This window comes from Variovorax paradoxus, assembly GCF_024734665.1.
Taxonomy (GTDB): Bacteria; Pseudomonadota; Gammaproteobacteria; order Burkholderiales; family Burkholderiaceae_C; genus Variovorax.
Map to the genome: position 1 here is coordinate 3,945,672 of NZ_CP102931.1, position 56,566 is coordinate 4,002,237.

At 65.3% G+C, this 56,566-nt stretch carries 49 protein-coding genes and 1 tRNA gene (2 of these 50 only partly in view); 15 read left to right on the plus strand and 35 right to left on the minus strand.

The features are described 5' to 3' along the window. The 6 genes from pilW to NWF24_RS18840 all read right to left on the minus strand — a co-directional run. Positions 1-104, minus strand: the 5' end (the start) of a protein-coding gene (gene pilW / locus NWF24_RS18815; protein WP_258349852.1) for a type IV pilus biogenesis/stability protein PilW. It extends 751 nt beyond the left edge of the window; the window shows 104 of its 855 coding nt (coding positions 1-104); the start codon lies at positions 102-104; its stop codon lies beyond the left edge, outside the window. 4 nt (positions 105-108) lie between these two features. After that, the gene (rlmN, locus tag NWF24_RS18820) at positions 109-1,257 is read right to left on the minus strand and encodes a 23S rRNA (adenine(2503)-C(2))-methyltransferase RlmN (RefSeq protein WP_093052217.1); all 1,149 of its coding nucleotides are present in this window, start codon (positions 1,255-1,257) and stop codon (positions 109-111) included. 21 nt (positions 1,258-1,278) lie between these two features. Next, positions 1,279-1,704, minus strand: a complete 426-nt coding sequence (gene ndk, locus NWF24_RS18825; protein ID WP_093052220.1) for a nucleoside-diphosphate kinase — start codon at positions 1,702-1,704, stop codon at positions 1,279-1,281. A gap of 153 nt (positions 1,705-1,857) precedes the next feature. Beyond that, positions 1,858-3,744: a pseudouridine synthase gene (locus NWF24_RS18830; protein WP_258349853.1), complete on the minus strand. Its 1,887-nt coding sequence runs from the start codon at positions 3,742-3,744 to the stop codon at positions 1,858-1,860. After that, positions 3,741-4,667, minus strand: coding sequence for an SMC-Scp complex subunit ScpB (gene scpB, locus NWF24_RS18835; protein WP_258349854.1), 927 nt, complete (start codon positions 4,665-4,667; stop codon positions 3,741-3,743). The genes NWF24_RS18830 and scpB overlap by 4 nt, the downstream gene beginning before the upstream one ends. Positions 4,668-4,796: 129 nt before the next feature. Then, positions 4,797-5,795: an RluA family pseudouridine synthase gene (locus NWF24_RS18840; RefSeq protein WP_375338390.1), complete on the minus strand. Its 999-nt coding sequence runs from the start codon at positions 5,793-5,795 to the stop codon at positions 4,797-4,799. 50 nt (positions 5,796-5,845) lie between these two features. Between NWF24_RS18840 and NWF24_RS18845 the strand changes: the two genes are divergently transcribed. Beyond that, positions 5,846-6,652, plus strand: a complete 807-nt coding sequence (locus NWF24_RS18845) for an outer membrane protein assembly factor BamD (protein WP_093052233.1) — start codon at positions 5,846-5,848, stop codon at positions 6,650-6,652. Between the two features lie 46 nt (positions 6,653-6,698). Here NWF24_RS18845 and NWF24_RS18850 read toward each other — a convergent pair whose 3' ends face one another. Then, entirely contained in the window at positions 6,699-8,783 is a 2,085-nt protein-coding gene (locus NWF24_RS18850) for an ATP-dependent DNA helicase (RefSeq protein ID WP_258349855.1), read from the minus strand. Further along, a complete protein-coding gene (locus NWF24_RS18855; protein ID WP_093052238.1) occupies positions 8,780-8,983 on the minus strand; it encodes a YdcH family protein in 204 nt (67 codons plus the stop codon). Before NWF24_RS18855 ends, NWF24_RS18850 begins: the two co-directional genes overlap by 4 nt. 107 nt (positions 8,984-9,090) lie before the next feature. Between NWF24_RS18855 and NWF24_RS18860 the strand changes: the two genes are divergently transcribed. Continuing rightward, positions 9,091-9,861 carry a PP2C family protein-serine/threonine phosphatase gene (locus NWF24_RS18860; protein WP_258349856.1) on the plus strand — a complete coding sequence of 257 codons (771 nt, stop codon included), beginning with the start codon at positions 9,091-9,093 and terminating at the stop codon, positions 9,859-9,861. A gap of 11 nt (positions 9,862-9,872) precedes the next feature. Here NWF24_RS18860 and NWF24_RS18865 read toward each other — a convergent pair whose 3' ends face one another. The 8 genes from NWF24_RS18865 to NWF24_RS18900 form a co-directional block, all read right to left on the minus strand. Further along, positions 9,873-10,535, minus strand: a complete 663-nt coding sequence (locus NWF24_RS18865; protein ID WP_258349857.1) for a hypothetical protein — start codon at positions 10,533-10,535, stop codon at positions 9,873-9,875. Further along, positions 10,532-11,632, minus strand: coding sequence for a cell division protein ZapE (zapE, locus tag NWF24_RS18870; RefSeq protein ID WP_097199423.1), 1,101 nt, complete (start codon positions 11,630-11,632; stop codon positions 10,532-10,534). Before zapE ends, NWF24_RS18865 begins: the two co-directional genes overlap by 4 nt. Before the next feature lie 16 nt (positions 11,633-11,648). Further along, positions 11,649-13,079, minus strand: a complete 1,431-nt coding sequence (gene lpdA / locus NWF24_RS18875; protein WP_258349858.1) for a dihydrolipoyl dehydrogenase — start codon at positions 13,077-13,079, stop codon at positions 11,649-11,651. Positions 13,080-13,093: 14 nt separating this feature from the next. Continuing rightward, on the minus strand, positions 13,094-14,362 hold the full coding sequence (gene odhB / locus NWF24_RS18880) for a 2-oxoglutarate dehydrogenase complex dihydrolipoyllysine-residue succinyltransferase (protein WP_258349859.1): 1,269 nt from the start codon (positions 14,360-14,362) through the stop codon (positions 13,094-13,096). Between the two features lie 54 nt (positions 14,363-14,416). Beyond that, on the minus strand, positions 14,417-17,293 hold the full coding sequence (locus tag NWF24_RS18885; protein WP_258349860.1) for a 2-oxoglutarate dehydrogenase E1 component: 2,877 nt from the start codon (positions 17,291-17,293) through the stop codon (positions 14,417-14,419). A gap of 178 nt (positions 17,294-17,471) precedes the next feature. After that, positions 17,472-19,409, minus strand: coding sequence for a propionate--CoA ligase (locus NWF24_RS18890; RefSeq protein ID WP_258355317.1), 1,938 nt, complete (start codon positions 19,407-19,409; stop codon positions 17,472-17,474). Between the two features lie 121 nt (positions 19,410-19,530). Then, a complete protein-coding gene (locus tag NWF24_RS18895; RefSeq protein WP_258349861.1) occupies positions 19,531-20,133 on the minus strand; it encodes an isochorismatase family protein in 603 nt (200 codons plus the stop codon). 12 nt (positions 20,134-20,145) lie between these two features. Further along, positions 20,146-20,817, minus strand: a complete 672-nt coding sequence (locus NWF24_RS18900) for a TetR/AcrR family transcriptional regulator (RefSeq protein WP_258349862.1) — start codon at positions 20,815-20,817, stop codon at positions 20,146-20,148. A gap of 105 nt (positions 20,818-20,922) precedes the next feature. Here NWF24_RS18900 and NWF24_RS18905 point away from each other — a divergent pair, with 105 nt between their 5' ends. Both NWF24_RS18905 and NWF24_RS18910 read left to right on the plus strand, forming a co-directional pair. Then, positions 20,923-22,545 (plus strand): 4-hydroxyphenylacetate 3-hydroxylase family protein, encoded by a 1,623-nt coding sequence (locus NWF24_RS18905; protein WP_258349863.1) that lies wholly within the window; start codon positions 20,923-20,925, stop codon positions 22,543-22,545. Between the two features lie 10 nt (positions 22,546-22,555). Further along, a complete protein-coding gene (locus NWF24_RS18910; RefSeq protein ID WP_258349864.1) occupies positions 22,556-23,353 on the plus strand; it encodes an alpha/beta fold hydrolase in 798 nt (265 codons plus the stop codon). A gap of 12 nt (positions 23,354-23,365) precedes the next feature. Here NWF24_RS18910 and NWF24_RS18915 read toward each other — a convergent pair whose 3' ends face one another. After that, entirely contained in the window at positions 23,366-24,496 is a 1,131-nt protein-coding gene (locus tag NWF24_RS18915; protein WP_258349865.1) for a PQQ-dependent sugar dehydrogenase, read from the minus strand. Between the two features lie 241 nt (positions 24,497-24,737). On the opposite strand from NWF24_RS18915, the gene NWF24_RS18920 reads away from it, so the two are divergent. Then, a complete protein-coding gene (locus NWF24_RS18920; RefSeq protein WP_093052277.1) occupies positions 24,738-25,313 on the plus strand; it encodes a C40 family peptidase in 576 nt (191 codons plus the stop codon). Positions 25,314-25,403: 90 nt separating this feature from the next. On the opposite strand, the gene lpdA (NWF24_RS18925) is transcribed toward NWF24_RS18920, so the two are convergent. From lpdA (NWF24_RS18925) to aceE, 4 genes are read right to left on the minus strand one after another with little or no spacing between them, the layout of a single operon-like run. After that, positions 25,404-27,218 carry a dihydrolipoyl dehydrogenase gene (gene lpdA / locus NWF24_RS18925; protein ID WP_258349866.1) on the minus strand — a complete coding sequence of 605 codons (1,815 nt, stop codon included), beginning with the start codon at positions 27,216-27,218 and terminating at the stop codon, positions 25,404-25,406. Further along, positions 27,215-27,808, minus strand: coding sequence for an MFS transporter (locus NWF24_RS18930; RefSeq protein WP_258349867.1), 594 nt, complete (start codon positions 27,806-27,808; stop codon positions 27,215-27,217). The genes lpdA (NWF24_RS18925) and NWF24_RS18930 overlap by 4 nt, the downstream gene beginning before the upstream one ends. Next, a complete protein-coding gene (gene aceF / locus NWF24_RS18935; RefSeq protein ID WP_258349868.1) occupies positions 27,805-29,454 on the minus strand; it encodes a dihydrolipoyllysine-residue acetyltransferase in 1,650 nt (549 codons plus the stop codon). The genes NWF24_RS18930 and aceF overlap by 4 nt, the downstream gene beginning before the upstream one ends. A 49-nt stretch (positions 29,455-29,503) precedes the next feature. After that, complete coding sequence (aceE, locus tag NWF24_RS18940; protein ID WP_258349869.1) at positions 29,504-32,218, minus strand: pyruvate dehydrogenase (acetyl-transferring), homodimeric type; 2,715 nt, start codon at positions 32,216-32,218, stop codon at positions 29,504-29,506. A gap of 228 nt (positions 32,219-32,446) precedes the next feature. Here aceE and NWF24_RS18945 point away from each other — a divergent pair, with 228 nt between their 5' ends. The 5 genes from NWF24_RS18945 (at position 32,447) to NWF24_RS18965 (ending at position 39,270) form a co-directional block, all read left to right on the plus strand. Further along, the gene (locus tag NWF24_RS18945) at positions 32,447-34,978 is read left to right on the plus strand and encodes a PAS domain-containing sensor histidine kinase (protein WP_093052292.1); all 2,532 of its coding nucleotides are present in this window, start codon (positions 32,447-32,449) and stop codon (positions 34,976-34,978) included. Next, positions 34,975-35,607 (plus strand): response regulator transcription factor, encoded by a 633-nt coding sequence (locus NWF24_RS18950; protein WP_012747279.1) that lies wholly within the window; start codon positions 34,975-34,977, stop codon positions 35,605-35,607. The genes NWF24_RS18945 and NWF24_RS18950 overlap by 4 nt, the downstream gene beginning before the upstream one ends. Before the next feature lie 76 nt (positions 35,608-35,683). Beyond that, the gene (folD, locus tag NWF24_RS18955) at positions 35,684-36,535 is read left to right on the plus strand and encodes a bifunctional methylenetetrahydrofolate dehydrogenase/methenyltetrahydrofolate cyclohydrolase FolD (protein ID WP_258349870.1); all 852 of its coding nucleotides are present in this window, start codon (positions 35,684-35,686) and stop codon (positions 36,533-36,535) included. 5 nt (positions 36,536-36,540) lie between these two features. Further along, complete coding sequence (locus NWF24_RS18960) at positions 36,541-38,598, plus strand: M3 family metallopeptidase (protein WP_258349871.1); 2,058 nt, start codon at positions 36,541-36,543, stop codon at positions 38,596-38,598. Positions 38,599-38,628: 30 nt separating this feature from the next. Beyond that, positions 38,629-39,270, plus strand: a complete 642-nt coding sequence (locus NWF24_RS18965) for a glutaredoxin family protein (protein ID WP_258349872.1) — start codon at positions 38,629-38,631, stop codon at positions 39,268-39,270. A gap of 28 nt (positions 39,271-39,298) precedes the next feature. Here NWF24_RS18965 and rpiA read toward each other — a convergent pair whose 3' ends face one another. Then, complete coding sequence (rpiA, locus tag NWF24_RS18970; RefSeq protein ID WP_258349873.1) at positions 39,299-40,012, minus strand: ribose-5-phosphate isomerase RpiA; 714 nt, start codon at positions 40,010-40,012, stop codon at positions 39,299-39,301. A gap of 40 nt (positions 40,013-40,052) precedes the next feature. Here rpiA and NWF24_RS18975 point away from each other — a divergent pair, with 40 nt between their 5' ends. Beyond that, on the plus strand, positions 40,053-41,132 hold the full coding sequence (locus tag NWF24_RS18975) for a quinone-dependent dihydroorotate dehydrogenase (protein WP_258349874.1): 1,080 nt from the start codon (positions 40,053-40,055) through the stop codon (positions 41,130-41,132). Positions 41,133-41,148: 16 nt separating this feature from the next. Here NWF24_RS18975 and NWF24_RS18980 read toward each other — a convergent pair whose 3' ends face one another. The 13 genes from NWF24_RS18980 to uvrB all read right to left on the minus strand — a co-directional run bounded on the left by NWF24_RS18980 (position 41,149) and on the right by uvrB (position 52,440). Further along, positions 41,149-41,868, minus strand: a complete 720-nt coding sequence (locus NWF24_RS18980; RefSeq protein ID WP_258349875.1) for a phage holin family protein — start codon at positions 41,866-41,868, stop codon at positions 41,149-41,151. 54 nt (positions 41,869-41,922) lie between these two features. Then, positions 41,923-42,219 (minus strand): glycine zipper domain-containing protein, encoded by a 297-nt coding sequence (locus NWF24_RS18985; protein ID WP_093052316.1) that lies wholly within the window; start codon positions 42,217-42,219, stop codon positions 41,923-41,925. Between the two features lie 154 nt (positions 42,220-42,373). Further along, a complete protein-coding gene (locus NWF24_RS18990) occupies positions 42,374-43,477 on the minus strand; it encodes an NAD(P)/FAD-dependent oxidoreductase (RefSeq protein WP_258349876.1) in 1,104 nt (367 codons plus the stop codon). 319 nt (positions 43,478-43,796) lie between these two features. Continuing rightward, a tRNA-Val gene (locus NWF24_RS18995) sits at positions 43,797-43,871 on the minus strand. Positions 43,872-43,946: 75 nt separating this feature from the next. Continuing rightward, positions 43,947-44,654, minus strand: a complete 708-nt coding sequence (gene dnaQ / locus NWF24_RS19000; RefSeq protein WP_258349877.1) for a DNA polymerase III subunit epsilon — start codon at positions 44,652-44,654, stop codon at positions 43,947-43,949. After that, positions 44,654-44,992 (minus strand): ISC system 2Fe-2S type ferredoxin, encoded by a 339-nt coding sequence (gene fdx, locus NWF24_RS19005; protein ID WP_093176617.1) that lies wholly within the window; start codon positions 44,990-44,992, stop codon positions 44,654-44,656. The genes dnaQ and fdx overlap by 1 nt, the downstream gene beginning before the upstream one ends. Positions 44,993-45,001: 9 nt before the next feature. Further along, entirely contained in the window at positions 45,002-46,864 is a 1,863-nt protein-coding gene (hscA, locus tag NWF24_RS19010; protein WP_258349878.1) for a Fe-S protein assembly chaperone HscA, read from the minus strand. A gap of 4 nt (positions 46,865-46,868) precedes the next feature. Beyond that, complete coding sequence (gene hscB / locus NWF24_RS19015; protein ID WP_093052332.1) at positions 46,869-47,387, minus strand: Fe-S protein assembly co-chaperone HscB; 519 nt, start codon at positions 47,385-47,387, stop codon at positions 46,869-46,871. Positions 47,388-47,450: 63 nt separating this feature from the next. Continuing rightward, complete coding sequence (iscA, locus tag NWF24_RS19020) at positions 47,451-47,774, minus strand: iron-sulfur cluster assembly protein IscA (RefSeq protein ID WP_007828190.1); 324 nt, start codon at positions 47,772-47,774, stop codon at positions 47,451-47,453. Between the two features lies 1 nt (position 47,775). After that, positions 47,776-48,195, minus strand: a complete 420-nt coding sequence (gene iscU, locus NWF24_RS19025) for a Fe-S cluster assembly scaffold IscU (RefSeq protein WP_093052335.1) — start codon at positions 48,193-48,195, stop codon at positions 47,776-47,778. Between the two features lie 50 nt (positions 48,196-48,245). After that, positions 48,246-49,466 carry an IscS subfamily cysteine desulfurase gene (locus NWF24_RS19030; RefSeq protein WP_093052338.1) on the minus strand — a complete coding sequence of 407 codons (1,221 nt, stop codon included), beginning with the start codon at positions 49,464-49,466 and terminating at the stop codon, positions 48,246-48,248. A gap of 86 nt (positions 49,467-49,552) precedes the next feature. Further along, positions 49,553-50,089, minus strand: a complete 537-nt coding sequence (gene iscR / locus NWF24_RS19035; RefSeq protein WP_007828186.1) for a Fe-S cluster assembly transcriptional regulator IscR — start codon at positions 50,087-50,089, stop codon at positions 49,553-49,555. 233 nt (positions 50,090-50,322) lie between these two features. Further along, complete coding sequence (uvrB, locus tag NWF24_RS19040) at positions 50,323-52,440, minus strand: excinuclease ABC subunit UvrB (RefSeq protein ID WP_258349879.1); 2,118 nt, start codon at positions 52,438-52,440, stop codon at positions 50,323-50,325. Positions 52,441-52,545: 105 nt separating this feature from the next. Between uvrB and NWF24_RS19045 the strand changes: the two genes are divergently transcribed. From NWF24_RS19045 to NWF24_RS19060, 4 genes are all read left to right on the plus strand, one after another. Then, complete coding sequence (locus NWF24_RS19045; protein ID WP_258349880.1) at positions 52,546-53,742, plus strand: amino acid aminotransferase; 1,197 nt, start codon at positions 52,546-52,548, stop codon at positions 53,740-53,742. Between the two features lie 156 nt (positions 53,743-53,898). Beyond that, positions 53,899-55,329, plus strand: a complete 1,431-nt coding sequence (locus tag NWF24_RS19050; protein WP_258349881.1) for a polyhydroxyalkanoate depolymerase — start codon at positions 53,899-53,901, stop codon at positions 55,327-55,329. Between the two features lie 28 nt (positions 55,330-55,357). Next, positions 55,358-55,990, plus strand: a complete 633-nt coding sequence (locus NWF24_RS19055) for an RnfABCDGE type electron transport complex subunit B (RefSeq protein ID WP_375338391.1) — start codon at positions 55,358-55,360, stop codon at positions 55,988-55,990. Further along, on the plus strand, positions 55,987-56,566 hold the 5' portion of the coding sequence (locus NWF24_RS19060; RefSeq protein WP_258349883.1) for a LysE family translocator. The gene runs 59 nt beyond the window's last position; 580 of the gene's 639 nt are visible here — the first part of the coding sequence; it begins with the start codon at positions 55,987-55,989; its stop codon lies beyond the right edge, outside the window. The genes NWF24_RS19055 and NWF24_RS19060 overlap by 4 nt, the downstream gene beginning before the upstream one ends.

The following is a 56,566-nucleotide window of genomic DNA, read 5'->3' on the forward strand; positions in this document are numbered from 1 at the left end:
GTGTTCACGCAGCCCGCAAGCAGCAACGCCACGGCGACACCCGCGAAACCTGTAGTCAGCATCCGCTGCACGTTCGCGGTTGTCGTCGAAATGACCATGCTCATCGGTTCAATGCTCCTGGGGGGCGGCCTTGCGGACCGGATGCAAAACAACGGGGCGCTCGGTTGCACGGCGCTGGGCCATGCGCTCGGCCGCGCGGGTGCGGTCCTTGACGTCGCCGGCGAGCTGACCGCAGGCGGCATCGATGTCGTCGCCGCGCGTCTTGCGCACGGTGGTCACAAGACCGGCTTCGCTCAGCGTCCTGGCGAATGCCAACACGCGCGGCTGCGGCGAGCGCAGCAGGCCCGAGGCCGGAAACGGGTTGAAAGGAATCAGGTTGAACTTGCACGAGATGCCGTGCGTGCGCACCAGTTCGACGAGCTGCCGCGCATGCTCGGGCTGGTCGTTCACGCCATCCAGCATGCAATATTCGAAGGTGATGAAATCGCGCGGCGCATGCGCCAGGTAGCGCTTGCAGGCCTCGATGAGTTCAGCAATCGGGTACTTGCGGTTGAGGGGCACGAGGTCGTCGCGCAGCGCGTCGTTGGGCGCATGCAGCGAAACGGCCATGGCCACCGGGCAATCGGCGCCCAGGCGATCGATCATCGGCACCACGCCGGAAGTCGACACCGTCACGCGACGGCGCGACAGCCCGTAGGCGTTGTCGTCGAGCATGGTGCGCAGCGCGGGCACCAGCGCCGAGTAGTTCTGCAGCGGCTCGCCCATGCCCATCATCACCACGTTGGAGATGACGCGTTCGTCGCGCTTGAGGTGCTTGCGCAGGAAGTGTTCGGCAAACCAGAGCTGGGCGACGATTTCGCCCGTGCTCAGGTTGCGGCTGAAGCCCTGATGCCCGGTCGAGCAAAAGCGGCAACCGACCGCACAGCCGGCCTGGGACGACACGCACAAAGTGCCACGGTCGTCCTCGGGAATGAATACGGCTTCGACGGCATTGCCGTCACCGACGTCGAACAGCCACTTGATCGTGCCGTCCTTGGATTCGTGCTGCGTGATGACCGGCAGGGCCTCCACGCGCGCGGTAGTCGCGAGCTTCTCGCGCAACGACTTCGCCAGATCGGTCATCTGGGTGAAGTCGCTGGCGCCACGCTGGTGAATCCAGCGGAACAGCTGCGTGGCGCGGAATTTTTTCTCGCCGAGTTTTTCGCAGAACGCAGCCAACCCCTCGAGATCGAAGTCGAGCAGATTGGCCGTGGTCATGGAATCGGTCGAGATACGGCTTCAGCGTGCGTAGACGTTGAGGCCGGCGAAGAAGAAAGCGACTTCGTTCGCTGCGGTTTCAGCAGCGTCCGAACCGTGCACGGCGTTGGCGTCGATGCTGTCGGCGAAGTCGGCGCGGATGGTGCCGGCGGCTGCCTTCTTGGGGTCGGTGGCGCCCATCAGGTCGCGGTTCTTGGCGATGGCGTTTTCGCCTTCGAGCACTTGCACGAACACGGGGCCCGAGATCATGAACTCGACGAGGTCCTTGAAGAAGGGACGTTCCTTGTGCACGGCGTAGAACTGTTCGGCTTCGTTGCGCGACAGATGCACCAGCTTGGCGGCGACGATCTTGAGGCCAGCAGCTTCAAAACGGGAAACGATCTTGCCGATGACGTTCTTGGCAACTGCGTCGGGCTTGATGATGGAAAGGGTACGTTCGATAGCCATTGAAATGCTTCCTGGAGCTTTGATTTTGAAGTGTTTTGTCACAACTGCAACGAATTTGTTGCGTCACATGTCGACAAAGCCTCTGATTTTAACCGGCGCAGCCTTGCGGATTGGTGAAAACCCCGCGAAAGGCCGCGCTCCGACGGCTGGCTTTCAGCGCCCGCGACGGCGTCCGCCACCTTGGCCGCCCTGACCGCCGAAGCCGCCACCACCGCCCCCGCCTCCTCCACCACGACGCGGACCTCCGCGCTGCTCCTTGCGCTGGCGCGAGAAGCTGTCTGCGCCGATGTAGCCCAACGAGGTCTTCATCGGATCGGGCTGGTTGGCGCCGCTCGGCTGACGGTCGTCGCCCTGCTGGCGATTGCCGCCGCCCTGGCGGTTGCCACTATTGCCACTATTGCCGCTGTTGCCGCGGCGTCCCTGCCCCTGGGGCGGACCGCCGTTGCCACCGCCACGATTGGGGCGGGCACCCCGGTCGCCGCGCGGCGGACGGCCGTCGCCCAGCGGGTTCGGAATCGGCGCTTCACGCCCGCCATCTTCGCGTGCATCGCGCATGTCGCGCGGCGGCTGGCCGCCACCGCCGCCATTGCGGTTGCCCCGGCGCTTCTTGTTGCGCCCGTTGCGGCCATTGCCACCACCGCCCTCCTGCCCCGGGCCGCGCTGCTGCTGTTGTGGACCGGGCCGGGCAGCTGCGCCGCCGGAGGCCTGGAACAGCGCACGGATGTCGCGCTCGTCGAGCTCCATCCAGGCACCGCGCTTCAGGCCGCGCGGCAGCACCATGGCACCGTAGCGGATGCGGATCAGCCGGCTGACCGCATGGCCCACCGACTCGAACAGGCGGCGCACTTCGCGGTTGCGGCCTTCGGAAATGGTCACGCGGTACCAGCAATTCGAGCCCTCGCCACCGCCGTCTTCGATGGTGCCGAACTGCGCCATGCCGTCGTCGAGGCGTACGCCGTCGAGCAGCTTCTGCTTTTCTTCGCTGGTGAGCGCGCCCAGCACGCGCACCGCGTACTCGCGCTCCAGGCCGAAGCGCGGGTGCATGAGCTGATTGGCCAGGTCGCCAGAGCTGCTGAACAGCAGCAGGCCTTCGGTATTCAGGTCGAGACGGCCGACCGACTGCCACTTGCCCTGTTGCAGGCGCGGCAGCTTGCGGAACACGGTCGGGCGGTTCTGCGGATCGTCATGCGTCACCACCTCGCCCACAGGCTTGTGATACGCGATCACGCGGGGCGGCGGGGGCGCGATGCGGTAGCGGATCGGCTTGCCGTTGATCTTGACCTGGTCGCCGAACTGGATGCGCTGGCCGATGTGGGCCGGCTCGTTATTGACAGAAATACGGCCCTGGAGAATCAGCTGCTCCATTTCTAGCCGCGAGCCGAGGCCAGCCTGCGCCAGCACCTTGTGAAGCTTGGGCGAATCGGCCTCGGGCAGCAGCACGCGCTTGAGCGGCGGGACCTCTGGGCTTTCTTCGTCGGCATCGAACTGGCCGGAGATGACGTCCGCGAAGCGGATCGGCTCGGGCGGCAAGGCATTGCGCTGCTCGCGCTCGGCGGCACGGCGGGCGCGGTCGAGGTCGTCTTCTTCCTCGTCGGGCTCCTCTTCGTCTTCGTCTTCGTCCTCGTCCCGCTCTTCGTCGTCACGGTCGTGGATGCGATCGGCTTGTTCGGGCTGGGGCGCTTGGCGGGCGGCCTCGACTGGCGCTGGATTGCGAGCCTCTTCTTCAACTGCAGCGGAGGCAACTGATGCTTCCTCTGCAGCAACAGCTGCCGGCACGGCCATCTCGGACGCCTCCGCGGCAGGCGACGCCGCTACTTCATCCGCCACAGCTTGCTCCACCGGCTTCTTCTTGCGGGGCGCGCGCGGCTTCTTGGGTGCTTCAGCCTCCGCCGGTGCGGCGGCTTCCTGCGCCGCGACCTCGGACGCTACCGATTCAATAGCATCACCTGCAGCCTTCTTGGGCGCGGCCGCCCTCTTCTTCTTTTTGACTTCGGGCTCGGCCGGCAGCATCGCCGCGTCTTCGGTGTCGGTTGTGCTCATGAGGTTTTTCCGGGAGAGGGAGCGTGAGGGTCGACCTCGTCCTGGGACGGGGCTTCGGGTTCTGGCGACGGCGCCTGGGCGGGCTCGGCGGGGGATTCGGTGTCTGCCGCGTTCTCGGCAAACTGCGCTTCGGCGGCTTCGACCGCTTCTTCAGCGACTTCTGGCGCCATGTCGATGACGGCGGGCTCGGCGGGCTCTTCTGCCGGCTCTTCTTCATCTTGCCGCGAGGCAGCGACTTCCTGCTCCGCTTCGGTCGCTTCGGCTTCGGCGGCGGCTGGCTCCAGCTCCGCCATCGCCGACGCATCCGCATCGCCCTCGGCCAGTGCTTCAGCCTCCGGCGCGGCATCGATAGGCAGCCCCTGCTGCTCACCCGACGCCCGTTCGAGCGCATCGACCAGCGCGGCCTGCTGCGCGGGCGTTTCGATCAATGGCAGCTGATCGAGCGAAGCCAGGCCCAGGTCGTCGAGGAACTGGCGCGTGGTTGCATACAGCGCCGGTCGGCCGACCGTTTCGCGGTGGCCGATGACTTCGACCCAGCCGCGATCTTCCAGTTGCTTGAGGATCAACGAATTGATCGTCACGCCGCGGATGTCTTCCATGTCGCCGCGCGTGGCCGGCTGCCGGTAGGCGATGATGGCCAGCGTCTCGAGTGCGGCCCGCGTGTAGCGCGGCGGCTTCTCGGGGTGCAGGCGGTCGAGGTGGTCGCGCATTTCCGGCCGGCTCTGGAAGCGCCAGCCGCTGCCGACGCTCACAAGCTCCAGGCCGCGTTGCGCCCAGTCTTCCTGCAGTTCAAGCAACAGCACCTTGATGGTGTCCACACCCAGTTCGTCGTCGAACAGCACGCGCATATCGCGCACCGGCAACGGCTGGCTCGAACAGATCAAGGCGGTTTCGAGAATGCGCTTGGCATCCGCCGTATTCATGGTTCGCGTTATCCGGGAAAAGGCGCCTCAGGGACGCTTGTTCAGAAGGATGAAAGGAGTAGGCGCTGCAGGCACGCGGCAAATGCAACGCAAGGCCGGCCTTGGGTGACCGGCGCGGCCCTCGGGCCGTCAGGCGCGATTGTAATCCAGCCCCCAGGACTGCAAAGCCTGAACGAGATCCGGTGGCGGCGGCGAGCGGAACTCCATCGCCTCTTGCGTGACGGGGTGCACGAAGGCCAGCCTGAATGCATGCAGCGCCTGGCGCGACAGCCCGGCAGCCGGCGCGCCGCCATAAAGGGCATCGCCCACCAGCGGATGCCCAATCGACGCCATGTGCACGCGGATCTGGTGGGTGCGCCCGGTTTCGAGCGTGCAGCGCACGGCGCAGCCTTCGGCGTTGCTGTCGAGCCGCTCGATCAGCGTACGCGCCGTCTTGCCCGCATGCCTTTCAAGATCGACCACGGCCATGCGCAGCCGGTTGCGTGGGTCGCGACCGATGGGGGCGTCGACCTGGCGGGCCGCGGCGCCCTCCCACGGCTTGTGGCCGATGGCCAGGTACTGCCGTTTGACCTCGCGGGCGGCGATCAGCGCCACCATCGCGTCCATGGCGGCGCGGGTGCGCGCCACCACCATCAGGCCGCTGGTGTCGCGGTCGAGCCGGTGCACGATGCCGGCGCGCGGCAGCAGCACGGCCTTGGGGTCCAGCGCAAGCAGGCCGTTCAGGAGCGTGCCGCTCCAATGTCCGGGCGCCGGGTGAACCACGAGGCCGGCTGGCTTGTCGACGATGCGCAGGTGCTCGTCCTCGTGCACGGTGACGATGTCCATCGCCTCGGGCCGAAAGGCCTGGCTTTGGGGCGTGGGGCGCAACTCGATGCGGCCGGCCTGCCCCGCCTTCACTGTGGCCGAGACTTTGGTGAGCGTGCGGCCCTGCAGTTCCACCGCGCCAGCCTCGATCAGTTGCTGCAGATAGCTGCGAGAAAACTCGGGTACCAGCGCGGCAAGCGCGCGATCCAGCCGCTGGCCGTGCTGGGCCGGGTCGATGACGAAAGGCCGTTGCTCGCTGGGCTCGATCGGATCGGCGCCCTCTTCGAGCTCGGCCACCTCGGCGGTCTCGGGGGTATTGCCCAAAGGGTCGGTCGATATAATTGAGGGCAACTGTTTCACGAAAGCCGTATGTGATGTTTCGCGCCAAATTATCGGTCCCCAGCTGGATCGCGCTCAGCGCGGCGGCTCTGCTGGCAGCTGGCTGCTCGTCTACCTCCGTCGACAAGACCGCCAACTGGAGCCCCAACCGCATCTACTCTGAAGCCAAGGAAGAGGCCGGATCGGGCGCCTACGACAAGGCCGTTCCGCTCTACGAGAAGCTCGAAGGCCGCGCCGCCGGCACACCACTCGCGCAGCAGGCGCAGCTGGAAAAGGCCTACGCCCAGTACAAGTCGGGCGAAAAGGCAAGCGCCATCGCCACCATCGACCGCTTCATGAAGTTGCATCCGGCGAGCACGGCTCTCGACTATGCGCTGTACCTCAAGGGCGTGATCAACTTCAACGACGACCTCGGCATGTTCGCGTTCATGACGCGCCAGGACTTGTCCGAGCGCGACCAGAAGGCCGCCAAGGAATCGTTCGAGTCGTTCAAGGACCTCGTCACGCGCTTCCCCGATTCGCGCTACGCCCCTGACGCGCGCCAGCGCATGAACTACATCGTGAACTCGCTCGCGCAGTACGAAGTTCACGTGGCACGCTACTACTACTCGCGCGGTGCCTACCTGGCCGCCATCAATCGGGCCCAGATCGCGCTGGCCGACTACCGCGAAGTGCCGGCACTCGAAGAAGCCCTGTTCATCATGGTGAAGTCGTACGACGCTCTCGGCATGAAGGACCTGCGCGACGACGCCCAGCGCGTGCTGACCACCAACTATCCGCAGAGCACCTACCTCGCGAACGGCTTCAAGGGCAAGGACGACCCTTGGTGGAAGCTCTGGTAAGCCACCAGAGCACGCGCGCTCACGACGCGCTCTTCCTAGTCAGAAACTAGGTCTTGAGCGCGTCCAGCGCGGCCTCGAAATCCGATTCGTTTTCGAGCCGTCGCATCGGCGGCAGCGCCGACAGCAACCGGCGGCCATAGCCCATGGCCACCAGCCGCGTATCGCAGATCGCCAGCACGCCGCTGTCGGTTTCCCGCCGAATCAACCGCCCCGCCCCCTGCTTGAGCGCCACGGCCGCCTCGGGCAGCGAATAGTCGGCAAACGAACTGCGTCCTTGTGATTCCAGGCGCTGTGAACGCGCCTCGACCAGCGGATCGTTGGGCGGCGGGAATGGCAGCTTGTCGATCACCACCAGCTGCAGTGCATCGCCCGGTGCATCGAAGCCCTCCCAGAACGAGGCCGATGCCACCAGCACGCAACCCGCGCGCCCGGCGCTCGCGCCTTCGCGGAAGCGGTCCATCAGCACGCGCTTGGGCAACTCGCCCTGCACCAGCACTTCGGGCCGCACTTGCGCGTCGAGCAGTTCGAACTGCTGCTTCATCGCGTCGCCAATGGTGCGCAGTGCTCGCAGCGTGGTCGTCAGCACCAGCGTGCGACCGCCGAGCTCCGTCGCGCCGCGCGCAGCCAATTCCGCGACGCGCTGGCTGTGCGACGGATCATTGGGCTTGGGAAACGCGCGCGGCACATAGAGCGCGGCCTGCGAGGCATAGTCGAACGGGCTCTGTACGCGCAGCACTTCCGCGTCCTGCAGTCCGCAGGGCTCGGTAAACCAGCGCAGCGTGGGCTCATCGCCCAGCGTGGCCGAGGTGAAGACCCAGGCACGGCCGCTGTCTTCCTGCGCCGCCGCTGCCTCGCGCGCCGGCCGCTCACCGTAACCGTCGAGATCTTCGTCGTCGTCATCGTCGCCAACATCAGCGTCTGCATCGACGATCTTGAGCACCCGCTTGCGCATGGCATCGGCGATGTCCAGCGGCGACTCGATGAGCCGCAACTGCGTGCCCACATCGACCCAGCGCACCGAATCGACCTCGCACGGCAAGGCGAAGCGTGCGGTGCGTTTCGCGAGTTGACGGGCTCGCTCGTGCAGCCGCACAAAGTCGGGCGAAATTTCGCTGACGGTGGCAAGCCCCTCTGCAGCCAGCTCGAACGCGTGGAGCAGATCATCCAGCGCGCGCTGCCATGCATCGGGATCGATACCCTCGGGCGACGCGCCCAGCCAGCGCAGCTTGGCGCCCGGCCATTGCTTGCCGACCACCAGCCGCAGTTCGCGCGCCGCCCGCTCGAGCGCGCCGACCAGTTGCTGCCAATCGACGAGGCCGCGCGCATGTTGCAAGCCGGCCGCCAGCATGTCGCGCGCGAAGTCGAGCGCCTGGCCGCTACCGAGCTGGGCGCCGAGAAACTGCACGCCGGTTTCGTTGAGCTGGTGGGCCTCGTCGAACACCACCACGCTCACGGTCGGCAGCAGTTCGGCCATGCCGGTCTCGCGCACTGCGAGGTCGGCAAAGAACAGATGGTGGTTGATGACCACGATGTCGGCCGCCAGCGCCTCGCGCCGCGCCAGGTTGACATGGCAAGGCTTGAACTGCGGGCATTGCGCGCCCAGGCAGTTCTCTCGCGTGGAAGTGATCAGCGGAATCAGCGGCGAGCGCTCGTCGAGCCCGGGCAGCTCGGCCAGGTCGCCCGTGCGCGTGGCCTTCGACCACTGCTCGATCTTGGCGAGCGTGCGCAGGCTGCCTCGCTCGGGCAATGAGGCGTCATGACGCGCCTGGTCGAGCCGGTGCAGGCACAGGTAACTGGCGCGCCCCTTGAGCAGCGCCGTGCGCACCGGCAGACCGAAGGCTTCGACAAGACGCGGCAGATCACGGCCGAACAGCTGGTCCTGCAATGTCTTGGTGGCGGTCGACAGCAGCACGCGCTCACCACTCAGCAGGGCCGGCACGAGGTACGAAAAGGTCTTGCCCACCCCGGTGCCTGCCTCGACCACCAGCACGCCGCCCTGGTCGATGGTGCGGGCGACGGCCATCGCCATTTCGGTCTGGCCCGAGCGTTCGCGGAACTGGTCGGCGGCACGCGACAGCGCGCCGTCCTGCGCGAAGGCGTCGCGCACCTTGTCTTCGAGCGCACCTGTCACGCCGGCTCTTTCGGATCGAGGTCGTTTTCAAGGCGCGTGATCTGGTCACGCAACGCGAGGCGGCGCTTTTTCAGGCGCCGCAGCAGCAGCTCGTCTTGCGGCGAGCCTTCGGCCAACCGGTCGATGGTGGCGTCGAGATCGGCGTGCTCGATGCGCAGTTCGATCAGCTGACGGGAAAGGGAGTGAAGATTGGAGTCCAACGGTGGGGAGCGCACGCGAAGTTTTTGCGGCGCATGTTCATTCGATAATACGTCCTGACACGAATCTCCGAGCAGACAGAAACACGCGCTTCAGGCGCATATGCCTCATGACCCAAGGCTTTCGACTCGCCGCGGCCACCGGACTCCACAAGGGAGACCGCCCGTACCAACAAGACCAGGTGCTGCTGATGAGCCATCCGCGTGTGCCTGGCTGCGTGCTGGGCATCGTGGCCGACGGCATGGGCGGCCGCAGCGGTGGCCGCAAGGCCTCTGACCAGGTGCTGATGACGGCACGCCAGCTCTTCACCCGCTACCAGCCCGGCCGCGACGACCCCGAAGCCGTGCTGAAGCAGATCCTCGAAGATTCGCACACGGTCATCAAGCTCACCGCCGTCTCCAGCGAACAGGAGCCGCACAGCACGCTGGCGGCCTTCCTCATGACCCCCAAGGGTGACTGCGCCTGGATCCACGCCGGCGACTCGCGCATCTATCACTTCCACGACGGCCAGCTCATCAGGCGCACGCGCGACCATTCGTACGTGCAGGTGCTGATCGACCGCGGCCAGATCACCGAGGCCGAGGCCAACATCCATCCGCAGGGCAACATCCTGCTCGGCTGCCTGGGCATGACGACCACGCCGCCGCCCGTCGACCCCTACTACATCCCGAAGCTGGCGGCGGGCGACCTGCTGATGGCTTGCAGCGACGGGCTCTGGCACTACTTCAGCCCAGAAGAACTGGCGAGCGTGCTGTATGCGCAGCCGCCGCGCGATGCGGTCGAAATCCTGGTGGGTGAAGCGCGCCGCCGGGCCCGGGGCACCGGCGACAACATCTCGATTGCCGTTCTGAAGCTCGACCCGCTACCGGTCGCCGCCTGAGCGGTGCCCGGTCAGGGCGTGGGCGATGAAGCTGCCGGTGCCGGCAGTGGTGCCCCGCGCGGCTTGCTGCGGTTGGCGTTCTGCCGGTCGCGGCTGGCCCTGTGCTCTTCGGCGCGTTTCTGCTTGTCTTCAAAACGCTTGGCGGCCGTAGGCGCCTCGGCTTGACGCTGGGCCGCCTTGGCCTGCTCGTCGGCGTGCGCCTGCTGCTTGGACTGGAACTGACGCTCGCGCTCGGCTGTCTCGGCCGCTGTAGCTGCGCGGCTGGCCGCATGGTCGGCTGCGCGCTGTTCGCGCTCCTTCTGGCCCTGGACCGATTGCTCCTGCTTCTCGCGGGTGTCCTGCGGGCGCTGGGTGCCTGCCTTCTGGTCGAGCTTCTGCAGCTCGGCCGCGCCGCTGCGCTGGCGCAGGATGTCGTTTATGGCGGTTTCCTGCCGCTTGATGTTGTCGGTTTCCTTGCGGCGACGGCTGCGACTCTCGCGCAGGCAGTCTTCCACCGCGAACTTCTTGTAGCAGGCGGCCCGCTCTTCGACGAAGCGCTTCTCGATGGCCTCGCGCTCGGTGGAAAGCCGGCGCTTTTCGCCCTCGAGGTCGGCATTGCCCGCGGCGGCGTTGGACTGCGCCCACAGCGGCAGGCTGGCCAACGTCATGAGCAGGGCAAGAGCGAATTTTTTCATGTGAGTCGGGTGTCGACGATGCGGCGTTCCAGGGCGAGAAACTCGCTCGATTGCATTTCGGTGAGCCGGGAGACCGTGCGCGGAAACTCGTGCGACAGCGGCCCCTCGGTGTACAACGCCTCGGGCGGAACCTCAGCCGACATGATGAGCTTGCAGCGCCGGTCGTACAAGACGTCGACCAGCCACGTGAAACGGCGTGCTTCCGAAGCCATGCGCACCGGCATGTGCGGCACATCGGACAACAGCACGGTGTGGAACTGGCTCGCAATTTCGAGGTAGTCGTTCTGCGAGCGCGGACCGCCGCACAGCGTCTTGAAATCGAACCAGACCACGCCGCCGGCCTTGCGCCGAGCACGGATCTCGCGCTGCTCGATGTGCAGCACGGGGTTTTCGTCGGCCGTCTCGGCCAGCTTGTCGAAAGCCTTGCGCATTTCCTTCTCGGCCGCCGCGTCGTTCGGCGTGAGGTACATGCGCAGTTGTTCGAGCGTGCGGCGCCGGTAGTCGGTGCCGTTGTCGACGCTCAGCACTTCGAGCTTTTCGTTCAGCAGCGCGATGGCGGGCAGGATGCGGTCGCGGTGCAAGCCACCGGGGTACAGATCGTCCGGCTTGAAATTGGAGGTGGTGACGAAACCCACGCCGTTCTCGAACAGCGACACCAGCAGCCGATGAAGAATCATCGCGTCGGTGATGTCCGCCACGTGGAACTCGTCGAAGCAGATCAGCTTGTAGCGCTTGGAAATGCGCAGCCCAAGCTCGTCGAGCGGATTGACCGTGCCCTGCAACTCGCGCAGTTCGCGGTGCACCTCGCGCATGAACTCGTGAAAGTGCAGGCGCGTCTTGCGCCGCAGCGGCACGGCGTTGAAGAACAGGTCCATCAGGAAGCTCTTGCCCCGCCCGACGCCACCGTACATGTAGACGCCGCGCGGAAGCTCCGGCCGGTTGATGAACTTCTTCAGCGCATTCGAGCGCTGGGCCTTGTACTCGGCCCATTCGTTGGCGCAGCGATCCAGTGCCTCCACGGCATGCAGTTGCGCTGGATCGCTGTGGAACCCGCGCGCTGCGAGTTCCGCCTCATAGGCCTGTTTGACGCTGGTCAAAAGAAAGATCGCGAGATCAGAAGTTCAGCGTGCGCTTGTCCACGGCGAGTGCCGCTTCCTTCGTTGCTTCCGACAGCGACGGATGAGCGTGGCAGATGCGCGCGATGTCTTCGGCGCTGGCCTTGAACTCCATCGCCACGACGGCTTCGGAGATCAGCTCGCTGGCCTGCGGGCCCACGATGTGCACGCCCAGAATCTCGTCGGTGGCAGCGTCGGCCAGGAACTTGACCATGCCGGTCGTGTCGCCCAGAGCACGCGCGCGGCCGTTCGCGAGGAACGGGAAGGTGCCGGCCTTGTAGGAGCGGCCCGCTGCCTTGAGCTGCTGCTCGGTCTGGCCGACCCACGCGATCTCGGGGTTGGTGTAGATCACCCACGGGATCGTGTTGAAGTTGACGTGACCGTGCTGGCCCGCAATGCGCTCCGCCACGGCAACGCCCTCTTCCTCGGCCTTGTGCGCCAGCATCGGGCCGCGCACCACGTCGCCGATGGCCCAGACATTGGGCAGGCTGGTCTTGCACTCGTCGTCCACGGCAATGGCGCCGCGCTCGTCGAGCTTCAGGCCAACGGCTTCGGCGTTCAGGCCGATGGTGTTGGGCACGCGGCCGATCGACACGATCAGCTTGTCGACTTCCAGCGTCTGGGCTTCGCCCTTGGCATTGGTCCACGCAACGCTCACGCCCTTCTTCGACGACTTGATCTCGCCGACCTTGACGCCGAGTTCGATCTTGAGCTTCTGCTTGTCGAAGGCCTTCTTGGCTTCCTTGGCGATCTGCTCGTCCACTGCGCCGAGGAAGGTCGGCAGTGCTTCGAGCACCGTGACTTCCGCGCCGAGGCGACGCCACACCGAACCCATTTCGAGGCCGATGACGCCCGAGCCGATCAGGCCCAGCTTCTTCGGCACCGCGCCGATGCGCAGCGCGCCGTCGTTCGAGAGGATGTTTTCCTCGTCGAACGGTGCGCCCGGCAGTGCGCGGGCATTGGAGCCCGTGGCCACGATGATGTGCTTGCCGCTGATCGACTCTTCGGCGGCGCCCGCCACCTTGATCTCATAGCCGGTTTCGTCAGTCTTCACGAACGAGGCGCGGCCATGGAAAAACGTGATCTTGTTCTTCTTGAACAGGTACAGGATGCCGTCGTTGTTCTGCTTCACGACCTGGTCCTTGCGGGCCAGCATCTTGTCGAGGTCGAGGCCCAGGCCTTCGACCTTGATGCCGTGGTCCGCGAAGTGGTGGCCGGCCTGGTCGAAATGCTCCGACGATTGCAGCAGCGCCTTCGACGGGATGCAGCCGACGTTGGTGCAGGTGCCGCCCGGTGCGGGGCCGCCCTTGCCGTTCTTCCACTCGTCGATGCAGGCCACGTTGAAGCCGAGTTGCGCGGCACGAATGGCCGCGATGTAGCCGCCAGGGCCGCCGCCGATGACGACGACGTCGAATTGCTTGTTTGCCATCTGATTTTTTCTCCTCAGATGTCGAACAGCAGGCGCGACGGGTCTTCCAGCGCTTCCTTCATGGCAACCAGGCCCAGCACGGCTTCGCGGCCGTCGATGATGCGGTGGTCGTAGCTCATGGCGAGGTAGTTCATCGGACGGATCACGATCTGGCCGTTTTCAACCACGGCGCGGTCCTTCGTGGCGTGCACGCCGAGGATGGCCGACTGGGGCGGGTTGATGATCGGGGTCGAGAGCATCGAGCCGAAGGTGCCGCCGTTCGAGATGGAGAACGTGCCGCCGGTCATGTCTTCGATGCCCAGCTTGCCGTCTTGCGCCTTCTTGCCGAACTCGGCGATCTTCTTCTCGATGTCGGCAAAGCTCATCTGGTCGGCATTGCGCAGGATCGGCACCACCAGGCCGCGCGGCGAACCGACGGCAATGCCGATGTCGAAGTAGCCGTGGTACAGGATGTCATTGCCGTCGACCGAGGCGTTGATCACCGGGTACTTCTTCAGCGCATGCACAGCGGCCTTCACAAAGAAGGACATGAAGCCGAGCTTCACGCCGTGTTCCTTGGTGAAGTTGTCCTGGAAGCGCTTGCGCAGCTCCATGACGGGCGCCATGTTGACTTCGTTGAACGTGGTCAGGATGGCGTTGGTCGACTGCGATTGCAGCAGGCGCTCGGCGATGCGGGCGCGCAGGCGGCTCATCGGCACGCGCTGCTCCGGACGCTCACCCAGGTCGGGCGCACCGGTCGGTGCGGCAACTTGCGGCAGCGCCGGCTTGGCAGCCGGTGCCGCGATGGTGGCAGCCGCGGCAGGCTTGGCGCCCGAGGCAACCGCGCCGAGCACGTCACCCTTGGTGACGCGGCCGTCCTTGCCGGTGCCTGCGACGTCGCTGGTCTTCAGGTTGTTGTCTGCCAGCAGCTTGGCGGCTGCGGGCATGGCCACGTCGGACTTCGAACCGCCGGTGGCGGCTGCAGCTGCTGCCGGGGCAGGCGCTGCGGCAGCCGGAGCTGCTGCTGCGGGCGCTGCCGCCGGGGCTGCGGCCGAAGCCTTGCCTTCGGTGTCGATCTTGGCGATCAGCTGATCGGCCACCACGGTGGCGCCGTCGGGCTGCACGATTTCTGCCAGCACGCCAGCCGAAGGCGCGGGCACTTCGAGCACGACCTTGTCGGTCTCGATTTCGATCAGGATTTCATCGACGGCGACGGCTTCGCCGGCCTTCTTCTTCCACGTGAGCATGGTGGCTTCGGCCACGGATTCGGAAAGCTGGGGGACTTTGACTTCTACGATAGACATTTGGAGTGAGCTCCGTTTTGTTCTTCAGGGTATTCGTGTGAAAAGAAACTGGTTTTACTTGGTCAGCACGAAGCCCTTGAGCTTGCCAAACGCGCCATCGACGAGCGCCTTCTGCTGTTCCTGGTGCAGGTGCGAGTAGCCCACCGCCGGCGATGCCGAAGCGGCACGGCCGGAGTAGCCGAGCTTCTGGCCGTCCTGCATGTTTTCGTGGATGTAGTGCTGCACGAAGAACCAGGCGCCCTGGTTCTGCGGCTCGTCCTGGCACCAGACCACGTCGACGAGGTTGGGGTACTTCTTGATCTCGGCGGCGAATGCCTTGTGCGGGAACGGATAGAGCTGCTCGACGCGGATGATCGCCACGTCTTCGTCGCCACGTTCTTCGCGCTTCTTGGCCAGGTCGTAGTACACCTTGCCCGAGCAGGCGATCAGGCGCTTGACCTTCTCGGCCTTCAGGCCCTTGCTGTCGGGAATGACGGTCTGGAAGCTGCCCTTGGTGAACTCGGACAGCGGCGAGGTCGCATCCTTGTTACGCAGCAGCGACTTCGGCGTCATGATGATCAGCGGCTTGCGCAGGTTGCGCACCATCTGGCGGCGCAGCACGTGGAAGATCTGGCTGGCCGTGGTCGGCTGCACCACCTGCATGTTGGTGTCGGCGCTCAGCTGCATGAAGCGCTCCAGGCGTGCCGAGCTGTGCTCGGGGCCCTGGCCTTCGTAGCCGTGCGGCAGCATCATCGTGATGCCGTTGACGCGGCCCCACTTCACTTCGCCCGAGGCGATGAACTGGTCGATCACCACTTGCGCGCCGTTCACGAAGTCGCCGAACTGGGCTTCCCAGATCACGAGCGTGTTCGGGTCGTTCGAGGCGTAGCCGTATTCGAACGCGAGCACTGCTTCTTCCGACAGGATCGAGTCGATCACGACGAAGGGAGCCTGGTTGTCGGCCACGTTCTGCAGCGGCGTGTAGGTGCCGGTGTCGAACTTCTCGCGGTTCTGGTCGTGCAGCACGGCGTGGCGGTGCGTGAACGTGCCGCGGCCCGAGTCTTCACCCGACAGGCGCACCGGGTAGCCGCTGGCCACCAGCGAGGCGAAGGCCATGTGCTCGCCCATGCCCCAGTCGACGTTGACGTCGCCGCGGCCCATGGCGGCGCGGTCGTCCAGCACCTTCTTCACGAGCGGATGCACGGTGAAGCCTTGCGGCGGCGTGGTGATCTTCTCGGCCAGGCGCTTCCACTCGGACGAGGGAATGGCGGTGTCGCCGGCGTCGGTCCACTTCTTGTTGAGGTACGGGCTCCAGTCGACGGCGTACTTGCTCTTGAAGTTGGTGAGCACGGGGTCGACCGTGTTCTTGCCTTCGTCGAAAGCCGCGCGCTGCGCCTTGACCATGTCGTCGCCGAGCGTGTCGCCCAGGCCTTGAGCGGCCAGCTTGTCGGCGTACAGCTTGCGCGTGCCGGGGTGCTGGGCGATCTTCTTGTACATCAGCGGCTGGGTGAGCGAAGGCGTGTCCTGCTCGTTGTGGCCCAGCTTGCGGAAGCAGATGATGTCGACGACCACGTCCTTCTGGAATTCCATGCGGAAGTCCAGCGCGAGCTGGGTGGCGAGCACCACGGCTTCGGGGTCGTCACCGTTCACGTGCAGCACCGGTGCTTCGATCATCTTGACGATGTCGGTGCAGTACAGCGTCGAGCGGCTGTCGCGCGGGTCGCTGGTGGTGAAGCCGATCTGGTTGTTGATGACGATGTGCACCGTGCCGCCGGTGGAGTAGCCACGGGTTTCGGCCAGCGCCAGCGTTTCCATCACGACGCCCTGGCCTGCGAAGGCGGCGTCGCCGTGCACGATCACGGGCAGCACCTGCTTGCCCAGCGGGTCGGCGCGGCGGTCCATGCGGGCACGCACCGAGCCTTCGACCACGGGGTTCACGATTTCAAGGTGCGAGGGGTTGAACGCAAGGCTCAGGTGCACCGGGCCGCCGGGGGTGGTCACGTCCGAGCTGAAGCCCTGGTGGTACTTGACGTCGCCGCTGGGCAGGTCTTCGGGGGCGGTGTGATCGAACTCGGCGAACAGGTCGGCCGGCATCTTGCCGAGCGAGTTGACCAGCACGTTCAGGCGGCCGCGGTGGGCCATGCCGATCACGATTTCCTGCACGCCCTTGATGCCGGCCTGGTTGATCAGCTCGTCCATCGAGACGATGAAGCTTTCGCCGCCTTCGAGCGAGAAGCGCTTCTGGCCGACGTACTTGGTGTGCAGGAAGCGCTCGAGGCCTTCGGCCGCGGTCAGGCGGTTGAGCACGTGCTTCTTCTGCTCGGCGCTGAGCTTGGGATTGGTGCGGGCGCCTTCGAGCCGCTGCTGCCACCAGCGCTTGTGGTTCTGGTCGGTGGTGTACATGTACTCGGCACCCATCGTGCCGCAGTACGTTTCGCGCAAGGCGTTGAGCAGGTCGCGCAACGACATGGTCTCCTTGCCGAAGAAGGTGTTGCTGGTGTTGAACACCGTCTCGAGGTCGGCGTCGGTGAAGCCGTAGAACGAGGGCTCGAGTTCCGGAATGGCGGGACGCTCGGCGCGCTTGAGCGGGTCGAGGTCGGCCCAGCGGGCGCCGACATTGCGGTAGGCGGCAATCAGCTGCTGGACGGAAGTGCGCTTGCGGCCGAGTTCGGAATCAGCGCCGCTGGCCTGCACGACCTTGGTCGTGCCCTGCTTCGCGCGTTCGGCGAAAGCGTTGATGACCGGCAGGTGCGGGACGTCGCGGGTGTTGGTGCCGTCGGCGGCGGGAACGTTCTGCAACGCGTCGAAATACGAACGCCAGTTGTCAGGCACGCTGCCGGGGTTGGAGAGGTAGTTCTCGTACATCTCCTCGACATAGGGCGCATTGCCGCCGAAGAGGTACGTGTTGCCTTGATAGGCGGTATACGCCGAGGGCGTCGATGAATCGCTCATGATCCGCTGACCTTCGCTTCCCTGAAGGAAGCACTAGCTGGTTAAGAAACCTTCCGCGACACGGCTGAACCGATTGGCGGATGCGACTGTGGCTGGGGAAGGGCCTGAGTACCTTGGCATTGTGCCACGTCAACCATATGACGGTTCGACGGAGCTTCGCAACCCCTGCCCCGCTCACTCAGCCCGAAGAAAGTAACTGTTTGATCTGCTGCAGCGTGGCGGGGTCGTCGATGGTGGTCAGGTCGCCGGGGTCGCGCTGCTCGCACACGGCCTGGATGGCGCGGCGCAGCAACTTGCCGCTGCGAGTCTTGGGCAGGCCGCTGACGAAGCGCACGCGGGCCGGCCGCGCCAGGGCGCCGAGCTGGTCGGCGACCACCTTCATGATCTCGCCTTCGAGCTTCAGAGCCACGTCGGCGTCGGTCACGGCGCGGCTGTCCTTCGGCACGACGAAGGCAATGGCTACCTGACCCTTGAGTGCGTCGGCCACGCCGACCACCGCCACTTCGGCCACGTTGGCGTGGCCCGAGATGCTCTCTTCGATCTCGCGCGTGCCCAGGCGGTGGCCCGCCACGTTGATCACGTCGTCGGTGCGCCCGAGGATGTAGAAATAGCCGTCCTCGTCGCGAATGCCCCAGTCGAAGGTCGAATAGACCATCTTGCCGGGCACGCTTTTCCAGTACGTGTTGACGAAGCGCGCGTCGTCCTTCCACACGGTCTGCATGAAGCCCGGCGGGGTCGGCCCCTCGACCACGACGACGCCCTTCTCGTTCGCGCCGGTCAGTTCCTCACCGGTCGATTCGTGCAGGATCCTGACGCGGTAGCCATACATCGGCACGCCCGGGCTGCCGAACTTGCTGGCCTTGGCCTCCACGCCGTTGGCGATCGTGATCATCGGCCAGCCCGATTCGGTCTGCCAGTAGTTGTCGATGATCGGCACGCCCAGGCCTTCGCTGATCCAGCGCGCGGTCGGCTCGTCGAGCGGCTCGCCGGCCAGGAACAGCGCGCGCAGCGTCGACAGGTCGTACTTTTTCAGCAGTGCCGGGTCCTGCCTCTTGAGCACGCGCACGGCCGTGGGCGCACTGAACATCACCGTGACCTTGTACTTCTCGACGAGGCGCCACCAGATGCCGCCGTCGGGCTGCTGGTCGATACCCTGCGTGGGCAGGCCCTCGTACATGATCGTCGCCATGCCGGCGATCAGCGGGCCGTAGACGATGTAGCTGTGGCCCACCACCCAGCCGATGTCGCTGGTGGAGAAGTAGGTTTCCCCGGGCCGGCCACCGAAGATGTGCTTCATGCTCGCGGCCAGCGCAACCGCATAGCCACCCACGTCGCGCTGCACGCCCTTGGGCTTGCCGGTGGTGCCGCTCGTGTAGATGGTGTAGCTGATGTCGGTGGAGGCAAGCCATGTGCAGGGCACGCTGGCATCAATGTGCTTCTGCCGCAGTTCGGCGGCGAGATGGTCGCGGCCGGCCGTCAGTTCCATCGGCGCAAGGCCGCGGTCGGTCAGCAGCACCGCCGAAGGCTTGTGCTTCGACAGCCGGATCGCCTCGTCGAGCAACGGCTTGTATGCGATGACCTTGCCGCCGCGCGAGCCGGCATCGGCACTCACGATCACCTTGGGCTCGGCGTCCTCGATGCGCGTGGCCAGCGAGCCGCTCGCGAAGCCGCCGAACACCACGCAGTGGATCGCACCGATGCGCGCGCAGGCCAGCATGGCGAAGGCTGCCTCCGGAATCATCGGCATGTAGATGAGCACGCGGTCGCCCTTGCCCGCACCCAGCTCGACCAGGCTGGCCGCGGTGCGCTGCACCTCGGCGTGCAGTTCGGTGAAGCTGTAGCTCTTCTCGACGCCGGTTTCGGTGGAAACGAAGATCAGTGCGGACTGGTCGCCCCGTGCCGCCAGATGCCGGTCGACGGCGTTGTGGCAGAGGTTGGTCGTACCACCCACGAACCAGCGCGCGAACGGCGGCTGGCTGGCGTCGAGGATCTGTTGCGCGGGCGCCTGCCAGTCGATCAGCTTCGCCTGCTCGGCCCAGAAGGCCTCGGGCGCATCGACGGATTGGCGATAGAACTCTTCGTAGCGGCTCATCTTGATTTGTCTCCTGTTATTTATTCCGTTCCGGCGGCAGCGCCAAAACTGAATTCATAATTATGGAGACCGATCTTGCAGCAAGCTGACGGCCGGAACAATCCGGCCGAGACCTGCCGCGCAGGCTGCAGGGCCTGCGGTCCGGTTACCGGACGAGCGAAAGCAATTCAGGAAATGCGGGGTGCTCCGCCGTGCGCAGCCACTCGAAGCCGACCATCTCGGTCGTCACGAGCTCGGCACCGGCGCCGGCCAGCCGGTCGAAGGCGGCATCGCGGTTGCGCTCGGTGCGCGAACTGCAGGCATCGGTGACGACCCAGACTTCGAATTCGTCTTCCAGCAGGTCGAGCGCGGTCTGCAGCAGGCAGACATGGGCTTCGCAGCCGGCGATCACGATGCTGTTGCGCTCCTCGGCCGCGGCAGCGGGCTTTTGCAGATGCTTGGGTAGACTGCGTGCGTTGCCCTGCGGCGCCTTAGCTGGCACGCGCAGCCACTCGCCCAGGCCCTCTTCCACGCCGCTGAAGTGCATCTTCGACAGGGTACGCTGGCACAGCGCGCGGATGTCGGGCAGGTTCTCGCCCAGGCTGGATGGGTTGTGCTCGGTGCCGAACACCGGCACCTGGAACAGCCGCGCCATCTTGCCGAGCCGCACTGCGTTCTGCGCGACCGCATCTCCCTCGAAGATCGCCGGCATCAGCCGCGCCTGGTAGTCGACCAGAACGAGTTGGGATTGCGAGGCGTCGAGCAGCATGAACAGTTTCTTTCAGGTATCGGTTGAATTGGGCTGAACCGTACCACCGAAACGACCGGCTTGGCGCGGGCCGCCATCGACGCGCTGCACGAGTTGCGCAACGTAGGCTTTGAACAGAGCATCGGCCGACTGCCTGAACATGCGGATGCGCCCGGTGTGCTGCATCAGCAGCAGGCCGACGCCGTGCGCAAACAGAGACGTGTTTTCCTGCAAGGCGGCGTCTGCGTCGAGCCCCATCGCCTGCAGCGCTTCTTCGCACGGGCGCAAGGCCTGGTAGAGGTGGTCGTTCAGTTCGTGGTCTAGCTCGCTGGTCAGGCCGCGCGGGCGCATGCCCTGCACCAGATAGAAGCCCAGGTCGAGTTCGCGCGGGTTCGCGGCGTAGAAGTCGAACCACGCCTGGGCCCTGGCGGCGAGCGTCTGGTCGGGGCTGTCCGGCGCCACGGGGGCATCGGCCACGGCCGCCTGCAAGCGCTGGATCGACTCGCCGAGCAAGGCCGCGTAGATCGCCTCCTTGCTCTCGAAGTACGAATAGATCGCGCCCGGCGTGTAGCCGGCCTTGCGGGCAATTTCGCGAATGCTCGCGCCCTCGATGCCGGCCTCCAGGAAGACCGCGCGAGCGGCGTCGAGCACGAGCGTGCGGCGGGCGTCGGTGAGCGCCTGGCGGCGTTGGAGCTTGGCGTGCATGGGCGGGACTATAGCCCTTGGATTGATCACAGCTCCAATTTTTTAATCGTTGATTGAAAAATTGAACGATGTTTAAATTTGGACAAAATACAGGAGACAAACACGATGAACGCCCCGCTCCCCAGCGCCACCCTCATGTCCGGCAACGACTACCGCGAGTCGCTGCGCCGCTACAGCCCCAACGTCTTCGTCGATGGCCGCCGCGTCGACAGCGTGGCCGACGAACCGACCTTCCAGCCAGGCATCAATGCCATCGCCCTCACCTACGACTACGCCCTGAAGAAGGAATACGAGCCACTGATGACCGCCGTGCAGCACACCAGCGGCAAGCGAGTCAACCGGCTGTCCCACATCAACACGGGCGCTGGCGACCTGCTCAACAAGCTCGAAGCCGTGCGGCTGGTGTGCCAGGAAACGGGCTGCGCCCAGCGCTACCTGACGCACGATGCGCTCAACGCCATCGCCCAGGTGTCGGCCCGCATCGACGACGCCCGCGGCAGCACCGAGCACACCGCCCGCTTCCACGACTACCTGCATCGCGTGCAGGACCAAGACCTGACGCTGGGCGTGGCCATGACCGACGCCAAGGGCGACCGCAGCCGCCGGCCGCACGAGCAGGCCAACGTCGACAGCTACCTTCACGTGGTGGAGCGCAACGCGCGCGGCATCGTCATCTCGGGTACCAAGGCCATCGTGACCGGCGCGCCCTATGTGCACGAGCTGCTGGTCATGCCCTGCCGCAACATGGGCAAGGAAGATGCCGATTTCGCCGTCTGCTGCGCCGTGCCGCTGGACGCGCCCGGTCTCACCATCGTCGCCCGGCCAGCCGGCCGGCCCGGCGAAAAGCTCGAGCACGGCGACGCACTTTTCAGCCGCAAGTACGGCCAGAGCACCGGCGTGTGCATGTTCGACAGGGTCTTCGTGCCGTGGGAGCGCGTGTTCTACGCCGGCGAGTGGGAACATTCCGGCCACCTGACCTACAGCTACGCCACGCACCACCGGCACAGCTGCATCGGCGCCCGCGCCGGCTTCGGCGACCTGCTGATCGGCGCCGGCGCACTGATGTGCGAGGCCAACGGCTTCGACCCGGGCAAGGAAAGCCACCTGCGCGAGCAGATGGTCGAGCTCATCACCATCACCGAGAGTTTCTTCGCCTGCGGCGTGGCGGCCAGTGTCTACGGCAAGGCCGACGAGCACTGCGAAGTCTTCATGCCCGATGCGGTATTCAGCAACATCGGCAAGCTGCTGCTGGCCACGAAGATCTACGACATGCACCGCATCGCGCACTACGTGAGTGGCGGCCTGATCGTCACCCTCCCCGGCCCCGACGAAGACCACAACCCCGAGACCGCCGCCCGCCTTTCAGACGTGCTGCGGGCCAACCCGGCCATTCCCTACGAGCAGCGCATCGAAACAGCCCGCTTCATCGAAGACCTGACAGCTGGCTACCAAGGCGGCTGGTACAGCGTGATCAGCCTGCACGGCGGCGGCTCGCCCGCAGCTATGAAGCAAGAGATCTGGCGCAATTACCCGGTCGGCTCCAAGGTCGAGCTGGTAGAACGCATCCTCGAACGCGGCGTCGCGGCCGACGGCTCGGCCGCCGCCGCGCCGCACGACCCGGGCCGCGCCATCACCCGCAACCGCCAGCCCGGCAAATGCTGCGACACCGGCTGCACCACACCCGGACAACCCGTTATGGTCGATCTGCCGGCATCGCGGCGCGCCTAGACTCAGGCGGATGAAGATCTTCTCGAAGCGGCTGTGCCTCGCAGCGCTGGGCGTGGGCGCCGCGCTGCTCGTCGTGGCCTGCGGCGGCGTGCGCAAGGCCACGGTGCCGATGGCGACTTCGCTCGAAAAGAGCAGTTGCGCACGCAGCAATGTCGACACGCTGCTGGTGATGCTTCCCGGCGCGTACTCGACGCCCGACGAGTTCGAGCGCGAAGGCTTCGTCCGCGCCGTCCGCGAGAACCGCATCGCGGCGGACGTGATGCTGGTCGACGCGCATCTCGGCTACTACAACAGCAAGACCATCCTCGAGCGACTGAGCGCCGACGTGATGGCTCCGGCGCGCAACCAGGGCTACAAGCACATCTGGTTCGTCGGAATTTCCCTCGGCGGCTTCGGCGGGATGCTCTATGCGCAGACGCACCCCGGCGAACTCGCGGGGCTGGTGACGCTCGCGCCCTACCTCGGCGAGCGCACGCTCGGCACCGACATCGCCAATGCCGGCGGCCTCGCCAGGTGGAACGGCCCGCTGGTCGATCCGGCCGAGAGCCCTCCCCGCACGCCCAACGAAACACAGCTCTGGCAATGGCTGCGCGGCTACGCGGGCTTCACGCACACGGCGAGCGCCCGGCCGCCGCTCTACCTGGGCTACGGCCTCGACGACCGCTTTGCCTTCAGCAACCGACTGCTCGCGGAAGCGCTGCCGGCCGAGCGCGTATTCACGACCGAGGGTGGCCACGACTGGCCCGAGTGGACGCGTCTGTGGCGCCGCATGCTGCCGACCCTGCCTCTGCCGGGTTGCCCGGGCTGAAAGCGCCGCGCCTCAGTTCGGCCGCAGGCGCAGCAGCTTGCCGTCGGCCTCGTCGGTCAACACATAGAGCAATCCGTCGGGCCCCTGCTTCACGTCGCGGATGCGGGCACGACCTTCGGCCAGCAGCTTGTGCTCGGCCACTACCTTGCCGCCCTTCAATTCGATGCGGTCGAGATAGCCAAACTTGAGCGAACCCACGAACAGGTTGCCCTTCCAGCCCGCGCCGTACCGGTCGCTGGTCAGAAACGCCATGCCGGACGGCGCGATCGACGGCACCCAGTAGTGCAGCGGCTGCTCCATGCCGTCTTTGGCGGTGATGCCGTCGCCGATCTTGCCGCCGCCGTAGTTCTCGCCATAGGTGATCACGGGCCAGCCGTAGTTGCGGCCGGCCTGCGGGATGTTGATTTCGTCGCCGCCCTGCGGGCCGTGCTCGGTCATCCAGAAGCGACCGTCGGGCGCGAGCGCTGCGCCCTGGCCGTTGCGGTGGCCGTAGCTCCAGATCTCGGGCAAGGCACCCGCCTTGCCGACGAAGGGGTTGTCCTTGGGCACCGTGCCGTCCTTGCCGATGCGCACGATCTTGCCAAGGTGATTGTCGAGCTTCTGCGCATCTTCCTTGCGACTGAAACGGTCGCCGAGCGTAAGAAACAGCGTGCCGTCGCGCGCCTCGACGATGCGGCAGCCGAAGTGATTGCGGCTCGCCACCTTGGGCTGCTGGCTGAAGATGATCTTCAGGTCTTCGAGCTTCGTGCCGTCGGCAGACAGATTGGCGCGGGCCAGCGCCGTGCTGTTGGCCGAACCGCCGGCATCGGGTTCGGAAAAGCAAAAGTACAGCGTGCGGTTCTTCTCGAAGCCCGAATCGGCCAGCACGTCGAGCAAGCCACCCTGACCGCCTGCTGCGATGGGAGGCAAACCTGCGATGGGTGCGCCGATCTTTCCGTCGGCACCGATCAGCCGGAGGCGGCCGGGCCGCTCTGTCACCACGAATCGACCGCCCGGCAGAAAGGCGACGCCCCAAGGGTTTTCCAGGCCCGTAGCCACCGTTTCGGGGCGCATCTGTGCCATCGCATTGACACAAAGACCCAGCGCGGCAACCACTGCAAAGCGGCAAACAAGAGAAAAGGACGGCTGGATCTGCAAGTTCATGACTTTTCCGGGTAGTTGCGGCGATCTTGGCGAGAAATAGCAACCGAATCCAGCTTGACAGCCGGTTCACCCGAAGCCCAAAGGCCCATTCGCGGTCAACCACTTATGAGCAATAAACGTTCACCGTTACATTTTTTCTTCGACCGGATCAAAATTTTTCATGTAAATCAATGACTTACAGATGCATTCGCTAATTCTGATTAAATTGACATAACCGCGCGTCATCAATATCCTACGCGCCATGCGTTTTTTCGTCCTACCCGCGTCCCTCCTATTTGCCGTCGCTGTTCATGCGGCCCCTCAACAGGAAAAGACCGATGACGAGTTGGCACGAATGCTGGCCGACAAAGGCATCATCGGGCAGCTCAAGCAGGTTCGCCAGACCGTCACAGAGCGCACTTCCGATCTGGTGGTGACTGCCATCGGTTTCTTGGGCGTTCCCTATCGCCGCGGCGGCAACACCGCCGAATCGGGTTTCGATTGCAGCGGCTTCGTTCGCGCCATGTACAACCAGACGGTCGGCCACATGCTCCCGCGCCGTGCCGAAGAGCAAGCTGCCGCCACCGAGAAGATCGACGCCAGCCAGCTCAAGCCTGGCGATCTCGTGTTCTTCAACACCATGCGCCGCGCCTTCAGCCATGTCGGCATCTATGTCGGCGAAGGCAAGTTCATCCACTCGCCCCGCTCCGGCGCCCAGGTTCGCGTGGAAGACATGAACGGCAGCTACTGGCAGCGCCGCTTCGACGGCGCCCGCCGCGTGTTGGGTGGACCGACGGATGAAGTGAAGGCTGCAGCCGTCGCCAATACCGGCAACTGAGCCTTCCCCCGAATTCAGAACGAAAAAAATCCCGCCTCGGCGGGATTTTTCATGGGCGCTCGATCAGCAGCGCCCTTCTGTTCTGTCTTGTCAGCTCTTCTTCGCAGGCGGCAGATCGGTACAGGTGCCGTGCGCCACTTCCGCCGCCATGCCGATGCTTTCGCCCAGCGTCGGATGCGGATGGATGGTCTTGCCGATGTCGATCTCGTCCGCACCCATCTCGATGGCCAGCGCGATCTCTCCGATCATGTCGCCAGCGTGCGTGCCGACGATGCCGCCGCCGAGGATGCGATGCGTCTCTGCATCGAACAGCAGCTTGGTGAAGCCTTCGTCACGGCCGTTGGCAATGGCACGGCCCGAGGCCGTCCACGGGAAGTGCCCCTTCTTGATCTTGATGCCTTCGGCCTTGGCCTGATCTTCGGTGAGGCCCACCCACGCCACTTCAGGGTCGGTGTAGGCCACGCTCGGGATCACGCGGGCATTGAAGGCGGCGCTGGAGAGCTCCTTGTCGCCCTTCTGCTCGCCGGCAATGACTTCAGCTGCCACGTGCGCCTCGTGCACCGCCTTGTGCGCCAGCATGGGCTGACCCACGATGTCGCCGATGGCGAAGATGTGGGGCACGTTGGTGCGCATCTGGATGTCGACCGGAATGAAGCCACGGTCGCTCACGGCCACGCCGGCTTTCTCGGCGCTGATCTTCTTGCCGTTGGGGCTGCGGCCCACGGCCTGCAGCACCAGGTCGTACACCTGCGGCTCCTTCGGTGCCTGCTCGCCCTCGAAGGTGACCTTGATGCCCTCCTTCGTGGCTTCGGCGCCGACCGTCTTGGTCTTGAGCATGATGTTGTCGAAACGCGGCGCGTTCATCTTCTGCCAGACCTTCACGAGGTCGCGGTCGGCGCCCTGCATGAGGCCGTCGAGCATTTCGACCACGTCCAGGCGCGCGCCCAGCGTGGAATACACCGTGCCCATTTCAAGGCCGATGATGCCGCCGCCCAGCACCAGCATGCGCTTGGGATCGGTGCCCATCTCGAGCGCGCCGGTCGAGTCGACCACGCGCGGGTCTTTCGGCATGAAAGGCAGACTCACCGACTGCGAACCGGCCGCGATGATCGCGTTACGGAACTTGACGGTCTGCTTGCTGCCCGTGGTGTCCCAGCTGGTACCGGAGGTTTCTTCGACCTCGATGTGGTACGGGTCGATGAAGTTGCCGACGCCGCGCAGCACCGTCACCTTGCGCATCTTGGCCATGGCCGTGAGGCCGCCGGTGAGCTTGCCCACTACCTTGTTCTTGTGGCCGAGCAGCTTGGCGCGGTCGACCGTGGGCGCGGCAAAGCTGACGCCGAGGTCGGCGAAGTGCTTGACCTCGTCCATGACGGAAGCCACGTGCAGCAGCGCCTTCGACGGGATGCAACCGACGTTCAGGCACACGCCGCCGAGGGTGGCATAGCGCTCGATCAGCACCACCTTCAAGCCGAGGTCGGCCGCGCGGAAAGCGGCCGAATAACCGCCGGGGCCGGCGCCGAGCACGATCACGTCGCACTCGACATCGACCTTGCCGCCGTAGCTCGACACGGCCACGGCCGCCGAGGCGGGGGCCGCCTTGGGTGCCGGGGCTGCTGCTGCCGCTGGCGCAGGTGCCGCCGCTGCGGGCGCGGGCGCCGCGGCGCCACTCACCTCCAGCGTCAGCACGACCGAGCCTTCCTTGACCTTGTCGCCCACCTTCACGGCCAGCGCCTTCACCACGCCGGCGGCGGACGACGGAATCTCCATCGAGGCCTTGTCCGATTCGACCGTGATCAGCGACTGCTCGGCCTTGACCGTGTCTCCGACATTGACCAGCACCTCGATCACCGCGACTTCGTCGAAGTCGCCGATATCGGGCACCTTGATTTGTTGTTCGCTCATTTGGACACTTTCAGTTTGAGTGTGAGAACGTCGACCGGTGGGGCCGAATTGCGATCGAATTCGCAGGCGGCGGCAATGCCTGCCTCCGCCACGTCGCGCGAGTTGCGCGACTTGATGTCATAGGCCGCGTGCATGGCGCCGAGTGCAAAGCTGCGTCCCGAGCCAATGGCCCAGAACTCCTTGAACTCGAACACCTCGCGGTAGCTGTAGATGCCGTAGATGCCGCTCTGGTTGGCCATCAGCATCGTGAACTGGCTCGACTCGTAGGGCTCGTGCTCGTCTTCCTTGGTCTGCATGAAGAACGTGTCCTTCAGCACCGGATGCAGCATCGTGAAGGTGCGGAAGATCTCGTGCTTGCTGCCGAACAGCAGTTTCTCGCGCTCCTGCGCGGCCAGCGCGTGCTGCAGCACCAAGAAGTGCGCGGCGGCGCCGGCCACGGCGAACAGGCTCTGCCCCGCCGCGTCCTCGACGGTGAAGATCTTCTGGTTGGCTTCGGCGCGGTGCGAAAGCCGCGTGTCGCCGAAGGTCACCAGAGAATCGGCTGCCATCGTGACCTGGCCGCCTTTGCGGACGGCCACTACGGTGGTCATAGCAGGATTCGACGGTAGTCCGCGAGCACCTGGCCCAGGTAGGCGTTGAAACGCGCAGCCAGGGCGCCGTCGATCACGCGGTGGTCGTACGACAGCGACAGCGGCAGCGTGAGACGCGGCACGAACTGCTTGCCGTCCCACACCGGCTTCATCTGGCCCTTGGAGAGGCCGAGGATGGCCACTTCAGGAGCGTTGATGATGGGCGTGAAGTGCGTGCCACCGATGCCGCCGAGCGAGCTGATCGAGAAGCAGCCGCCCTGCATGTCGGCCGAGCCGAGCTTGCCGTCGCGCGCCTTCTTGGCGAGTTCGCCCATCTCGGCGCTGATCTGCAGGATGCCCTTCTTGTCGGCATCCTTGAGCACAGGCACCACGAGCCCGTTGGGCGTGTCGGCCGCGAAGCCGATGTGGAAGTACTGCTTGTAGACCAGTTGATCGCCGTCGAGGCTGGCGTTGAAGTCGGGGAACTTCTTCAGCGCCGAGACCACCGCCTTGATCACGAAGGCCAGCATCGTGACCTTGACGCCCGACTTCTCGTTCTCCTTGTTGGTGGAGACGCGGAAGGCTTCGAGCTCGGTGATGTCGGCTTCGTCGTTGTTGGTGACGTGCGGAATCATCACCCAGTTGCGATGCAGGTTCGCGCCGCTGAGCTTCTTGATGCGCGACAGGTCCTTGCGCTCGACAGTGCCGAACTTGGTGAAGTCGACCTTGGGCCACGGGATCAGGCCCAGCGCCGCGCCGTCGGCGCCGCCCCCTGCCGGCGCCTTGGCCGCCGAGGCCTTGGTGCTGGCCTGGCCGCTCATCACGGCCTTGGTGAAGCTCTGGACGTCTTCCTGCGTGATGCGGCCCTTGGGACCGGAGCCCTTGACCTCTTCGAGCGGCACACCGAGTTCGCGGGCGAACTTGCGCACCGAGGGCGAGGCGTGCGGCAGGCCGGCGCTGGGCGCGACCGTCGGCTGGTGGGCCGGGGCGGCTGCAGCAGGCGCCGATGCGGCGGCGGCCGGTGCGCTGGCAGTTGCGGTTGCCGGGGCGGCGGCCGCAGCCTGTGCAGGCGCCGGGGCAGCAGCGCCCGCAGTACCTTCGAGCACGGCAATCAGGTCACCGATGTTGACCGTGTCGCCGACCTTGACCTTGAGTTCCTTGAGCACGCCGGCAGCCGACGACGGAATCTCCATCGAGGCTTTGTCCGACTCCACCGTGATCAGCGACTGCTCGACCTTGATCGCGTCGCCCGGCTTCACGAGCACTTCAATGACGGCGACGTCCTTGAAATCGCCGATGTCCGGCACCTTGATCTCGACCGGACCCGAGGCTGCCGGGGCGGCAGCAGGAGCTGCGGCGGCCGGCGCAGGCGCGGCGGCTGCGGGAGCCGCTGCAGGCGCAGGGGCCGGCGCTGCTGCAGCACCCGCTCCCTCGGCCTCGAGCACGAGCACCACCGAGCCCTCTTTCACCTTGCTGCCGACTTCGACCTTCAGTTCCTTGACCACACCGGCCGTGGACGACGGGATTTCCATCGATGCCTTGTCCGATTCGACTGTGATGAGCGACTGCTCGGCCTTGACCGTGTCGCCCACCTTCACGAGCACCTCGATCACCGCGACTTCATCGAAATCGCCGATGTCCGGCACCTTCACTTCCACTGCTGCCATATCGTTGTCTCCCGCCGTAAGGCGCCGTTCGTTCGTTGGTTGTTGATGTTCAAGCGTAAAGCGGGTTGACCTTGTCGACATTGATGCCGTACTTCTTGATCGCTTCCACCACCTTGGCCACCGGCACGGTGCCATCTTCGCTCAGCGCCTTGAGCGCGGCCACCACGATGTAGTGGCGGTTGATCTCGAAGTGCTCGCGCAGCTTGTTGCGGAAGTCGCTTCGGCCGAAGCCGTCGGTGCCGAGCACCTTGTAGGTGCGGCCCTTCGGGATGAAGGGGCGGATCTGCTCGGCATAGGCCTTCATGTAGTCGGTCGATGCGACCACCGGGCCGGCCGAGGCGCCGAGCTGCTCGGCCACGAAGGGCACGCGCGGCGTCTGGTCGGGGTGCAGCAGGTTCCAGCGGTCGGCGTCCTGGCCATCGCGGGTGAGCTCGTTGAAGCTCGGGCAGCTCCACACGGAAGCCGACACGCCCCAGTCCTTTTCGAGCAGCTCTTGCGCAGCGAAGCTTTCGCGCAGGATGGTGCCGCTGCCCAGCAGTTGCACCGTGGGTGCCTTGGCCTTGAGCGCGGGACCCTGCTTCGACAGGTACATGCCCTTGATGATCTGCTCTTCGGTGCCGGGCTGCAGGCCAGGCATCGCGTAGTTCTCGTTGAGCAGCGTCAGGTAGTAGTAGACGTTGTCCTGCTTCTCGACCATGCGCTTGAGGCCATGGTGCAGGATGACGCCGACTTCGTGCGCGAAGGTCGGGTCGTAGCTCACGCAGTTCGGGATGGTGTTGGCCAGGATGTGGCTGTGACCGTCTTCGTGCTGCAGGCCTTCGCCGTTCAGCGTGGTGCGCCCCGAGGTGCCGCCGAGCAGGAAGCCGCGCGCCTGCATGTCGCCGGCCGCCCAGGCCAGGTCGCCGATGCGCTGGAAGCCGAACATCGAGTAGTACACGTAGAACGGCACCATGATGCGGTTGTTCGTGCTGTACGACGTGGCTGCCGCGATCCAGCTCGACATGCCGCCGGCTTCGTTGATGCCTTCCTGCAGGATCTGGCCGGCCTTGTCTTCCTTGTAGTACATGACCTGGTCTTTATCGACCGGGGTGTACTGCTGACCGTGCGGGTTGTAGATGCCGATCTGGCGGAACAGGCCTTCCATGCCGAAGGTGCGCGCCTCGTCCACAAGAATGGGCACCACGCGCGGGCCCAGCGCCTTGTCGCGCAGCAATTGCGTGAGGAAGCGCACGTAGGCCTGCGTGGTCGAGATCTCGCGGCCCTCGGCTGTGGGCTCCATCACCGCCTTGAAGGTGTCGAGCGACGGCACCGTGAAGCTCTCGTCGGCCTTGACGCGGCGGTGCGGCAGGTAACCGCCCAGGGCCTTGCGGCGCTCGTGCAGGTAACGCATTTCCGGCGTGTCGTCGGCCGGCTTGTAGAACGGCAGCTCGGCAATCTGGCTGTCGGGAATCGGGATGTTGAAGCGGTCGCGGAAGGCCTTGATGTCGTCGTCGCTCAGCTTCTTGGTCTGGTGGACCGTGTTCTTGCCCTCGCCGATCTTGCCCATGCCGAAGCCCTTGACGGTCTTGACGAGCAGCACCGTGGGCTGGCCCGTGTGGTTCTGGGCGGAGTGGAAGGCGGCAAACACCTTCTGCGAGTCGTGACCGCCGCGTTGGAGGTTCCAGACCTCGTCGTCGGTCAGGTGCTCGACCATCTTCAGCGTGCGAGGGTCGCGGCCAAAGAAGTTCTTGCGGACGTAGGCGCCGTCATTGGCCTTGAACGACTGGTAGTCGCCGTCGTTGCACTCCATCATGATCTTGCGCAGCGCGCCGTCATGGTCCTTCTCGAGCAGGGCGTCCCAGCCCTTGCCCCAGATCAGCTTGACGACGTTCCAGTTGGCGCCGCGGAACTCGCCTTCGAGCTCCTGGATGATCTTGCCGTTGCCGCGCACCGGGCCGTCGAGACGCTGCAGGTTGCAGTTGATGACGAAGATCAGGTTGTCGAGGTTCTCGCGCGCTGCAAGGCCGATGGCGCCCAGCGATTCGACCTCGTCCATTTCACCGTCGCCGCAGAAAACCCAGACCTTGCGGTTCTCGGTGTTGGCGATGCCGCGTGCATGCAGGTACTTGAGGAAGCGCGCCTGGTAGATCGCCATCAGCGGGCCCAGGCCCATCGACACCGTGGGGAACTGCCAGAACTCCGGCATCAGCTTGGGATGCGGGTAGCTCGACAGGCCCTTGCCATCTACTTCCTGGCGGAAGTTGAGCAGTTGCTCTTCGGACAGGCGGCCTTCGAGGTAGGCGCGGGCATAGATGCCGGGCGAAACGTGGCCCTGGATGTAGAGCAGGTCGCCGCCGTGGTTTTCGCTCTCGGCGTGCCAGAAGTGGTTGAAGCCGGCGCCGAACATGCTTGCCAGCGACGCGAAGGAGCCGATGTGGCCGCCCAGGTCGCCGCCTTCGGCCGGATGGTGGCGGTTGGCCTTGACCACCATGGCCATGGCGTTCCAGCGCATGTAGGCGCGCAGGCGCTGTTCGATCTCGAGATTGCCGGGGCTGCGAGCCTCCTGCGAAGGCTCGATGGTGTTGACATAGCCGGTGTTGGCCGAGAACGGCATGTCGACCGTGTTCTGGCGGGCATGTTCGAGCAGCTGCTCGAGAAGGAAGTGGGCCCGCTCCGGACCCTCGCTCTGGATGACGGAGGACAGTGCATCCATCCATTCACGGGTTTCCTGGGCGTCCGCATCGTTTGCGGCCGAGCCGAACAGGTTCTCGGGATTTGCCGACATGCTTGTCTCTCCTTTTAGGGCTGTGGCGGTAATTTAGTGCGCTATGGGATCAGCGCGGCGGAGTTTCTCATAGAAACATTGAGATTTCAAATAGTGCGTGACGATTTCTTAATGTGATATTTATGACAGCACACTGATCGGGACGACAACCATCCCGCAACCACCACCAAGCCCATCCCACGGCAGCCCCACATCGCTTCCGGGAGGGGCTTCACCTAAACTCGGGTGATGCCTCTTTCCTCCCCGCTGGCCGTTGCCCGCAGTGCCTCGCCCCTGTCCTGGTGGCGCAGGTGGTGGCGCCGGCAGACGCCGGTGCTGCAGGACGCGGTCGCCATGCTCGCGCCGATGGCAGCCGTGCTGTTGTTTCTTGCCGCCATCGTTTCCGCCTTCTGGTACCTGCGCACTGAAGAAGTCGAGCGCGAGCAGGAGTCGGTACGCCGCGACGTCGAATACGCACAGCAGCGCATGCGGCTGCGGCTGCTGGAACGGCAAGAGCAGTTGATGCGCATCGCGCGCGATGCGTCGAACCGCGAGATCGACCCGGTCGAATTCACCAGTCGCGCCGAGTCCCTTGTGAGCCAGTTCCCTGAACTGCAGACCATCACCTGGATCGACGACCGCCGCCGCTTCAAGGCCGGCTATGCAGCACCCAGCGTGCACCCGGCTCAGCAGCACCTGATCGGCGACGTGCTGCGTCCCGGCGACATCGAGAGCAACTATGCGCTGGCGCGCGAGTTGCGCCAGCCGGTGTACTCGCAGCCCGTGGCCGGGGGCGATCCTGCGGCGATGCTGCAGTTGCACATTCCCCTTTTCGACCAGGGCCTGTTCGCAGGCGTGGTGCTGGGCGAGTTCTCGGTCGACGGGCTGCTGCGCTACGGCATGCCGTCCGAGGTTCAGGCGCGCTACGCGGTGTCGCTGCTCGACGCCAAGGGCCATGTGATCGCCGGCAATACCACCAACCTGAAAGACAGCGGCACGCGCCTGCTGCCCTGGAGCGAGCGAACCAACGAGTACGAAGTGCCGGTGTCGCCCGTGGGCAATGCGCTGGTGCTGCGGGCGCAGGCCTACCGCACCTCGCAGGGCGTGGTCGGCAACGGCCTGTTCTGGCTGGTCTGCGCGCTCAGCGTGCTCACGAGCTGGATGCTGATCGGCACCTGGCGCCATACGCGGCGACGGCTCCAGGCTCAGCAACGGCTGGTGGCCGAGACCAATTTCCGCCGGGCAATGGAAAACTCCATGCTCACGGGCATGCGCGTGCTCGATCTGCAAGGGCGCATCACCTACGTCAACGCCGCCTTCTGCGCCATGACGGGTTGGAGCGAGGAAGAGCTGGTCGGCCAGACCCCGCCCTTTCCCTACTGGCTCGAATCCGACCGCGAGGTGATGAACGAGCGGCTGGAAGAAGAGTTGCACGGCCGCGCCCTCCCCGGTGGCTTCCAGGTGCGCGTGAAGCGCAAGAACGGCAGCGTGTTCAACGCGCGGCTGTACGTGTCACCGCTGATCGACGCGCGCGGCCACCAGACCGGCTGGATGACGTCGATGACCGACATCACCGAACCCACGCGCATCCGCGAGCAGCTGTCCGCCTCCTACGAGCGCTTCACCACCGTGCTGGAGGCGCTCGATGCGGCAGTGTCGGTAGCCCCCATCGGCAGCGAGGAACTGCTGTTCGCCAACAAGCTGTACCGCCTGTGGTTCGGCTCGGACACCGTGGGCCACCTGGGCATGGTCGCGCAGGCGGGCGTGCCCGCATCGAACGCGCACGACGAAGGCCTCGACGACGTGGACCCGTATGCCGGCCTGCCCATCGACACGCTCACTGCGGCGCAGACCGCCAACAACGAAATCTTCGTGCCCCACCTCGGCAAGTGGCTCGAAGTGCGTTCGCGCTACCTGACCTGGGTCGACGGCCGCCTGGCGCAACTCGTCATCGCCACCGACATCACGCCGCGCCGCGACGCCGAAGAACAGGCCGCCGCGCAGGCCGACAAGGCCCAGGCCGCGAGCCGCCTCATCACGATGGGCGAAATGGCGTCGAGCGTGGCGCACGAACTCAACCAGCCGCTCACGGCCATCACCAACTACTGCAACGGGATGATGTCGCGCATCAAGGGCCAGTCGATCGACACCGAAGCCCTGCTCGCCGCGCTCGAAAAAACCTCGAAGCAGGCGCAGCGCGCGGGCCAGATCATCCAGCGCATCCGCTCCTTCGTGAAACGCAGCGAACCCAACCGCACGCCGGCCGACGTGGCCACCATGGTGAGCGAGGCGGTCGAGCTCGCCGGCATCGAGCTGCGCCGGCGCAATGTGCGCCTGAACCACTACGTGGCCGCGCGGCTGCCGGTGGTGCGCGTCGACCCGATCCTCATCGAGCAGGTGATGGTCAACCTGCTGAAGAACGCCGCCGAATCCATCGACATCGCCGACCGCCCGCTGGCACGCCGCAGCGTCGAACTGCGCGTGCTGCCCAAGGTGATCGAGGGCCACAACGCCATCGAGTTCTCGGTGCAGGACACGGGCAAGGGCCTGGCGCCAGAAGTGATGGACCGGCTCTACGAAGCCTTCTTCTCCACCAAGCCCGAGGGTATGGGCATCGGGCTGAATCTGTGCCGCACCATCGTCGAGTCGCATCGCGGCCGGATGCAGGCGGAGAACATCTACAATGGCCCGGATGTGATCGGATGCCGCTTTTCCTTCTGGATTCCGGTGTTGGACGCTATCAGTTCCGTAGCTAGCGACGAGGCAAAGGTACCTGCATGAGTTTGATTCCGAAGAAGGGCACGGTCTATGTCGTCGACGACGACGAAGCCGTACGCGATTCGCTGCAATGGCTGCTCGAAGGCAAGGACTACAGAGTCCGCTGTTTCGATTCCGCCGAATCCTTTCTCTCCCGATACGACCCGCGCGAAGTCGCCTGTTTGATCGTCGACATCCGCATGGCCGGCATGACCGGCCTCGAATTGCAGGATCGGCTGATCGAACGGCGCTCCCCGCTGCCGATCGTGGTCATCACCGGTCACGGCGACGTGCCGATGGCGGTCGACAGCATGAAGAAGGGCGCGATGGATTTCATCCAGAAGCCCTTCAACGACGAAGAGCTGGTCACGCTGGTCGAGCGCATGCTCGAACATGCGCGCGGCGCCTTCACGCAGCACCAGCAGTCGGCCAGCCGCGACGCGCTGCTGTCCAAGCTCACGGGCCGCGAGGCGCAGGTGCTCGAACGCATCGTCGCCGGCCGCCTGAACAAGCAGATCGCCGACGACCTGGGCATCAGCATCAAGACGGTCGAGGCGCACCGCGCCAACATCATGGAAAAGCTCAACGCCAACACGGTGGCCGATCTGCTCAAGATCGCGCTCGGACAGGCGGCGCCCGCTGCCAAGGCCTAGAAGCTATCCGGCAGATAGCGACGAATGAATCCCACGCCTGCGCAAGCGGGCGTTTTTACTTGGAAAATCGAAACCGATGACCGCCCAACTGATCGACGGCAACGCCCTCGCCAAAACCATTCGCGCCGAAGTTGCCGGCCGCACCGCCGCACTCAAGGCCCGTGGCGTGAACCCGGCCCTTTCCATCATCCTCGTGGGCGAAGACCCGGCCAGCCAGGTCTACACGAAGCACAAGGTCAACGACAGCGCCCAGACTGGTCTGGAAGCTACGCTCGAGACCTACCCCGCCGACATGAGCGAGGCCGATCTGCTGGCCCGCATTCGCACGCTCAACGACGACCCGAAGGTGCACGGCATCCTAGTCCAGCTGCCGCTGCCCAAACACATGGACAGCCAGAAGGTCATCGAGACAATCTCGCCCGCCAAGGACGTCGACGGCTTTCACGTGGCAAGCGCCGGCGCGCTGATGACCGGCGCCCCCGGCTTCTGGCCCTGCACACCGCACGGCTGCATGAAGATGCTCGAATCCATCGGCTACGACCTGCGCGGCAAGCACGCCGTGGTCATCGGCCGCAGCAACATCGTCGGCAAGCCGATGGCCATGATGCTGCTGGCCAAGAGCGCCACCGTGACCATCTGCCACAGCGCCACGAAAGACCTGGGCGCCATCACACGCCAGGCCGACGTGATCGTCGCGGCCGTGGGCAAGCTCAATCTCCTGACCGCAGACATGGTGAAGCCGGGCGCGGTTGTCATCGACGTGGGCATGAACCGCAAGGCAGACGGCAAGCTGGCCGGCGACGTCGATTTCGACGGCGTGAAGGAAGTGGCCGGCTGGATCACGCCCGTGCCCGGTGGCGTCGGCCCCATGACGCGGGCCATGCTGCTCGCCAACACCCTTGAAGCGGCCGAACGCGCCGCCAAGTAACTTTCATGGCCATGACGAACAACCCCCTCCTCGATTTCAATGATCTCCCGCTGTTCGATCGCATCAGGCCCGAGCACGTCGCACCCGCTGTCGACGCGCTGCTGACCGATGCCGAGACCGCGCTGCAGACCGTGACGGCGCCCGGTTTTCCCGCTGACTGGAATGCGATCTCGAAGGTGCTCGACGTGGCCTCCGAACGTTTCAGCCGCGCCTGGAGCGCCGTCGGCCACCTCAACGCCGTGGCCGACACGCCCGAATTGCGCGCCGCCTACAACGAGGCCATGCCGCGCGTGACCGCCTTCTGGACCCGACTGGGCTCCGACGAGCAGCTGTATGCCAAGTACAAGGCCATCGACGTCGCCACGCTCAACGCCGAGCAGCGCCAGGCGCATCGCAATGCCGTGCGCAACTTCGTGCTGGGCGGTGCCGAACTGCAGGGCGACGCCAAGAAGCGCTTCGCCGAGATCCAGGAGCGCCAGGCCGAGTTGAGCCAGAAGTTCAGCGAGAACGCACTCGACGCAACCGACGCCTTCGCCTACTACGCCGCGCTCGGCGAACTCGAAGGCGTGCCCGAAGACGTGGTGAGCGCAGCGCGCGCAGCCGCCGAAGCCGATGGCAAGGAAGGCTACAAGCTCACGCTGAAGATGCCGTGCTACCTGCCGGTGATGCAGTTCGCCAAGAGCAGCGCGCTGCGCGAGAAGCTCTACCGAGCCTACGTCACGCGCGCCAGCGAGTTCGGCGACGCCGCCTTCGACAACACCGCGCTCATCACCGAAATCCTCGCGCTGCGCGAGGAAGAAGCGAAGCTGCTGGGCTACAAGAACTACGGCGAGCTCTCGGTCGTGCCGAAGATGGCTGAATCACCCGAGCAGGTCGTCAAGTTCCTGCGCGATCTCGCAACCAAGGCCAAGCCCTACGGTGAACGCGACCTGGCCGACCTGCGGGTCTTCGCCGCGGAGCAGTTGAGCATCACCGATCCGCAGCCCTGGGACTGGAGCTACATCGGCGAGAAGCTCAAGGAAGCGCGCTACGCCTTCAGCGAGCAGGAGGTGAAGCAGTACTTCCCCGCTCCGAAGGTCATGGCCGGGCTGTTCAAGATCGTCGAGACGCTGTTCGAGGTGTCGATCCGCCGCGACTCGGCGCCTACATGGCACCCGAGCGTCGAGTTCTATCGCATCGAACGTGCTGGCCAGAAGGTCGGCCAGTTCTATCTCGACCCTTCTGCCCGCGCCGCCAAACGCGGTGGCGCCTGGATGGACGACGTGCGCGCCCGCTGGCTGCGCCCCGACAACGGCGTGCTGCAAACCCCCATCGCGCAACTGGTGTGCAACTTTGCCAGCGGCGTCGACGGCAAGCCGCCGCTGCTCACGCACGACGACGTGACCACCCTCTTCCACGAGTTCGGCCACGGCCTGCACCACATGCTCACACAGGTGAACGAGCGCGACGTCTCGGGCATCAGCGGCGTCGAGTGGGATGCAGTCGAGCTGCCGAGCCAGTTCATGGAAAACTTCTGCTGGGAGTGGGACGTGCTCAAGCACATGACCGCCCACGTCGACACCGGCGAACCGCTGCCCCGCGCGCTGTTCGACAAGATGACCGCTGCAAAGAACTTCCAGAGCGGCCTGCAAACGCTGCGCCAGATCGAGTTCTCGCTGTTCGACATGCTGCTGCACACCGAGTACCACGCGGCCGCCGCCAAGCCCGGCGACGTGATGGCGCTGCTCGGCAAGGTGCGCGCCGAGGTGGCGGTGATGCCCTCGCCGCCGTTCAGCCGCACACCGAATACTTTCAGCCACATCTTCTCGGGCGGCTACGCGGCCGGCTACTACAGCTACAAGTGGGCCGAGGTGCTGAGCGCTGATGCCTACGCGGCCTTCGAGGAAACCGTGGGCGCCGACGGCGAGCCGAACATCGAAACCGGCCGCAAGTACCGCCAGGCCATCCTGGAGGCTGGTGGCAGCCGCAGCGCCATGGATTCGTTCAAGGCTTTCCGGGGCCGCGAGCCCCAGCTTGATGCGCTGCTGCGACACCAGGGCATGGCGGAGCCCCAGCCCGCTTGATGCGGCGCTGAAGCTTGCGATACTCGGGCGATGCATCCGATTTACAAATTCTCACTGCATCGCCTGACCGGCCTGGCCCTTGTGCTCATCGCCACGGGCACCATGGCACAGCAGGTCTATCGCCAGGTCGACAAGAATGGCAAGGTCACTTTCTCGGACCGCGCCCCCACGGCCAGCACCGAGCCGGCCTCGGCCTCGCAAGGCGGCTCCACCACGCCGGCGAATGCGGGCCTGCCCTACGAGCTGCGGCAAGTGGCTCAGCGCTACCCCGTTACGCTGTACAGCAGCGACGAATGCGGGCCGTGCAGCACGGCTCGCTCGCTGCTCATCACGCGGGGCATTCCGTTCGAGGAACGCACCGTCAAGAGCAACGAGGAAATCGAGGCGCTGCAGCGCCTGAGCAGCCAGAGCTCGCTGCCATTGCTGACCATCGGGTCGCAGCAGCTCAAGGGCTTCTCGGATGTCGAATGGTCGCAGTACCTCGACGCAGCCGGCTACCCCAAGAGCAACAGCCTGCCTGCGGGCTACCGCAACGGCCCGGCGCGACCGCTGATCGCGCAGCAGGCAGCACCCGCGCCCCGTGCCGCCGCGGCACCGGCCGCACAGCCCGCGCCACCGCCCCCCGCATCGAGCGAGCCGAGCCCGAGCAACCCCGCCGGCATCAAGTTCTGAGCCAGGCCGCTCGCGCGGCCTTTCGTCTCTAGGCGCCGAACTGCAGCGTCTTCACACCAGTCGAGGTGCCCAGCAGGCACACGTCTGCCTTCTGGTGCGCGAAGACACCCACCGTCACCACGCCCGGCCATTGGCTCACTTCAGACTCGAAGGCCAGCGGATCGGTGATTCGCAGACCCGTCACGTCGACGATGTGCTGGCCGTTGTCCGTGACCAGCGGCAGGCCGTCTTTCTCGCGCACCTGGGCGATGCCGCCCATGCTGGCGAACTGGCGCATCACGCGGCGCGCGGCCATCGGGATCACTTCCACCGGCAGCGGAAAGGCGCCCAGCGCCTCGACCAGCTTGGATGCGTCGGCAATGCAGACGAACTTGCGCGACTGGGCCGCGACGATCTTCTCGCGCGTGAGTGCGGCGCCGCCCCCCTTCACCATGAAACCGCGGTGGTCGATTTCGTCCGCGCCGTCGATGTAGACCGCCAGCTCTTCCACCTCGTTGCTGTCGAACACCGGAATGCCCAGGGCGCGCAGGCGTTCGGTCGAGGCGACCGAGCTGGAGACGGCGCCCTTGATCTCGTCCTTGATGCTGGCCAGCGCATCGATGAACTTGTTCACCGTCGAGCCGGTGCCGACGCCGACGATCTCGCCCTTGACCACATAGGCCAGCGCGGCAAGGCCGACCTGGGCCTTGAGTTCGTCCTGAGAAAGTGGGTTGGAGGGGGTTGGGGAGGCGGGTGCGGTCATCGCGGAGAATCCTTGGCTCATTGAAGCCCCGAATTATCCGATGCCCCTGCTGATGCCCTCCTCGCTCTACGGCCTGGCCCGCCCTTTCCTGTTCGGTTTCGACCCCGAGCATGCCCACGAAATCACGCTGGACGGGCTGGCGCGCACCCAGAACACACCGCTGGCCTGTGCTTACTCGGCACCACGCGTCGACGACCCGGTCCAGCTCGCCGGGCTGACCTTTCCGAACCGCGTGGGCCTGGCGGCCGGGTTGGACAAGAACGCCCGCTGCATCGATGCCTTCGCCGCCATGGGCTTCGGCTCCGTCGAGGTCGGCACGGTGACGCCGAAGGCCCAGCCGGGCAATCCCAAGCCGCGCATGTTCCGCCTGCCGCAGCGCGACGCGCTGATCAACCGGCTCGGCTTCAACAACGAAGGGCTCGACGCCTTCCTGGCCAACGTGCAGAAGGCGCGCTTTCGCAAGGGCAGCGGCGGTGCGAAGCAGCCGATGCTGCTTGGCCTGAACATCGGCAAGAACGCCGCCACGCCGATCGAGCGTGCGGTGGACGACTACCTGATCTGCCTCGACGGCGTGTACCCGCATGCCGACTATGTGACGATCAACATCTCGAGCCCCAACACGGCCAACCTGCGCACGCTCCAGAGCGACGAAGCGCTCGATGCGCTGCTCGGTGCGGTGGCCGAGCGGCGCGAAGCTCTGGCCGCGCGCCACAACAAGCGCTCGCCGCTGTTCGTGAAGATCGCGCCCGACCTCGACGAAGCCCAGGTGGCGGTCATTGCCGCCACGCTGAAGCGCCATGGCATGGATGGCGTGATTGCCACCAACACCACGCTCTCGCGCGATGCGGTCAAAGGCCTGCTGCATGCCGAGGAAGCGGGTGGACTGTCGGGTGCACCGGTGCGCGAGGCAAGCAACCGTGTGATCGCTCAATTGCGCGCGGCACTGGGCGCGGGCTTTCCGATCATCGGGGTGGGCGGCATCCTCAGCGGTGCGGATGCCAAGGCCAAGATCGCCGCAGGTGCGGACGTGGTCCAGATCTACACCGGCCTGATCTATCGCGGACCGGCGCTGGTCCGCGAAGCCGCTCAGGCGCTGCTGCGCGATCGCAGCAAGGCCTGAGCTTTTTCTTTCCTCTTCAGCGCATGCGCCAGAGTATTGGCGCGATGACCGCAGCCCAGCGCAGCAAGCGCCTCGGCTTGATCACCACCACGGCGGCCGCAGCAACGACGCCGGTGGCCACGGGATGCGCACGGGCGATGCGCAGGGCAGCGGCAGCGGCGGATTCATTGGGCGGAGGCGCTTCGCCTTCGCCCGAACCGCCCGCAGGCTGTGCCTCGCGCCCACCCTGCAGCGTCGCGATGCGCTCGCGTTGACGCTCCATGCGCGCCAGCAGTTCTTCGCGCGTGGCCGGCCGCGGGGGGCGCGGCGCTTCTTCGTCCTGCTCCGGATCCTTGCCCAAGCCGAAACTGTCCTGGACCCAGGCCCAGTCGCGCTCGAACTCGTGGCGCGCCGGCACGAAGCTGTTGGACGCATTGCGCAGGGTCAGCAGCAAGCCGACGGCGGCCGCCAGCCAGAGCACGATCCATACGCCTGCCACCGACCACGCAGCGGTGATGCGGTACGGTGTTTCCCAGAAATGAACCACCACCGCCACGGACAGCAAGGCCACCGTGACCGTGGTCAGCCCCAGCACGGCCAGACTGAAGACGAGCATCAGCTTGAGACGCTGCTTCTCGTCCTCCCAGGCCATGCGCAGCAATTGCACCCGGTCTTCGGCCGCCAAGGCGCCTTCGGCCGCGGCAATGCGCAGCCGGCGAATCCGGGCGTTCAGCCCGAACATGGACAGCAGCCTCATGGGCTGGCTCCGGCCATGTCCGGATGAACGATCTTGCTGCCGTGTGCGCTCAGGTCAGCGGCGGCCAAGCAGCAGGCCCACCAGCACGCCGACGGCCAGTGCGGCACCGGCGATCTGCCATGGTTCGTCGTGGGCGTAGGCGTTGGCGGAGGTGGCCGCTTCACGGGCCTTCTTGGCGGCGAGCTTGCTCTTCTCGGCCGCGAGTTCGCGTGCGATTGCCAGCTTGGTGTCGATGCGCTGGCGCAGCGCCTTGATGTGGGGAACCGAATCCAGGTCCTTGCTTGCCAGCACGCCGCGCACGTCGCTTGCAATGTCTTCGGCTGCTGCTTCAAGATTTTGGGATGCACTCATTGGAAACTTTCCTCCGTGATGACACCGGCACCGCGCCGGCGGCTTCGCGCCAGCAAATGGCGTGCTGTCATGTTACAGGCTCAAAAGACCCTCAGGCGCTACAGATGTGCAGACTTTGACGCGAGATGCCACTTCGTGACGCTCAAAGCGAGCTTCACGCATCCGCCAGCAAGCCGGCCACATGGCGCCCGATGGCCAGGCTGCTCGTGAGGCCAGGCGACTCGATGCCGAAGAGATTGACCAGCCCCGGCACCCCGTGCGACGCAGGCCCGTCGATCATGAAGTCGGCCGCCGGCTCGCCCGGGCCCGAGATCTTCGGTCGCATGCCCGCGTAACCTGGAATCAGGGCGCCGTCGGGCAGCGCGGGCCAATACTTGCGCACCTCGGCATAGAAGCCCTCGCCGCGCTTCGGGTCCACCACCAGTTCGTCGGCCGAAGACACCCACTGCACGTCGGGCCCGAACTTGGCCTGGCCGCCCAGGTCGATCGTGAGGTGCACGCCCAGCCCGCCCGGCTCGGGCACGGGATAGATCAGACGCCCGAACGGCGCCCGCCCCGACAGGGTGAAGTAGTTGCCCTTGGCGAAGTACTCCCTGGGCACCATCGAGGGCGGCAGGCCCTCGAAGCGCCGCGCCAGCGCAGGGGCGCCGAGACCCGCGGCATTGACCACGCTGCGGCAACGCAACGCAGTGCCATCCTCAGCCGTCAGGACGATGGCACCATCGCCGCATTCGGCACGCGTGATGGGCGATTTCAGTGCCAGCATGCCGCCCGCATTCTCGAGGTCGCCGAGCAGGCTCAGCATGAGCGAGTGGCTATCGACGATGCCGGTGCTCGGCGAATGGAGCGCCGCCACGCAATGCAGTTGCGGCTCCATCGCCATAGCCTGCTGCGCGGTGATCAACGTCAGATCGCCGACGCCGTTCGCAGCCGCCTTCATCCGGATGACTTCGAGCTGGTCCGCCTGCTCGGGCAATGTCGCCACGATCAGCTTGCCGCAGCGCTGGTGCGGCACGCCACGTTCCGCCGCGTAGGCGTACAGCATTTCTTTGCCTTCGACGCACAGCCTCGCCTTGAGCGAGCCCTGCGGGTAGTAGATGCCGGCGTGAATGACTTCGCTGTTGCGCGAACTCGTGCCCGTGCCGATGGCACCCTCGGATTCAAGCACCAGCACCTCCCGGCCCGCGAGCGCCAGGGCGCGCGCCACTGCCAGCCCCACCACACCAGCGCCGATGACGGCGCAATCTATTTCGTCCATCGCGCGAGCTTAGCGCGGCTCGCACGCGGATTTCCTTATTGCACGGAGGGCGGCGGCTCCGGATCGGTGGGTTCGTCGGGTGGCGTCTCGGCCCCTTCGTCAGGCTCGACGGGCAGGTTTGGAGTGACGGGGGGCGGAAGATCTGGATGAGTGGCCATGGCGGTGCTCCTTGCCCCTCTGTTCTAGGCCGCTGCCACGGGAAGTTCAACAGCCCTTGGCTGCACTTGCCGTCGGTGCAGGCCGACAGTTCAGTCGATGAATGAAGTAGGCGCGACAAACGAAAACGGCACCCGAAGGTGCCGTAAGTCGTTGCTTTGAATGGTGGGCGGTGGAGGTTTCGAACCTCCGACCCCAGCAGTGTGAATGCTGTGCTCTACCCCTGAGCTAACCGCCCGAAACGCTGCTGATTGACTGCAGCGTTCTGAAAACGTATCGCGTTGTGCGAAGCCTCAGATTATGCCATAGCTTTTCAGCCGTTTTCGCGAAACAGCGTGCGACCACCGCTCGATTTGTCGAGTTGCCCCAACACCGCTTCGTGCGCGGTCAGTTCGTGCTCGGCGGCCAGAATCACCGGCAGCTCGAACTGGCTCAGGTCGATGGCCACCACCGTGGTACCCAGTTCAGGCTCGTTCGAAGCCACGTCGATCAACAGCGCATCCTGGCCGCGCGTGAGGTTGATGTAGACGTCGGCCAACAACTGCGCGTCGAGCTTGGCGCCGTGGAAGGTGCGGTTCGAACGGTCGACGCCGAAGCGGTCGCACAGCGCGTCCAGCGAATTGCGCTTGCCCGGGTACACCTGCTTGGCCATGGCCAGCGTGTCGGTCACTTCACTGACGAAGGTGCGCAGCGGCGGCAAGCCGGCACGCTCGAATTCCTTGTTGAGAAAGCCGACGTCGAAGGCCGCGTTGTGAATGATCAGCTCGGCATCGCGCAGGTACTCGACGATGTCGTTGGCCAGGGTGGCGAACTTCGGCTTGTCTCGTAGGAAGTCAGTCGTCAGGCCGTGGACCTTCAGCGCGTCCTCATGGCTCTCGCGCTCAGGGTTGAAGTAGATGTGCAGGTCGTTGCCGGTGAGCTTGCGAGCGAACAGCTCCACGCAGCCGAGCTCGATGACGCGGTCGCCGTTCTCCGCGGAGAGGCCGGTGGTTTCGGTATCAAGAACGATCTGGCGCGACATCAGTGGTTTTCCTTGGCGTGATTGATCGAGTACTTCGGAATCTCGATGGTCACATTCTCCTGCGCCAGGATCGATTGGCAACTCAGGCGCGACTGCGGCTCCAGGCCCCAGGCGCGGTCGAGCAGGTCTTCTTCGCCTTCTTCCGCCTCGTTCAGCGAGTTGAAGCCCTCGCGCACGATGACGTGGCAGGTGGTGCAGGCGCAGCTCATCTCGCAGGCATGCTCGATGTTGATGTTGTTGTCGAGCAGCGCCTCGCAGATCGAAGTGCCGGCGGGCGCGGTGATTTCAGCGCCCTGCGGGCAGTACTCGGGATGCGGGTAGATCTTGATCGTGGGCATGTTGTTGTTCTAAAGAGATTCGACCTTGCGGCCGGCAAGTGCGCGCGCAATGCCCGCGTTCATGCGCTGTGCGGCAAAGGCCTCGGTGTCGTCGGCCAGCTTCTTGGTGGCAGCCTCGATGGCCGCGGCTTCGTTGCTGCCCTTGGCGGTTTCGCGCAATTGCGCCATCGATGCGTCGATGACGGCGCGCTCTTCGTCGCTCAGCAGGTCACCGTCGGCATCGAGTGCGCTCTGCGTGGCGAGCAGCATGCGGTCGGCATCGACGCGCGCCTCGACCAGCGCACGGGCCTGCATGTCCTGCTGCGCCGTGGAAAAGCTCTCCTGCAGCATGGTCGCGATCTGGTCGTCCGACAGGCCGTATGACGGCTTGACCGCCACGCTGGCTTCGACGCCGCTGCCCTGCTCCTTCGCGCTTACGCTCAACAGGCCATCGGCATCGACCGTGAAGGTCACGCGAATGCGTGCCGCGCCGGCCGCCATCGGCGGGATGCCGCGCAGCGTGAAGCGCGCAAGGCTGCGGCAGTCAGCCACGAGGTCACGTTCACCCTGCACCACGTGCAGCGCCAATGCGGTCTGCCCGTCCTGGTAGGTCGTGAAGTCCTGCGCCATCGCGGTGGGAATGGTCTGGTTGCGCGGCACGATGCGCTCGACCAAGCCGCCCATGGTCTCGATGCCGAGTGACAGCGGAATCACGTCGAGCAGCAGCAGTTCGCCCGCGCCGTTGTTGCCGGCAAGCTGGTTGGCCTGGATGGCTGCGCCGAGGGCCACGACTTCGTCGGGATTCAGGTTGACCAGCGGCTCGCGGCCGAAGAACTCGGCGACGGCGCCGCGGATCTGCGGCATGCGGGTAGAACCGCCGACAAGCACGATGCCCTGCAGGTCGTCGGGCTTGAGCTTTGCGTCGCGCAGTGCCTTGCGAACGGCGGCGATGGTGCGATCGGTGAGCGACTGCGTAGCGGTGTAGAACTGTTCGCGGGTCAGGTCGAACGAAGCGGTCTTGCCTGCCACATCGGCCTTGAACAGGGCCAATTTCGAATCGGTCAGCGCCTCTTTCGCGGCCCGTGCGGCGACCAGCAACGCGGCCTTGTCGGCATCGCTGCCGGCTTGCAGGCCCGTCTGCGCGAGCACGAAGTCGGCCAGCGCGTGGTCGTAGTCGTCGCCGCCAAGGGCCGAGTCGCCGCCCGTGGCGATTACTTCGAACACGCCTTGCGTAAGCCGCAGGATCGAAATGTCGAAGGTGCCGCCGCCCAGGTCGTAGACCGCATAGACGCCTTCGCTCGCGTTGTCCAGGCCATACGCGATGGCGGCCGCCGTGGGCTCGCTGATCAGGCGCAGCACGTTGAGGCCGGCGAGTTGTGCGGCGTCCTTGGTTGCCTGGCGCTGGCCTTCGTCGAAGTACGCCGGCACTGTGATGACGGCGCCGTAGAGCTCGTCGTCGAAGGTGTCCTCGGCGCGAAAGCGCAGCGTGGCCAGGATCTCGGCGCTGATCTCGACTGGCGACTTCTCACCCGCCAGGGTCTGCACCTGCACCATGCCGCCATCGCTGCTGCCGATGCGGTACGACATCGCTTCACGGTTCGCGATGTCGGCCAGGCCGCGGCCCATGAGCCGCTTCACCGAAGTGATCGTGTTGGTCGGGTCCTGGGCGCGCGCCGCCAGTGCATCGAAGCCGATCTGGCGACGGTCGTTTTCAAGGTAGCGCACGGCCGAAGGCAACAGCACGCGGCCCTGGTCGTCGGGCAGGCATTCGGCCACGCCGTTGCGCACCGCGGCCACCAGCGAATGGGTGGTGCCGAGGTCGATGCCCACGGCAATGCGGCGCTGATGCGGGTCGGGCGCCTGGCCGGGTTCGGAAATCTGAAGAAGAGCCATGCCTCTATTGTCCTAACTGATCGAATTTGGCTTCGACGTCCTGTCCGAAGCGCTCAATGAACATGAGGGCTCTCACCTGCTGTGCCGCGGCGGGGTAGTCGCCTTTTTCGTCGATCAGCCAGTCGAGCGACGACAGTGCGCGGGCGCGGGCGGCCTCGACCTCGGCCTGGAGTTTTTCAAGCGAAGCGGCGTCTTCGACATCGTCGAGCGCCTCGCGCCACTCCATCTGCTGCATCAGGAATTCCGGCGGCATCGCCGTGTTGTTCTCGGCGTTCAGCGGCGCATCGTGCAGTTCGCAGATGTAGCTGGCGCGTCGGATCGGGTCTTTGAGCCGCTGGTAAGCCTCGTTGATGCGCACCGACCACTGCATGGCCACGCGCTGCGCGGCGGCGCCCTGCGCGGCAAAGCGGTCCGGGTGGGCTTCGCGCTGCAGCTCTTTCCAGCGCGCGTCGAGCACGGCACGGTCCTGCGCGAAAGTCGCCGGGACGGCGAACAGTTGAAAGTCGGTGTCGTTCAGGTTCATGGCAAGAAAAAACCGCCAGCACATGACATGGTGGCGGCTGTTGTCGCGGTCAGCGACGGCGCATCAGATGCGAAAACTTTCCCCGCAGCCGCAACGGTCGCGTTCGTTGGGGTTGATGAACTTGAAACCCTCGTTCAGGCCCTCGCGCACAAAGTCGAGCTGCGTGCCGTCGATGTAGGCCAGGCTCTTCGGGTCGACCAGCACCTTCACGCCGTGGTCTTCGAACACCACGTCTTCAGGCGTGAACTCGTCCACGTACTCGAGCTTATAGGCCAGGCCGGAGCAGCCCGTGGTCTTCACGCCCAGCCGCACGCCCACGCCCTTGCCCCTCTTGCCGAGGTAGCGGGTGACGTGTCGCGCAGCGGCTTCGGTCAGCGTGACGGCCATGTCAGTGGACAGCTTCCGCAGCAGCAGCTTCGGTCTTGACGCCGTGCTTGGCCTTGTAGTCGCTCACGGCGGCCTTGATCGCGTCTTCGGCCAGGATGGAGCAGTGGATCTTCACGGGCGGCAGCGCCAGTTCTTCGGCGATCTGAGCGTTCTTGAGCGCAGCCGCTTCGTCGAGCGTCTTGCCCTTGACCCATTCGGTCACGAGCGACGACGACGCAATGGCCGAGCCGCAGCCGTAGGTCTTGAAGCGTGCGTCTTCGATCACGCCGGTTTCGGGGTTGACCTTGATCTGCAGCTTCATCACGTCGCCGCAGGCCGGCGCACCGACCATGCCGGTGCCTACCGAGTCGTCGCCTTTTTCGAAGGAGCCGACGTTGCGTGGATTTTCGTAGTGGTCGATGACCTTGGAAGAATATGCCATGGTGTACCTCTCAAACTTTGTTCAATCGTGGAGCCTGGTGCGGGCCTGCGTCAGTGGGCCGACCACTGGATCGTGCTGATGTCGACGCCGTCCTGGAACATCTCCCACAGGGGGCTCAGCTCGCGCAGCTTGGCAACGTTGTGCTTGATGGTCGAAATGGCGTAGTCGATTTCTTCTTCGGTCGTGAAACGGCCGATGGTCATGCGAAGGCTGCTGTGAGCCAGTTCGTCGCTGCGGCCCAGGGCGCGCAGCACGTAGCTGGGCTCGAGGCTGGCCGAGGTGCAAGCCGAACCCGACGACACCGCCAGGCCCTTGATGCCCATGATCAGCGACTCGCCTTCGACGTAGTTGAAGCTCATGTTCAGGTTATGCGGCACACGGTGTTCGAGGTCGCCATTGATGAACACCTGCTCCACATCTTTCAGGCCGTCGAGCAGACGCTTCTGCAGGCGGCGCGCATGGGCGATGTCGTCCTTCATTTCGAGCTTGGCGATGCGGTAGGCCTCGCCCATGCCGACGATCTGGTGCGTGGGCAGCGTGCCCGAACGCATGCCGCGCTCGTGACCACCGCCGTGCATCTGAGCCTCGAGCCGCACGCGCGGCTTGCGACGCACGTACAGCGCGCCGATACCCTTGGGGCCGTAGGTCTTGTGCGAGGCGAGGCTCATCAGGTCGATGGGCAGCTTCGTGATGTCGATGTCGACCTTGCCGGTGGCCTGGGCCGAGTCGACGTGGAAGATGATGCCCTTTTCACGGCAGACGTTGCCGATCGCGACCACGTCCTGGATCACACCGATTTCGTTGTTCACGAATAGCACGCTGGCCAGGATGGTGTCGGGGCGGATCGCGGCCTTGAACTTCTCGAGGTCGACGAGGCCGTTTTCCTCGACGTCGAGGTAGGTGACTTCGAAGCCCTGGCGCTCGAGTTCGCGCATGGTGTCGAGCACGGCCTTGTGCTCGGTCTTCAGGGTAATCAGGTGCTTGCCCTTGCCCTTGTAGAACTGGGCTGCGCCCTTGAGCGCGAGGTTGATCGATTCGGTCGCACCCGACGTCCAGACGATTTCGCGGGGATCCGCATTGATCAGGTCGGCCACCTGGCCACGCGCCTTCTCGACCGCCTCTTCAGCCTCCCAGCCCCAAGCGTGGCTGCGCGACGCCGGGTTGCCGAAGTGTTCGCGCAACCAGGGAATCATGGCGTCGACCACACGCGGGTCGACCGGCGTGGTCGCGCCGTAATCGAGATAGATCGGGAAATGAGGAGTTACGTCCATGGCTGGCTCGTGTGCTGGCGTGGGGGTTGTTTTTTGATCTGGGCGGCTCAGGGTAGCGCCCGAAGGCGCCGCCGGGGACTCAGTACTCAGGACTTGGCGAAGGCGTTGCCGAGCGCGAACACCGAATTCGGTGCGTTCACGCGGATCGGCTTGACCACCGGCTGGGCCGAGATCGCACGCTTGACGACCGGCTTGTTCTCGATCTGCACGCCCTTGGCGATCTGGTCGTCGACCAGCTTCTGCAGCGTGACGGAGTCGAGGAACTCGACCATGCGCTGGTTCAGCGAGGCCCAGAGCTCGTGCGTCATGCAACGGCCAGCTTCGCCGAGACAGTTTTCCTTGCCGCCGCACTGGGTGGCATCGATGGGTTCATCGACGGAAACGATGATGTCGGCCACGGTGATGTCCGCAGCCTTGCGACCGAGGCTGTAGCCGCCGCCGGGGCCGCGGGTCGACTCGACCAGCTCGTGACGGCGCAGTTTGCCGAACAGCTGTTCGAGGTACGACAACGAAATCTGCTGCCGTTGGCTGATCGCAGCCAGCGTGACCGGACCGGTGTTCTGACGCAACGCCAGATCGATCATTGCTGTGACCGCAAAACGGCCTTTGGTAGTGAGACGCATCGCAAGCTCCTTCAAGTGCTTACCGTTGAAATGACACCGTGGTCCTGGACCGCGGTGACTTCGTCTCCGCCCTGCCCGACCCCTGACGCTGGTGAACCAGTCGGTAGGAGTCGGTCCTTCATCGCGAAGTTCTTTTCTTGTTGTTGACTGTTTCGCTCAAGTATAACAGAAGCCCCCGAGGTCTGCTGGGGTAAACCCCAGCGCCGTTCGCTTGAAGAATGCGAACGTCTGACCTATTGCGGCGGGATGGCGATGTTGTCGCCGCCCGACGCCCCGAACGCCTGCTCCCGCAGCAGCGCCAACTGGTCCCGCACCCGGGCTGCCTTCTCGAATTCGAGGTTGCGGGCGTGCTCCAGCATCTGCTTTTCCAGCCGCTTGATTTCCCGGGCTATGTCCTTTTCGCTCATGTCCTCGACCTTGGCGCGTTCCAGGTCGAGCTTGGCCATTTCCTTGCCCGTTTTCTCGCTGTAGACGCCGTCGATCAGGTCGCGCACCTGCTTGACGATGCTGCGCGGCGTGATGCCGTTCGCCTCGTTGTGCGCGATCTGCCGGGCGCGACGGCGCTCGGTTTCGCCGATGGCCTTCTTCATCGACTCGGTCATCCGGTCGGCGTAGAGGATGGCCTTGCCGTTCAGGTTCCGAGCCGCCCGGCCGATGGTCTGGATCAGCGAGCGCTCCGCGCGCAGAAAGCCCTCCTTGTCGGCGTCGAGGATCGCCACCAGCGACACCTCGGGAATATCCAGCCCCTCGCGCAGCAGGTTGATGCCCACCAGCACGTCGAAAGTGCCCAAGCGAAGGTCGCGCAGGATTTCCACCCGCTCGACCGTGTCGACGTCGCTGTGCAGGTAGCGCACCTTCACGCCGTTGTCGCCCAGGTAGTCGGTCAGCTGCTCGGCCATGCGCTTGGTCAGCGTGGTGATCAGCACCCGCTCGTTCTTGTCCACGCGGATGCGGATCTCCCCCAGCACATCGTCCACCTGGTGTGTGGCGGGTCGCACCTCGACCTCTGGGTCGATCAGGCCGGTCGGCCGCACCAGTTGCTCGACGACATTGCCGGAATGGTCTTTTTCGTACTGCGCCGGCGTCGCTGAAACGAAGATGCACTGGCGCATGCGCGCCTCGAACTCCTCGAACTTGAGCGGCCGGTTGTCCATCGCGCTCGGCAGGCGAAAGCCGTACTCGACCAGCGTTGTCTTTCGCGCCCGGTCGCCGCTGTACATGGCGTTGAGCTGGCCGATCATCTGGTGGCTCTCGTCGAGGAACATCAGCGCGTCCTTCGGCAGGTAGTCGGTCAGCGTGGCAGGCGGCTCGCCGGGCGCGGCGCCCGACAGGTGGCGCGTGTAGTTCTCGATGCCCTTGCAATGGCCGATCTCGGCGAGCATTTCAAGGTCGAAGCGGCTGCGCTGCTCCAGCCGCTGCGCCTCGACCAGCTTGCCCGCGCTCACCAGTTCCTTGAGCCGTTCACCCAGCTCGATCTTGATGGTCTCCACAGCGGCCAGCACCTTGTCGCGCGGCGTGACGTAGTGGCTCGACGGATACACGGTAAAACGCGGCACCTTCTGCCGGACACGCCCGGTCAGCGGATCGAAGAGCTGCAGCGACTCGATCTCGTCGTCGAACAGCTCGAAGCGGATCGCCAGCTCGCTGTGCTCCGCCGGGAATACGTCAATGGTGTCGCCCCGCACGCGAAAGGTGCCGCGGGCAAAGTCCTGCTCGTTGCGCAGGTACTGCATGCGAATGAGCCGCGAGATCAGGTCGCGCTGGCCGACCTTGTCGCCGACGCGGGCAATCAGCCGCATCTCCATGTAGTCCTCGGGCGTGCCGATGCCGTAGATGGCGCTCACCGTGGCCACAATGACCGTGTCGCGCCGCTCCAGCACGCTCTTGGTGGCCGACAGCCGCATCTGCTCGATGTGCTCGTTGATCGATGAATCTTTCTCGATGAACAAGTCGCGCTGCGGCACGTAGGCCTCGGGCTGGTAGTAGTCGTAGTAGCTCACGAAGTACTCGACGGCGTTCTTCGGGAAGAACTCGCGAAATTCGCTGTAAAGCTGCGCCGCCAGCGTCTTGTTGGGCGCAAACACGATGGCCGGGCGGCCCAGCCGGGCGATCACGTTGGCCATGGTGAAGGTCTTGCCCGAACCGGTCACGCCCAGCAGGGTCTGGAACACTTCGCCGTCGATCACGCCCTCGACCAGCCCCTCGATTGCTTTCGGCTGGTCGCCGGCCGGCGGATAGGGCTGGAAAAGCTCGAAAGGCGAGTCCGGATAGCGGATGAATTCCCCCTGTTTCGCCGGCCCGATCGGGTCCAGTTTCTTCAGGTCTGCTATGGCTTCGTTGTTCTCTGGCATGGCTGTTCCCGACAGGTGGCGCTCGCGCCGGTAAAATTCAAGGCAACCGGAAAGGATAAAGCCTCCTCCGGTTGCAGCGAAGCTTTCATCCCAAAGGACCTTTCCATGTCTATGTTCACCGCGGTCGAAATGGCACCGCGCGACCCGATCCTCGGCCTCAACGAGCAATTTGCAGCCGATACCAACCCCAACAAGGTCAATCTCGGCGTCGGCGTCTATTACGACGACAACGGCAAGCTGCCACTGCTGCAGTGCGTGCAGGCAGCCGAGCAGAACATGATGAAAGCGCCCACGGCGCGCGGCTACCTCCCCATCGACGGCATTGCCGCATACGACAACGCCGTCAAGGTGCTGGTCTTCGGCGCCGACAGCGAACCCGTTACATCAGGCCGCGTGGCCACCATCCAAGCCATCGGCGGCACCGGTGGCCTCAAGGTCGGCGCTGACTTCCTGAAGAAGCTCAACCCCAACGCCAAGGTGCTGATCAGCGACCCGAGCTGGGAAAACCACCGCGCGCTGTTCACCAACGCCGGCTTCGAAGTCGAAAGCTACCCCTACTACGACGCCGCAAAGCGCGGCATCGACTTCGACGGCATGCTGGCCGCGCTCAACGCAGCCCCTGCCGGCACCGTCGTCGTGCTGCACGCCTGCTGCCACAACCCGACCGGCTACGACATCACGTCGCAGCAGTGGGACCAGGTCGTCGCCACCGTCAAGGCCAAGGGCCTGGTGCCCTTCCTCGACATGGCCTACCAGGGCTTCGGCTACGGCCTGAAGGAAGACGGCGCCGCCGTCGCCAAGTTCGTCGATGCCGGCCTGACCTTCTTCGTCTCGACCTCGTTCTCCAAGAGCTTCAGCCTGTACGGCGAACGCGTGGGTGCCCTGTCGGTGCTGTGCGAGAGCAAAGAAGAAGCCGGCCGCGTGCTGTCGCAGCTCAAGATCGCCATCCGTACCAACTACAGCAACCCGCCCACGCACGGCGGCGCCGTGGTGGCTGCGGTGCTCGGCAACCCCGAACTGCGCGCCCTGTGGGAAACGGAACTGGGCGAGATGCGCGTGCGCATCAAGGCCATGCGCCAGAAGCTGGTCGATGGCCTCAAGGCCGCCGGCGTGAAGGAAGACATGAGCTTCATCACCACGCAGATCGGCATGTTCAGCTACTCGGGCCTGAGCAAGGACCAGATGGTGCGCCTGCGCAGCGAATTCGGCGTGTATGGCACCGACACCGGCCGCATGTGCGTGGCCGCGCTCAACAGCAAGAACATCGAGTACGTCTGCGCCTCGATCGCCAAAGTCATCTAGGTGACAGCAAAGTGTGAGGGAATCGCCTTCGCGACGATTCCTTCACGCTCAATGAAGAAGGCTCCTCGCGGCGGGGCCGATGTAGGGGTAAGGCCCCCTGCAACGCAGCGAATGCGCTGATATATTGCACCGCAACATTCCACTCCAAGACCAGCGATGCTCTATCAACTCTACGAAGCCCAGCGTTCCCTGATGGAGCCGTTCTCGGACTTCGCGCAGGCGGCCTCCAAACTCTACGGCCAGGGCGCCGTGTGGGGCCAGCTGCCCATGGCCCAGCGCATGGCCGCAGGCTACGACCTGCTCTACCGCCTCGGCAAGGACTACGAGAAGCCCGAGTTCAACATCAAGTCCGTCAAGGTCGACGGCGAAGAGGTCGTGATCCAGGAGGCTGTCGAACTCGACAAGCCATTCTGCGAACTGCGCCGCTTCAAGCGCTTCACCGACGAGCCGCACATCCTCAAGACGCTCAAGAGCCAGCCCGTGGTGCTGATCGTGGCGCCCCTGTCGGGCCACTACGCCACGCTGCTGCGCGACACCGTGCGCACCATGCTGCAGGACCACAAGGTCTACATCACCGACTGGAAGAACGCACGCCTGGTGCCGCTGTCCGAAGGCGAGTTCCACCTCGACGACTACATCAACTACGTGCAGGAGTTCATCCGCCGCCTGCAGGCCGAATACGGCAACTGCCACGTGGTGAGCGTGTGCCAGCCGACGGTGCCGGTACTCGCGGCCGTGTCGCTCATGGCCAGCCGCGGCGAACAGCTGCCGCTGACCATGACCATGATGGGCGGCCCCATCGACGCGCGCAAGTCGCCCACAGCGGTGAACAACCTTGCGATGAACAAGAGCTACGAGTGGTTCGAGAACAACGTGATCTACCGCGTGCCGCAGGGCTTTCCAGGCGCGGGCCGCAAGGTCTACCCCGGCTTCCTGCAGCACACCGGCTTCGTGGCAATGAACCCCGACCGCCACGCCAGCAGCCACTACGACTACTTCAAGGACCTGATCAAGGGCGATGACGCCAGCGCCGAGGCCCATCGCAAGTTCTACGACGAGTACAACGCCGTGCTCGACATGGACGCCGATTACTACCTCGAGACCATCCGCACCGTGTTCCAGGAGTTCGACCTGGTCAACGGCACCTGGGACGTGAAGAACCCACAGGGTCAGGTGGAGCGCGTGCACCCGCAAGACATTCACTCGACCGCCCTGCTCACGGTCGAAGGCGAACTCGACGACATCTCGGGCTCGGGCCAGACCGAAGCGGCGCACAGCCTGTGCACCGGCATCGCCGACGACAAGCGCGAGCACTATGAAGTGAAAGGTGCCGGCCACTACGGCATCTTCAGCGGTCGTCGCTGGCGCGAACTGGTCTACCCGAAGGTACTGAAATTCATCGCGGCCAACGACCAGCCCCAGAGCCGCGCCGGCAACCGCGGCGGCCTGGCCGCCGAAGACAGCATCAAGCCCGGCCGCAAGGTGCCCGCCGTCGCGGCCAAGAAACTGCCGGCAAAGAAGGCCACGGCCGTGGCTATGAAGAAGCCCGTCGCGCGCAAGAAGCCCGGCACCGGTGCGGCGCGCTGAAGAAGCGCGCGCGCAACCTCATCACCAAGTGAACGGGCTGGCCGCACGCATCAACGACGCACTGCCTCAAACGCAGTGCACACGGTGCGGCTACCCGGATTGCGCAGGCTACGCACAGGCCGTGGCCAGCGGCGAGGCCGGCATCAACCAGTGTCCGCCGGGCGGCGCGGAAGGCATCGAGCGGCTCGCACTGCTCACCGGCCGCACCCCGCTCCCCCTCGATCCCCAGTTCGGCACTGAAGGCCCGCGCGCCATGGCAGTCATCGACGAGGCCTGGTGCATCGGCTGCACGCTGTGCCTCGACGCCTGCCCCACCGATGCCATCGTCGGCATCAACAAGCGCATGCACACGGTGATCGAAGCCCACTGCACGGGCTGCGAACTGTGCATTCCGGTCTGCCCCGTCGATTGCATCTCCCTCGAAGTCGAAACGCCAGGCCTCAGCGGCTGGCAGGCCTGGTCTGCCGAGCAGGCCGACAAGGCCCGGCGCCGCTACGAGGTGCATGGCAGGCACCGCAATACCGACGCCCGGCTGGCCGAAACGGCGCCCGAGCCCGAAGCCCCGCAAGACGCCGGCGCCCGCAAGCGCGCCATCGTCGAAGCCGCACTGGCGCGTGCCCGCGCCGCCTCGCAACAACGTCCACCAGCCACCAAACCATGACGCTCGATACCCTGCTCATCTACATCGTCGCTTCGCTCGCGCTGGCCCTGATCCCGGGGCCGACGATGCTGCTGGCGCTGTCTAACGGCATCGAGGGCGGCATGCGACGCGCGAGCTGGGGCATTGCGGGTGCATCGCTCGGCAGCATCACTCTGATCGCAGTCGTCGCGCTCGGGCTGGGTTCGTTGCTGGCGGCCTCGGAGTGGCTCTTCAATGCGATCCGCGTCGCAGGCGTGGCCTACCTCGTATGGCTGGGCGTCAAGCTGTGGCGCAGCGAAACCACCGACCTGCGCACCGCGCTGGCCAAGTCGCCACTCGAAGTCCGTCCGCAGGGCCGCGTCGCGCTGCTGCGCAGCCTGATGGTGGCGCTGTCGAATCCGAAGACGGTGCTGTTCTTCGCGGCATTCCTGCCGCAGTTCGTCGACATCGCGAAGCCGCAAGGCCCGCAGTACCTGCTGTTGGGTGCAGTGTTCGTCGTGCTCGATACCTGCGTGATGCTGGCCTATGCGTCGGCCGGCACGCAGGCCGTGCGCTTTCTTTCGCAGCGCGGCCTCAAGGCAATGAACCGCGGTTGCG

What these genes read in the sequence shown, in the direction of transcription:
- hscA (WP_258349878.1), bottom strand. Translation starts at nt 46,864, where the DNA reads ATGGCTCTTCTTCAGATTTCCGAACCCGGCCAGGCGCCCGACCCGCAT.
- NWF24_RS18990 (WP_258349876.1), bottom strand. Translation starts at nt 43,477, where the DNA reads ATGGACGAAATAGATTGCGCCGTCATCGGCGCTGGTGTGGTGGGGCTG.
- NWF24_RS18900 (WP_258349862.1), bottom strand. Translation starts at nt 20,817, where the DNA reads ATGCACGCCAAGCTCCAACGCCGCCAGGCGCTCACCGACGCCCGCCGC.
- NWF24_RS18950 (WP_012747279.1), top strand. Translation starts at nt 34,975, where the DNA reads ATGAGTTTGATTCCGAAGAAGGGCACGGTCTATGTCGTCGACGACGAC.
- NWF24_RS18945 (WP_093052292.1), top strand. Translation starts at nt 32,447, where the DNA reads ATGCCTCTTTCCTCCCCGCTGGCCGTTGCCCGCAGTGCCTCGCCCCTG.
- NWF24_RS18960 (WP_258349871.1), top strand. Translation starts at nt 36,541, where the DNA reads ATGGCCATGACGAACAACCCCCTCCTCGATTTCAATGATCTCCCGCTG.
- NWF24_RS18885 (WP_258349860.1), bottom strand. Translation starts at nt 17,293, where the DNA reads ATGAGCGATTCATCGACGCCCTCGGCGTATACCGCCTATCAAGGCAAC.
- iscR (WP_007828186.1), bottom strand. Translation starts at nt 50,089, where the DNA reads ATGCGTCTCACTACCAAAGGCCGTTTTGCGGTCACAGCAATGATCGAT.
- NWF24_RS18845 (WP_093052233.1), top strand. Translation starts at nt 5,846, where the DNA reads ATGTTTCGCGCCAAATTATCGGTCCCCAGCTGGATCGCGCTCAGCGCG.
- rlmN (WP_093052217.1), bottom strand. Translation starts at nt 1,257, where the DNA reads ATGACCACGGCCAATCTGCTCGACTTCGATCTCGAGGGGTTGGCTGCG.
- NWF24_RS18980 (WP_258349875.1), bottom strand. Translation starts at nt 41,868, where the DNA reads ATGAGGCTGCTGTCCATGTTCGGGCTGAACGCCCGGATTCGCCGGCTG.
- NWF24_RS18860 (WP_258349856.1), top strand. Translation starts at nt 9,091, where the DNA reads ATGACCCAAGGCTTTCGACTCGCCGCGGCCACCGGACTCCACAAGGGA.
- aceF (WP_258349868.1), bottom strand. Translation starts at nt 29,454, where the DNA reads ATGGCAGCAGTGGAAGTGAAGGTGCCGGACATCGGCGATTTCGATGAA.
- NWF24_RS18830 (WP_258349853.1), bottom strand. Translation starts at nt 3,744, where the DNA reads ATGAGCACAACCGACACCGAAGACGCGGCGATGCTGCCGGCCGAGCCC.
- fdx (WP_093176617.1), bottom strand. Translation starts at nt 44,992, where the DNA reads ATGCCCACGATCAAGATCTACCCGCATCCCGAGTACTGCCCGCAGGGC.
- folD (WP_258349870.1), top strand. Translation starts at nt 35,684, where the DNA reads ATGACCGCCCAACTGATCGACGGCAACGCCCTCGCCAAAACCATTCGC.
- dnaQ (WP_258349877.1), bottom strand. Translation starts at nt 44,654, where the DNA reads ATGTCGCGCCAGATCGTTCTTGATACCGAAACCACCGGCCTCTCCGCG.
- lpdA (WP_258349866.1), bottom strand. Translation starts at nt 27,218, where the DNA reads ATGAGCGAACAACAAATCAAGGTGCCCGATATCGGCGACTTCGACGAA.
- hscB (WP_093052332.1), bottom strand. Translation starts at nt 47,387, where the DNA reads ATGAACCTGAACGACACCGACTTTCAACTGTTCGCCGTCCCGGCGACT.
- NWF24_RS18985 (WP_093052316.1), bottom strand. Translation starts at nt 42,219, where the DNA reads ATGAGTGCATCCCAAAATCTTGAAGCAGCAGCCGAAGACATTGCAAGC.
- NWF24_RS18895 (WP_258349861.1), bottom strand. Translation starts at nt 20,133, where the DNA reads ATGCTGCTCGACGCCTCGCAATCCCAACTCGTTCTGGTCGACTACCAG.
- iscU (WP_093052335.1), bottom strand. Translation starts at nt 48,195, where the DNA reads ATGGCATATTCTTCCAAGGTCATCGACCACTACGAAAATCCACGCAAC.
- NWF24_RS18975 (WP_258349874.1), top strand. Translation starts at nt 40,053, where the DNA reads ATGCCCCTGCTGATGCCCTCCTCGCTCTACGGCCTGGCCCGCCCTTTC.
- NWF24_RS18865 (WP_258349857.1), bottom strand. Translation starts at nt 10,535, where the DNA reads ATGAAAAAATTCGCTCTTGCCCTGCTCATGACGTTGGCCAGCCTGCCG.
- iscA (WP_007828190.1), bottom strand. Translation starts at nt 47,774, where the DNA reads ATGGCCGTCACGCTGACCGAAGCCGCTGCGCGACACGTCACCCGCTAC.
- rpiA (WP_258349873.1), bottom strand. Translation starts at nt 40,012, where the DNA reads ATGACCGCACCCGCCTCCCCAACCCCCTCCAACCCACTTTCTCAGGAC.
- uvrB (WP_258349879.1), bottom strand. Translation starts at nt 52,440, where the DNA reads ATGCCAGAGAACAACGAAGCCATAGCAGACCTGAAGAAACTGGACCCG.
- NWF24_RS18905 (WP_258349863.1), top strand. Translation starts at nt 20,923, where the DNA reads ATGAACGCCCCGCTCCCCAGCGCCACCCTCATGTCCGGCAACGACTAC.
- NWF24_RS18910 (WP_258349864.1), top strand. Translation starts at nt 22,556, where the DNA reads ATGAAGATCTTCTCGAAGCGGCTGTGCCTCGCAGCGCTGGGCGTGGGC.
- ndk (WP_093052220.1), bottom strand. Translation starts at nt 1,704, where the DNA reads ATGGCTATCGAACGTACCCTTTCCATCATCAAGCCCGACGCAGTTGCC.
- scpB (WP_258349854.1), bottom strand. Translation starts at nt 4,667, where the DNA reads ATGAATACGGCGGATGCCAAGCGCATTCTCGAAACCGCCTTGATCTGT.
- NWF24_RS18965 (WP_258349872.1), top strand. Translation starts at nt 38,629, where the DNA reads ATGCATCCGATTTACAAATTCTCACTGCATCGCCTGACCGGCCTGGCC.
- NWF24_RS19030 (WP_093052338.1), bottom strand. Translation starts at nt 49,466, where the DNA reads ATGGACGTAACTCCTCATTTCCCGATCTATCTCGATTACGGCGCGACC.
- NWF24_RS19050 (WP_258349881.1), top strand. Translation starts at nt 53,899, where the DNA reads ATGCTCTATCAACTCTACGAAGCCCAGCGTTCCCTGATGGAGCCGTTC.
- aceE (WP_258349869.1), bottom strand. Translation starts at nt 32,218, where the DNA reads ATGTCGGCAAATCCCGAGAACCTGTTCGGCTCGGCCGCAAACGATGCG.
- NWF24_RS18920 (WP_093052277.1), top strand. Translation starts at nt 24,738, where the DNA reads ATGCGTTTTTTCGTCCTACCCGCGTCCCTCCTATTTGCCGTCGCTGTT.
- odhB (WP_258349859.1), bottom strand. Translation starts at nt 14,362, where the DNA reads ATGTCTATCGTAGAAGTCAAAGTCCCCCAGCTTTCCGAATCCGTGGCC.
- NWF24_RS18915 (WP_258349865.1), bottom strand. Translation starts at nt 24,496, where the DNA reads ATGAACTTGCAGATCCAGCCGTCCTTTTCTCTTGTTTGCCGCTTTGCA.
- NWF24_RS18930 (WP_258349867.1), bottom strand. Translation starts at nt 27,808, where the DNA reads ATGACCACCGTAGTGGCCGTCCGCAAAGGCGGCCAGGTCACGATGGCA.
- NWF24_RS19045 (WP_258349880.1), top strand. Translation starts at nt 52,546, where the DNA reads ATGTCTATGTTCACCGCGGTCGAAATGGCACCGCGCGACCCGATCCTC.
- lpdA (WP_258349858.1), bottom strand. Translation starts at nt 13,079, where the DNA reads ATGGCAAACAAGCAATTCGACGTCGTCGTCATCGGCGGCGGCCCTGGC.